The organism is Streptomyces sp. NPDC059443 (assembly GCF_042750105.1).
Classification (GTDB): Bacteria; Actinomycetota; Actinomycetes; order Streptomycetales; family Streptomycetaceae; genus Streptomyces.
Genome location: NZ_JBHYVM010000027.1, coordinates 1 through 57,671, shown reverse-complemented (window position 1 = coordinate 57,671; position 57,671 = coordinate 1). Strand labels below are relative to the sequence as shown.

Below are 57,671 nucleotides of genomic sequence, written 5' to 3'. Positions count from 1 at the left end.
GCCACCCCGCCGACCGCGCCGACCTTGCCGTCCGCGCTGATGGTGCCGGTACCGGCGATGTTGCGGCCGCCGGTGAGATCGCCGCCGCTGCCGTTCCCGTCGAGCTTGTCGACGATGCCCAGGGAGAAGAGCAGCCCGGCGCTCGGGCCGCCGACGTCGGCGAGGTTCAGCTCGACCTTCACGTCCTTGGGGTCCTTGTGGAGATAGCCGAGCGCGGCCTGGGAGGCCGACGACTGCGACTTGGTCATCTCCTCCAGGTTGTGCTCCTCGATCTGCTTGTCGCTTCCACCCGACGGATACACGGCCTCCCGGGGCATGACCGCACGGGTGGTGTCGAACCAGTCGCCGAGCAGTTCGGGCAGGGCCACGGAGGTGGAGGGGCCGGTGGCCTGGATGGTGGTCATCCGCAGCTGGCCCGTGGTCTCCCGGGTGGGCGCCCCCGTGACGACGATGACCTGCTTGCCGTCGCGGGAGCCGAGCACGTCGGCCGTGAGGCCGGGCTGCGCGATCACGAAGGGCAGCGGTGCGACGGCCGCGACGGCGAACAGCGCGAGCACGGGCACGGCGCAGACGGCGAGGGCGGCGGGACGCGGCAGACGTGTGAGGCGAGAGAGCACCCGGCCAATCTAGCGTGGCCCCCCGGCAACGGGTCGAGCCGCGCCCCCGGCGGACGGGGACGCGGCTCGGTGTCCTGATGTGGCACCCGCCCGCTGCTCGGCGCAGGTGCTCAGCGCAGGGCGTCGGCCACCTCACGGGCGGCGTCCACCACGCGCGGGCCGACCCGCTCGGGCACGGCGTCGGCCAGCATGACGACGCCCACGCTGCCCTCCAGCCCCGTGATGCCCACGAGCGGCGCAGCGGCCCCGCTGGCGCCCGCTTCGAGCTCCCCGTGGGTCAGCGTGTACCCGGGCTCGATGAGCGTGCCCTGACGGGCGGCCAGGATGGCCCGGCCGGCGGCCCCGCGATCGAGCGGATGACGGAAGCCGGGCCGGTAGGCGACGTGGTAGTCGGTCCAGGTCGGCTCCACGACGGCCACGGCGAGCGCTTCGGTTCCGTCCACGAGGGTCAGGTGCGCGGTGGCGCCTATGTCCTCGGCGAGGGAGCGCAGCGCCGGCAGGGCCGCCTCGCGCACCAGCGGGTGCACCTGACGGCCCAGGCGCAGCACGCCGAGCCCGACGCGGGCGCGGCCGCCGAGGTCGCGGCGGACCAGGGCGTGCTGTTCGAGGGTGGCCAGGAGGCGGTAGACCACGGTGCGGTTCACACCGAGGCGGTTGGAGAGCTCGGTGACGGTCAGACCGTGGTCGGTGTCGGCGAGCAGTTTGAGAACTCGGAGTCCTCGGTCGAGAGTCTGGGAGGTTTCCGCGGTCACGACGCCTCTCCCTCTTTCGGTGGGCGGCGGTGACTCTCTGGGGCGTGCGTCGCCGGTCCCTCGGCGACGCACGGAGAGGCCGCCGGTAGCGGCCATGGCACCGGCTGCGCTCCCGCGGCGGCGTTGCCACGGGGCGTTCGATGCGGGGACAGTAGCGAGCGGGTCCGCTCAGCGGAAGGGCTCGTCCAGAATCCGGGCGCCTACAGCCGATTTATGCCGGTTGTAAACCCGCGTCGCCGCCAATTCGTAACCTACGGACCCTGGCGGTCGCTCAAGGCCGCATGCGTCCCCGCCACCGGCGATCCGCCGCCGGTACGAGGCCCCGGGCGGGCGGGGACCGTACGAATCTCCGCCCGGCCCCCGCCGCACATTCCGTAGGAAATCACCGCATGCGGGTGGCCCACTCCTGGACCTTCTTGATGCGTTCCCGCAGCTGCCCCGCCGTGGCCTCCGCGCTCGGCGGTCCGCCGCAGACCCGGCGCAGCTCCGTGTGGATCACCCCGTGCGGTTTGCCGCTCTGGTGGACGTAGGCGCCCACCATCGTGTTCAGCGACTTCCTCAGCTCCAGCAGTTCCTTGTGCGAGACCACCGGCCGCCGGTCGGCCGGCAGCTCCAGCAGGTCGGCCTCCGAGTCCGGCTTGCGCTTGCTGTGCGCGATCTGCCGCGACTGCCGCTTCTGGAGCAGCATCTGCACCTGGTCGGGCTCCAGCAGCCCGGGGATGCCGAGGTAGTCCTGCTCCTCTTCGCTCCCCGGGTGTGCCTGCATGCCGAATTCGGCGCCGTCGTAGAGGACCCGGTCGAAGACGGCGTCGGACTCCAGCGCCTCGAAGGACATCTGCTCCTCTTCGCCGGTGTCCTCGTCCTCCTGCCGGTTCGCCTCGTCCATCTCCTTCTCGGAGTCGGCGTACGGGTCTTCCTCGCCCTGCTTCTTCGGCTTGTCGAGGACGTGGTCGCGCTCGACCTCCATCTCGTTCGCGAAGCCCAGCAGGTAGGGAATGGTCGGCAGGAACACCGATGCTGTCTCGCCGCGCCTGCGCGAGCGCACGAAGCGCCCGACGGCCTGCGCGAAGAACAGCGGGGTCGAGATGGTGGTGGCGTACACGCCCACCGCGAGCCTCGGTACGTCGACGCCCTCGGACACCATGCGGACGGCGACCATCCACCGGTCGTTGCTCGCGGCGAACTCGTCGATCCGCTTCGAGGCGCCCGTATCGTCGGACAGCACGACGGTGGCCTTGGTCCCCGTGATCTCGCGGATCAGCTTGGCGTACGCGCGCGCCGAGTCCTGGTCGGCGGCGATGACCAGCCCGCCCGCGTCCGGGATGCCCTTCCTGACTTCGGTCAGCCGCTGGTCGGCGGCGCGCAGCACGTTCGGCATCCAGTCCCCGCGCGCGTCGAGCGCCGTACGCCAGGCCTGGGAGATGGCGTCCTTGGTCATCGGCTCGCCGAGGCGCGCGGCGATCTCGTCGCCCGCCTTGGTGCGCCAGCGCATGTTGCCGCTGTAGGAGAGGAAGATGACGGGCCTCACGACGCCGTCGCCGAGAGCGTTCCCGTACCCGTAGGTGTAGTCGGCGGAGGACCGCCGGATCCCGTCGTTCCCCTCCTCGTAGGCCACGAAGGGAATGGGGTTCGTATCGGACCGGAAGGGCGTGCCGGTGAGCGCGAGCCGCCGGGTCGCCGGGTCGAAGGCTTCGAGGCAGGCCTCGCCCCAGGACTTGGAGTCACCGGCGTGGTGGATCTCGTCGAGGATGACCAGGGTCTTGCGCTGCTCGCACCGGTTGCGGTGCAGCATCGGCCGTACGCCCACGCCCGCGTACGTGATCGCGACCCCGTGGTAGTCCTTGCTCAGCGGTCCGGCGGAGTACTCCGGGTCCAGCCGGATGCCTATCCGGGCAGCGGCTTCCGCCCACTGCTTCTTCAGGTGCTCGGTCGGCGCGACCACGGTCACCTGCTGCACGACGTGGTGGTGCAGCAGCCACGAGGCGAGCGTGAGCGCGAAGGTGGTCTTGCCCGCGCCAGGGGTCGCGACGGCGAGGAAGTCGCGGGGCTGGGTCTCCAGGTACCGGTCCAGCGCACCCTGCTGCCAAGCTCGCAGGGCGCTGGCGGTACCCCACGGCGCGCGGCCGGGGAAGGCGGGTGAGAGGTGGTGGGAGGCGGTAGTAGTCACGGTCTCCGGTTCGTCGCTCTCGGCAGTCGTACGTAGGACAACCGGGCCACCTTACCGGTGCGGGCCCGCCCCTCGCGGAGGGACAGGCCCGTGACCTCGGCGCGTGCGGCGAGCATCACACCGCCCTGCCTCAGCGCGCGAACTTCGGCAGCTGCGCGGCGATCTTGGGGACGTCCAGCGCGCCTTGGCACACGTCCAGCACGAATCGCTCCGCCTCGTCCACGTCGAATGCCGCGTCGAGGGGGTGTCCGTTCATGTGCAGGAAGACCCAGGTCGCGTACCAGGCGATGCGCTTGTTGCCGTCCACCAGGCCGTGGTTTCGGGCGAGCGACTCCATCAGCGCGGCGGCCTTCTCCCAGATGTCCGGGTAGGCGTCCTGGCCGAACACGCTCGACTGGGGGCGCGCCAGCGCCGAGTCGAGCAGCCCGTAGTCGCGCACCTCGCTGGTCCCGAGCCGTTCCGCGAGGTTCAGCACCTCGGGCAGGGTCAGGTAGCGGGTCACGCAAGCCTCCGGTTCAGCTCACCACTGACCTTCAGGACGTGCTCGGCCGCCTCGTTGAACAGGCGGGAGTGCTCGTTTACGGCTCTGATCACCGCCTCGTGCGCGAAGGACTGCATGCTGCGGCCTTCCGCCTCGGCGCGCTCGCGCAGGGCGTCCAGCTCTTCTTCGGTGAACCTGACGTTGAGACCAGCCATGGGTCGATGGTACCGCGCGGTACCAGTCGGTGTCAGCCGACTTCCGCAACCGGCACCGGCGCTCGCGCGTCCAGCCGGGTCGCCACCCACGCCCCCACCAGCGCCACGCAGGCCATCGGCAGGAAGACCACCACGAAGGCGGCGGGGTGCGACCCCCCACCCGCCTCGCCCACGGAGTGCGCCGCACCCACCGCGCCCCCGCCCAGCGCGGCGAACGCCGCCCCGCCCGCCGCCAGCAGCACCACGTTCGCCAGCGCGTCCGAGATCTGCAGCGCGGCGGAGTTCGCCCCCGCCTCCTCCGGCGCCGACAGCTTCAGCAGCAGCACGCTCGTGGAGCCGATGACCAGCCCCATCCCCAGACACCCCAGCGCCCACACCAGCGCCAGCGTCCACACCGGCACCCACTCCACGAGCACCGCCGGCGCCCCGGCGATGGCCGCGGCGACCATGACCATGCCCAGCACCATCAGCCGCTGCCGGTACGGAGCCACCCGCCCCTTCGACTGCACCCACGAGCCGAGCGCCCAGGTCACCCCGCCCAGCGCGAGCGAGAACCCGGCCAGCGTCGGACTCAGCCCCCGCTGGGTGACCAGCATCAGCGGTACGAAGCTCTCCGCCGCGATGAACGACCCCGCCGCCACACCCCGCAGCAGCACCACGGACGGCAGCCCGCGCCGCGCCCGGTAGGTCCCGCGCGGCAGCAGCCCCAGCACCGCGGGCACCAGCAGGGCCGCGCCCGCCAGCCCGGGCAGCAGCGACAGCCACCGCAGGTCCTGGGCGGCGTACTGGAGCAGCCCCGCACCGGCCGAGATCCCGAGCGCGAGCCGGATCCGCCGCCGGTCGAACGCGACGGGCGGGGCCTCCGGGTCCACGGGCCCGGAGGCGGTCCGGCGTATCGCCGGCAGCGCCACCACGAGGGGTACGAAGACCAGCGCGGGTATCCCGAGGAAGACCCAGCGCCACCCGAGGTGTTCGGTCACCGTGCCCGAGGCGAGCGGCCCGACGATCGAGGGCACGACCCAGCTCGCGGCGAAGGCCGCCATGATCGCGGGGCGCAGCCGCTCCTCGTAGGCCCGGCTGACGACCACGTAGAGCGCGACGATCACCAGCCCGCCGCCGAACCCCTGCACGGCCCGCCCGAGCACGAACATCCACATCGTCCCGGCGGTCCCGGAACACACCAGCCCGGCGGCGAAGGCCCCGATCCCCACGGTCAGCGGCCGCAGCGGCCCCTGCCGGTCGGCCCACTGTCCGGAGAGCACCATCCCGAACAGGCTGGTGGTGAAGTAAGCGGAGAAGGCGAAGGCATAGAGCCCGATCCCCTCCAGCTCCCGCGCGGCCACGGGCATGGCGGTCCCGACGGCGGTGGCCTCGAACGCGATCAAGAAGATAACGGAGATGATCCCGATGCTGAGCGTCCGGTACGCGGGCCCGAGAATCCCGCCCTGCGGGTGGGGCGGGAGGGGGACGGGGGTCGTGGCTGGCTGCGGGAGGACGCTCATCGCCCCAGAGTAAGGGGCATAGCCACGTATCGACCCTGTCCTTCCGACGGATCCTCCCTCAGCCCCGAGCCCTACGCCCAAGGACGGATCCCGACACCCCTCGCCCGGACCGCCCGGACTGTGAACGCGGCATGGCAGTCACATTGCACCCCCCGCGCATCCCTTCCCACCCCCGCACCCGCCCTCGTACGGTCATACCCATCACCACCACCCAGCCGTGTGCCCGAGTGGTTGAGGGACTCGCCTGCAAAGCGAGTTACGCCGGTTCGATTCCGGTCACGGCTTCGCGGCAGGCCGCTCGGGGGCAGGCGCTCCCCCGAGCGGCCTTCGCCATGCCCGGCCCCGGCCCGCCTCAGTCGGCGGGCAGCGCCGATACCTGTTCGGGGATCCCGCCACCGTTCTGACAACCCAGTTCCTTGGCGATGCCGCGGGCGGCGGAGTGCGCGATGACGAGGTAGTCGTTCCCGAGCTTGGGATCCCGGGAACCGCGCTCCACCTGGTCCTCAAAGGTGGCGGTGACCCGCAAGGTACCGCCGAACCGGATCCGGGAACTCGTGCAGTCGAAGGACACACCACGCGAGTTTTCCCGACGCACGACCCGAACTCCGACGCCGGTGTCATCGAGGGGTCCCGGCCTCAACCGGATCTCACCGACCCGGCTTCCCGACCCCACCTGCCCGGTCGTCAGACAAACGGGTTCGGGATGTACGTCCTGCACGGCCTGGGTCATGGCGGCAGCGCCTACCGCCTGGCCGTCGTCCGAGACCAGATAGCCGGAGCCAAGCACCCGAATCAGAGCTTCCGCGGCTGCCGCGTCGAGCAATCCGGGACAGGCCTCCTTCGCCTCGACCTCAGGATTCTTCACCACGGGGGCTTTCGCCCCACCGTCCGAGCCTCCGCACCCAGCCGCGAGCAAGGCGCCCGCGATGAGCGCCGCGACACGCGACGTCTTCCCGACCCATGTCATCCGTGCGCCCCTCTGCTCATGACCGGCCGGCGGCCGTTGCCACCAGGTCCCGGCCGACGGAGTGGCCGTTGGCCGAGTCCTGGGAAGCGGATGCCGCCAACGTCTGGACGTACGCCGCCGGAAGATCCGTCCCGGCAGCCGCGTGCTTCACGGCGGACTCCGCCGCCCTGCTCGAACCGTCCTCGGCCGCGGCGTACATCACCGCCACCTTTTTCTGTGTGGCGGCGGTCTCGTCCTCCGCCTTCTTCTCCGCGTCCTCCGTGAAGTGCTCGGTCACGTCCTCCTGGACCCACTCCACGACGTCTCCGGCCAGCGGGACCAACTCGATGTACTTGCCGCCCGCCGCGTTGATCCCACGGTTGATCCATTTCGCGCCGTCTTCGACGCCCTTCGTGTATTCCTCGTTGCTGTGCGCCGTCTCGGAGTGCATGTTCTGGGCCCGGGCCTCGGTCAGCATCCCCGTGATCTGACCACCCGGGTGAACCGCGCTACCGATCGCCAAACCCAGGTTCCCGTTCTCACCACGGTGCGCAATGGCGTCGTTGACGAGCACCCCGGTAAAGGCCTGGTTGGCGTTGGTGATCGCGCCGTACGCTCCCGGATCCTGGCCGACCGCTCCCAGGAAGCGCGCCGTGTCCGCCTTGTTGAACTCCGCCATCTCGCCGGCGACTTTGATGTGTCCGGGATGGCTCGCGGCGGACGCCTGAAGGTCCGGCATGTACTCGGCCGCCATCTGCCCGAAATGACCGGACAGGCCGTTGAGCGGACCGTCCTCCCCGGCGACGAGCTCCGGCTTGTCGCTGATCTTCGCGACGACCCGCTCCATGACGTCCGTCATCGCCGCCGTGTGCGGCACCGGCTTCGCGTCCTCGTCGCCCGTCACGCGGCCCGACACCGCGGCCTCCAGGGCTCCGCCGAGCGCGTCCTGGGCCGGGTGCTGGTCTCCGGTCCGGGTGGCGTCGAAGCTGTCCGCGTACGGGTCCTTGTCGAGCATGTAGTCGACCACGCCCTGCGCCTGTCCGTGCGGCCCCTTGACCGGCTTGTCGTCCTTGGTGACGATCCCGTCGCCGTTGCTGTCCTCGCGCACCGGCTCGTTGAAGAGGGCGGTCGCCGCGTCCGGGTTATTACCCAGGGCCTCCATCAGACCCGTCAGAGGATAGAAACCGCGGCCGTCCTCACCCCCGGGGTTGAGGCTCCTTCGCAGGTCGAGGGAAGTGCCGTTCTCCCAGATCCCCGGGTTCTTGCGGTCCATCGCCACCATGTCGCGGCCGACCGAGGTCAGGAACTCCGTGTCGTACGTGCCCTCGCGCATCAGCGAGCCCAGCGCCTGGTACCCGTAGACGCTCGTGGTCAGACCGACGTCCAGCTGCTTGTGGCCGGCCTTCATCAGCTGGGTCGTCCAGGCGGCGTCGAGGTGGTTCGGGACGTCCTTGTGCGTGGCCAGGCCCAGCATCGCGCCCAGGTCGCTCTGGATGTTGCCCACCATGAGCGCACGGTCCGCACCGGCCGGGCCGAGGCCCGTGGAGTCCAGGGACATCTTCGAGTACATCTGGAGCGCGCCCTCGGGGCCCACGGTCCGGTAGAAGCCCGTCGCGAACTCGGGATCCTCCCGGTTGTCGTCGAGCAGGTCCTCCAGCTCGCGCAGCGCCTCGGGGTTGCGTGCCGTACCGCCTTCCCCGGTGACCTTCTTCATCAACGCGGCGGCGCGGTCGACCTGTTCGGCGTCCAGGGAGCTGTACTTCGGCCCGCTGAAGTTGTTGTCGTCCGTGACATTCGCCTGGAGCGCGCGCACGAGGGAGTCGTCGGCGTCCTGGGCGTCCTCGACGGCCCGGTCGACCCGTTGCTGCCACAGGTCGTGGTTCTTGCGGAGGGTCGCCTGGTAGTCCGGGTCGTGGCGGGCCGCGTTCTGGTCCTGGGGATCCGCGAGAGGGATGGCGGAGACGTGGCCGCTCTCGTCGATGCGGAAGCCTGCCGCCGGGGCTTCCTCGGCCAGCTTCTTGAGCTGGTCCTGGGCGGCCTTGATGGTGGCGTGGCCGTCGGCGAGGAGGAGGTGGATGCCCTTGGCCTCCTGGACGGCGTCGTCGAACTCCTTGGCCGTCTTGTCGATGAAGGAGCGGCCGACGCCCGCCGTGACTCCGCTCCACTCGGCCTTGTCCGACTTGGCCTTCATGCCGCTTCTCGCCGACTCCGCCAGTTCGTTCAGCTTCGTGACCATCGCGGCCCAGTCGGTGATCGCGGTCTGGAGCGATCCCAGGGGCGCGTTCATCACGTTCTCGTACGTCAGCACGTGTCCGCCGCCTTACTTGAGGAGCTGGTCGATCTTGGAGGAGGTGAAATCGGCGTGCAGCTGCTGCTCGTCCTTGTTGTGGGACGAGAGGGAGTAGTTCAGGCCGTTGGAGATGTTCGCGCAGGCGGCGACGAGGGTCTTGAGCTGGCTCTCCCAGCGGGTGTTGACCTTCAGCAGGGCGGCGCCACTGGCGAAGTGCTCGCGCGTGAGCGCGCCGGCCGCCTCGGCGGTGGAGGCGTTGGCGTGCTTGCCGTCGGCGGAGAGCCGGGTGTGGAGCTTGTAGGCCTCGGAGCCGACCTCGCCGATGTGGTCCTGGTTCAGTTCGAGGTCGGCGCCGGTTCCTCCGGGGGCGGGGGCGGCCGGGACGTGGTTGAGCCGCATGGATACGTTGGCGGCTGCGGTGGTCCGGGCTGCGGCCCATTCCTCGTCGAACGACATGGTGCGCCCTGCTCCCTCTGTCTACCTCGGTGTCATCTGCACGCTCGCTCGAACCGGATCAGACGTTCCGGCGGCGACGTATGACGACCGCGGTGACGGCCCCGCCGATGAGCACGCAGGCACCGAGCCCGAGGGCAAGCCAGGGGAGGCTGCTGCCGTCACTCTTGTTCGCCTCGGCCTGGGGGGCGGGGGCCGACCCCGACCCCTTGGGCTGGGGGGTTTTGCCGTCTGTGGAGGGGGCGGGCGAGGTCTTCGTACCCGTTCCGCCGCCGGCTGCCGCCAGGTCGGGGAGCGGGTAGACGTCCGCCGGGCCGGGGTCGCCCGGGGTGGTCACGGCGATACGGGGACGGACCACGCCGTAGCCGACGAAGTCGCTGCGCGCGGCGCCGTCGGTGGGCTTGCCAGCTGTGTTCATGAGGACCCGGAGCACCTGATTGTTGGTCCAGTCGGGGTGGATGGACCAGATCAGTGCCGCCGAGGCGGAGGCGAGGGCCGTGGCGTCACTCGTGCCGTGGCTCGTGCACAGACCGGTCTTGCCGCTACAAGCCGTGACGATGTCCATCCCAGGTGCGGTCAGATCCACCTGGGCACCGTGCTGTGACTCCGCCGTCACCTTGCCGTCCTTATCGACGGCCCCCACACCCACCACACCTGGCGTCGCGGCCGGATAGAGGGCTTCGTTCGACCCGGCTCCGCGATTTCCCACGCCGGCAAAGATCAGTTTCCCCTTAGAAAGGGCGTACTTGACCGCATCAAGACGTTCCGGATCTTCGTCACCCGAAGCCAACGAGATGTTAATGATCTTCGCGTCCGTGTCTGCCGCATACCGAATCGCGGCCGTCCAGGCATGATTCTTAACGTCGACGCCTTCTGGCACACGGATCGGAAGAATCTTGGCCCCGGGCGCAAGCCCAAACGCCCCGTCGCCGCTGGGATGTTTCCCGGTCCCAGCAATCAGCGCAGCCATCTCTGTGCCGTGCTGATTCGAGTCCGTTCGTTCGTCTCCGCTGTACGTCGTGGCAAAGTCCTTTCCGGGGACTACCTGCCCTTCCAGCTCAGGGATGGGCGCTACACCACCGTCGATGACGGCAACAGTGACACCCTTACCTGTGCTGGTCTTCCAGATGTCATCAGCCTTCATGGAGGTGAGATGCCACTGCTGCGCCCGGATGGTCTCCGCATGGGCCGGGGTCGCGGCGACCCCGGCCAGCACAAAACCCGCCAAGACCGCGGTCGCCTTACGCATACGCATCCCGTGCAACGTCCGCTCCACTCAGCCGATCACCGGCGGAACGACACCACGGTCGTCCTGCCACGTCTCTTCGTCCTCGGCCAGATAGTCGGGACGTGCCCCGTTCTGGCCTGCCCCTCGCCTGCCCGGAGCATGGGCGCCCGCACCGCCGTGGCCCATCGGACCACCGGCCGGACCGGCACCTGCCCCGCCTCGAACCAGCCCCGAACCGCCCTGGGTGAACGGCTGACCACCGGCGACCGAGCGACCGCCCGCACCCGCCTGGCGCCCGCCGACCACACCGCCCGGTTCCGTGGCGAGACGACGACCGGCCGCGGAACCGCCGACACCACCGTGCGCGCCACCGCCACCCATACCGCCGCCCATGCCACCCATGCCGCGGCCGGCTGCCTGGGCACCCTCACCGCCGATGACCGTGCCACGAGGAATGCTCGAATTCGGTCCACTGGACGTCACCGGGCGACCGCCTACGATCCCGCTGTCGCGCGGGGGCAGACCGGCGATTGCGCCTCCGACCTTGCCGCCGATCCCACCGGGACCGCTCGTCCCGGGGACGAACCCGCCGCCAGGCTTCGACATACCACCAACAGACGGAACCGTCAGTGGCGGAACGAAGCCACCAGGGCCAACACCAGTGGTAGTGCCGCCCGGTCCCACCGGGCTCACGCCTCCGGGCAGGCCCGTGGTCGGGGGCGCGGTCCTGTCAGGCAGAGTTCCGACGGTGTCGAGGCCTACGCCGACATTGCGATCCGGGAGCACGGAGACGGGGCCCGGCGTTGGACCCGTCGGGGTGTGCGCTGTGCCGCCTGGCGCCGACTGCGACCCGGAGCCGTACGACGAACCACCGGGGCCCGCCGAAGAGGACACGTACGACGCACCTCCTCCAGAGGCACCTGCTGAACCTCCTCCTGAACGTGACCGGTCGGTACTCTCGGAAACAGGCGGGGGAACAAACGGGTCCGGCAGCTTCGGAAATGTCGGAACCTCCGCCATTTCCATCCCGGTAGCCGAAGCCTCATACCCCTGTGCCAGCTTCGTCATCTGCTGAACGGCCTGCTGGTGGTCGCCGTTCAGCTTCGAGTTCGCCTGCTGGCCCATCTGCTGCGAGTCCGGGTCATTGTGGAACTCCCGGGCAGCCTTGAGGTTCTCGGCCGCCGCCGTGTCGTACGGGGGCATGTTGGCCTTGACCTCGATGACGACCTGGCTGGCCTGCGTCATCTGCTTGCCGCCCGCAGCGCTGTACTCGCTCAGGCGCAGCGTCGCGTTGCCGGTGCGGCCGACCCAGTCCTGGAAGGCCGTAGCCGACTCGCCCTCCCAGCCGGTCACCCGGTGGTCCTTGAGGCTTTCGCCGATCTCCTTGATGGCCGCGGCGGCGTCCGTCAGCTGGGCACCGCGCGCCTTGAGCGTCTCCGCGTTGGCCGAGGCGATCATGGCCAGCAGCTGCTGGTGTGTGTGGCCTTCGAAATTCGTTGCCATCAGAGGCCCTCCACCTGCGTAGCTCCCGGCCCAGATCCCTGCGAGGCCGAGTTGTGCGGGGGCGGCGCCGCAAGCGGATCCCGTTCCGGGACGTAGTTCGCGTCAGCCTGCTTACTGATCGCGAGCATCCGCCGCTTCGTGTCGTCGTCAACATCCCCGAAGCCACGACCACTCGTCTGGATCGCGATCCCCAGTGCCTCGATCTGGTCAGCCAGCCCCTTCGAGAGGGTCAAGAGCTGCGTGTGGACGTTCGTGTACGCGGTGAACAGCCGCTTGGCCTCGTCGAAGCCCTCGCCCAACGAGTCCGCCGGGAGCGTGCCGTCCGCCAGCTTCTTGTCGCTCGCGGGCGACTCGTTCAGCTTCGACAGCAGGCCGTCGACCCTCTTCTTATAAGCGGTCATCGACTCGTACTCGACCTGCAGCGCGCCGATGGCCGCCGGCGAGGCCACGCCCACGCCGTAGTCCACGCCCAACAAGCCCGGTCCATAGTTCACTGCCACAGTGGCCTCCCCGCTCCCCGTCCCCGTTCACACCCGGTTCGCCCGCGTTCGCACACGCACGTCGCCAGTGTCCCCAATCACTCTAGCGACAACGACCGACAGCCCCAAGTTCCGGGTTGCAGGTGCAATCGTGGTCACAAGGTCATGAGTTGGGCGCCGCCACCGCCGCCGATGGCCGGATCGGGAGCCTGTTGACCGGGCGGCCCGTGGCGGCGCGGACTGCGGAGGCGACTGCTGCCGGGGAGGTGACGACCGGGACGGCGCTGGCCGGTTTGGCGCCGAAGGGGGCCACCACGTCGCGTTCTTCGACGAGTTTGACGATGCGGACCGTCGGGGCGTCCAGGGACGTGGGGAGGGCGTAGCCCGTCAGGTCGGGGTGGCGGATGAGGCCCGTGGCCGTGCGGAGGTTCTCCGTCAACGACGCGCCCACGCCCTGGATCACGCCCGCTTCGATGCGGGCTTCCAGCTGGCGGGGGTTGAGGATGCGGCCCACGTCCTGGGCCACGGCCAGTTCGACCACGCGCACCGAGCCCAGTTCGATGTCCACGTCGACCACCGCGCGGATCGCGCAGAAGGCGAGGCCTACGAAGGCGTCGCCCTGGCCGTCCGCGTCCAGGGGCTCCGTGGGGTGGGGGCGGCACTGGGCCGTCGCCCAGAGTTCCTTGCCGTCTATGGCCTCCGCGACCGTCGTGGAGAACGCACCGTCGTACGACGTGATCCGGCCATCCGCGATCTGGAGGAGTTCCGTGGACATGCCGAGTTTGTGGGCCATCGGCTGGAGGAGCTGGGTGCGGACCATCTTCGCGGCCCGTTCGACCGCGCCGCCCGAGACCCACGTGTGGCGGCCGTGCGCCGAGGGGCCCGCCGGCGGCTGGTCGGTGTCGACCGGGGCCATGACGACCTCGTCCACGCCCAGGATCTCCTGGACGATCTGGCGGGCGAGGGTGGAGAAGCCCTGGCCCGTGTCGACCGCCGCACAGATGACCGTTGCGGCGCCGCCGACCACCTTGACCGTGGCCGTCGACACCTCGTCGGTGCCTTCCGCCCCGAGCATGTGGACCATGCCGACCCCGTACCCGACCCCGCGCCGCACCGCGCCCGGTTCGCCCGCGCCCTCCAGGCCGCCCGGGAGCAGCCAGTCCTCCTCCGGGGCGTCCTTCGGGAGCGCGGGGAGCTCGTAGTCGCGGACCGCGCGCAGGAGTTCCGCGACGGGGGCCGGGCAGGTCACCGTCTGGCCGGTGGGCAGGAGGTCGCCGGTGGCCAGGACGTTGCGCAGGCGCAGCTCGGCGCCGTCGATGCCGAGGGCGGCCGCGAGCTTGTCCATCTGGCCCTCGTAGGCCGCGCAGACCTGCATGGCGCCTTCGCCGCGCACGTGGCCGGACGGGGGGTTGTTGGTGCGGACCGCCCAGCCCTCCACGAAGGCGTGCGGGACCACGTACGGGCCGCACGCGAAGGCCACCGCGGCGGCGAGGGATTCCGAGGAGGCGTCGGCGTAGGCGCCGGCGTCCATCAGGATCTGGGCCTCGACCTTGATCAGGCGGCCTTCCGCGTCCGCGTGGTGGCGGTAGCGCAGCAGGGTCGGGTGGCGGTGGGTGTGGCCGAGGAAGGACTCCTCGCGGGTGGCCACGAGTTTCACCGGGCAGCCGGTGCGCAGGGCGAGGAGCCCGAGCGGGAGCTGGAAGGCGGCGTCCTCGCGGTCGGCCATGGCGCCGGGAACCCCGGTGACCACGACCCGCACCCGGTCCGGGTCGAGCCCGAAGCAGGCGGCGGCCAGGTCGCGGTCGGTGTGCGGGTCGGTGGAGGCGGTGTAGATCTCGACGCCGCCGTCGGGCCGCGGCACGGCCAGCCCGGCCTCGGCGCCGATGGGGGCGGGGTCCTGGCGGCCGATGCGGTAGAGGCCCTCCACGACGACCTCGCCGGTGGCGTCGGGGTCCCCGTAGCGCAGCGGGATGTGCCGGATCAGGTTGCCGTCGGGGTGCAGGGCGGGGGCGCCGAAGGCCTGTTCGGGGTCGGTGACCGGGTCGAGGAGCTCGTACTCGACGGCGATCGCGGCGGCCGCGAGGCGCGCGGTGTCCGGGTGGTCGGCGGCCACGGCGGCGATGGGCTCGCCGTGGTGGCGGACCACGTCGTGCGCGAACACCGGCCGGTCGGCGATCCGGCGGCCGTGGGTGGTGGCGCCGGGGACGTCGGCGTGGGTGACGACGGCGCGCACGCCGGGCATGTCGGCGGCGGCGGAGGTGTCGATGGAGAGGATGCGGGCGTGGGCGTGCGGGGAGCGCAGCACGGCGGCCCACAGGAGGCCCTCGGCCCACAGGTCGGCGGCGTAGGGGAAGGTGCCCTCGGTCTTGGCGCGGGTGTCGGCGGCCGGGACGGACGCGCCGATGCCGCGCGGGACCTCCCGCTCGGCGCCCTCCGCCTGGTCCGGGCCCTCGGAGAGGGCCGTGGAGCCGGCCGGACCCGCGGTGCCCGTCAGGCCCGCCGGGCCCGTCGGTACCGTCGCCGCGTCGTGCGCGCTCACGCCGTGCCTCCCTGGTGGTCGCCGTGCGAGCCGTCGTTGGTGCCGTCCCGCGGGCCCTCGTACGTGCCCGGCATCCCGTGGATGCCGCCCTCGCCGGGCGGGGCCTGGTGCGGGATGCGCGCCTCGGCCGAGGCCGCGGCGGCCGCTTCCGAGGCCGCCTCGCGCTCGGCGGCGACCTCGCGCACCGCCTCGATGACGCCCGCGTAGCCCGAGCAGCGGCAGAGGTTGCCGCACAGGGCCTGGCGGGTCTCCAGCTCGCTGGGGGCGTGGTTGCCTTCCAGCAGGTCGTGGATGGTCATGGCCATGCCCGGCACGCAGAACCCGCACTGCACCGCACCCGACCTGCACAACGCCTCTTGCACGTCCGACAGTTCCCCGTCGGTCGCGAGACCTTCGACCGTACGGACCTCGCTGCCCGCCGCCGTGGCCGCCGGCACGAGGCAGGAGGCGACGAGCCGGCCGTCGACCTGCACGGCGCACGCGCCGCACTCGCCCTGCGAGCAGCCGTCCTTGGCGCCGGCGAGGCCGAGGCGCTCGCGCAGCACGTAGAGGAGGGACTCGCCGATCCACGCGCCGGTCACGGGCCGGTCGGCGCCGTTGACGCGCAGGACGTAGGAGGCCGGCGGGTGCTCGTGGTTCTCGACGTGCCCGTGCTGCTCCGCGTGCTCACCGTGCTCGACGGCGGTGGGGACGGCGGCGACGGCCTCGGCCTCCGCCCCCTCGGAGTCCGCTTCTTCTTCGTACGTCGCTTCCCCCGCCGGAACCCCTTCGCCCGGTTCCGCCGGCCCCGCCGCCACGGCCAGGTCGGCGGCGTCCTCACCCGGGACGGCCGCGGCCCCCGCTCCGCCCGAGGCAGGCGCGGCCTCCTCCGGCCCGGCCTGCGCCCGCGCCGGCTCGGGCTCCGCCGCCCCCGGATGCGGACGCTCGCCCGTCTCCGGGATCCGCGCCGGGCCGTGGGAGGCTTCGATGTCGTGCGGAGCCGGATGGACCGGCTCACCCTCCGGTGCGGCGAACTCCGCCGGAAGCGGGCCGCCGACCCCCGGGCCACCGAGCACCCGCGGCCCCCGGCCGAGGCCTCCGCCGACCGGTCCGCCCACCGCTGCGCCACCGGCGGCGGAAGCCCCCGGAAGCACGCCCGAGCTCAGACCCGCGTCCGGACCCGGCTGCTGCGCCACGTACCCGCGCGCGCCCTCGAAGTCGGGATGCGCCGCCCACGGGGCCGGAGCCCCGCCCGGCAGCGTCGCGGGAGCCTGGCTCCAGTCGGCCGAGGGCGCGAGCTGTCCGAAGCTTCCGGTGTCACCCGTGCCGCCCGAGACCCACACGTCGGACGGAGCCGCCCCGGGGAACCGCCACTCGGCGGTCTCCCCCGAATCGTGCCCGGCGCGGTCCCCGTCCACGACGGGCCCGGCGTACGCCCCGGCGAACGGTTCCGCATAAGCCCCGTCGAAAGGCTCGGCGTACGACTCCGCGTACGGCTCCGCGTACGACTCCCCGTACGACTCGGAGACCGGCTCGGCCGCGGGCTCCGCGTACGGCTCGGCGAAGGCCGCCGCCACCGAGGCCGGAATCGGCACCGAAGCCGGGATCGGCGCCCGTGCCGGAGCCCCGGCAGAACCAGCACCGGCAGCCCCGGAACCAGCAGCCCCCGCACCCGAATCCGCCGGAACCGCCGCACCCGCCTCCGGCCACTGCACCGGAATCGTCCACGTCCCCGTGGCCGAAGGATCCGTACTGGCCGTGCCCAGCGGCACGATCATCGGCGGCGGCACGTACCCGTGCCCGGGGGCCGCGAGGGGCTCCCCGGTGCTGAGCGCGTCCAGCATGTCCTGCGGCAGCTTCACGAAAGCCGTCGACTCGGAGTCGTACTCGCCGCCGTGCGGCACCGGCTCCCAGCCCCAGGCGGGACCCGTGGAACCCGCGGAACCAGTGTTCTCGTTCTCGTTCATGAGCTCAGCGCCCTCCCCAGGGCCCTCCGTGCCAGCACGGCCACCGTCCGCCGCAAATGCAGTACTCCGGGAGCCACCGGTTCCCCCTGGTCGGGCACGCACGCGGCGGCGACGTACTCGCCGAAGGCGTCCAGTGCCTCGGGGGCCAGGCTGCGGTCCCCGTCCCAGTCGATCAGCGAAGCCACCCACTGTTCGGCTTCCAGCGGCCGCAGTGGCATCGGGGCGACCGCGCCGATCGCGCAGCGGACACCCCGGCGCGCGGGATCCAGCACGAGCCCCACGGACGCCACCGCGCGCCCCGGCCCCGTACGTCCCGTGGCCTTTAGGAAAACCTGCGGCGCGTGCAGCAACGGCACCCGCACGAAGCCGATCAGCTCACCGGGGCGCAGCATCTCCCGCCCGGCCAGCAGGTGGGAGACCGGGATCTCCCGGCGCGATCCGCCCGGCCCGACGATGACGAGTACGGCTTCGAGCGCGGCCAACACGGGCAGCGCGTCACCCGTCGGCGCGGCCGTGGCGATGTTGCCGCCCAGCGTGCCGGCGTTGCGGATCTGCGGGGGCCCGGCGGCGCGCGCGGCGGCCGCCAGGGCCGGGATCAGGGCGGCGAAGTCCGGCCGCCCCATCCGTGCGTGCGTGAGGCCGGCGCCGAGGAGCGCGTGGCCGTCCTGGTACTGCCAGCCGCGGATCTCGTTGATCCGGCCGAGGCCCACCAGGGCGGCGGGCCGCAGCAGCCCCGCGTTGACGGCGGCCATCAGGTCGGTGCCGCCCGCCACGGGCACGGCGGCGGGCATGGCGGCGAGCGCCGCCACGGCCTCGTCGAGCGAGGTCGGCAGCGTCACCGACTGCGTCACCGGATGCGTCGCGGACCGCGTCCCGGACTGCGTCACCGACTGCGCCGCGGACTGCGCCGCGTTGCCCGCCTGCGGGTCGTCCTGGGGGCCCTGGGACGCATCCCGTGCCTGCGGTGTGTGCGGTGCGTGCGTGGTCAACCCAGCTGCCCCTTCCCGATGTCCCGGTCCCGGCGCTCACGCCTGTCCGCCGTACGGTACGTGCTCACCGCCGGGACGTGGCAACTCTGGCACATCTTCCGAAGCACCGGACGCGAGGGTCGGCCCCCGCCCGGCCACCGCCCGGCCCCGCCGCACCGCCTCATCCGCACGGGGGGCTCGTCACACGTTCGGGGGCGCTCCCTCGATCGGGCGTCCGAGCACCCCGGGCCTGCGCTGCCGGGGCAACGGGCCGCCGGGCGCCCGGTAGTCGACCCCGAGCACGTCCAGGCGCCGGTAGTGCGCGGCCATCCGCGCCTCGAAGCCCCCGTAGTCCCGCCGCGCCGGTTCGGGCAGCCGTGACCACACCACTTCGGCGAAGGCCGCGAGGCGCGGGAACACCTGGTAGTCGACCCGGCTCTGGTTCTCCATCACCTCGGTCCACACATTGGCCTGGGCACCCAGCACGTGGGCCGCGGCCTCCTCGGACAGCTTCGGCGGTACCGGCTCGAACCGGTACACATCCTCCAATGTCCGCACGTACCCGATCGGCATCGGCTCGTCCTCGCCGCCCGCCTGACGGTGGTCCAGGTACACCTGCTGCTCGGGGCACATCACCACGTCGTGGCCGGCCTCCGCGGCGGCGATCCCGCCCGCGTACCCGCGCCAGGAGGACACCGCCGCCCCGGGGGCCAGCCCGCCCTCCAGGATCTCGTCCCACCCGATGAGCCGGCGGCCGCGCTCCGCGAGCCAGCCGTCGAAGTGCCGGACGAACCAGGACTGGAGCCCGTCCTCCCCGTCCACCCCCAGCTCGCGGATCCGCTCCTGGGCGGCCGCGGAGGCCTTCCACTGCGCCTTGGGGCATTCGTCGCCGCCCACGTGCACGAAGGGCGAGAACTCCGCCGGGAACAGCTCCAGCAGCTCCTCGAAGACCCCCTCGTAGAACCGCAGGACGGCCTCGGTGGGCGCGAGCACGTTCTCGGTGATCCCCCAGTCGTCCCACACCTCCAGCGCGGCGGTGTCCACCACGTCGGTGTTCCCCAGCTCCGGGTACGCGGCGATCGCGGCCTGCGAGTGCCCGGGCACGTCGATCTCGGGGACCACCCTCACGTGCCGCTCGGCGGCGTAGGCGACGATCTCGCGGATGTCGTCCTGGGTGTAGAAGCCGCCGTGCGGGGTCTCGTTCCACAGCGGTGAGGCCCGGTGCCCCCACCGGCTGCGCGCCCGCCACGCGCCGACCCCGGTGAGCCGGGGGTAGCGCTTGATCTCCACCCGCCAGCCCTGGTCGTCCGTCAGGTGCAGGTGCAGCACGTTGAGCTTGTGGGCGGCGAGCAGGTCGATGTAGCGCAGCACCCCGTCCTTGGGCATGAAGTGCCGCGCGACGTCGATCATCATCCCGCGCCAGCCGAAGCGGGGGCCGTCGAGGACGTCCCCGTACGGCAGCCGCCACACCGCCCCCGGCAGCGGGGCCCGCCGGTAGGCGTCGGGCCCGAGCAGCTGACGCAGCGTCTGCGCCGCGTAGAAGAGGCCCGCCGGGTCGGCTCCTTCGAGGAGTACGAAGCCGGGCGCAACGTGGAGCTCGTACGACTCGGGGCCCATGGTCCGCGCGATCTCCGGGCGCAGCACGAGCCGGATCACCGTGCGGTCGCCGTACGAGTCCCCCGGGACCGGGACCGGGGCCGTGGCCGGGAGGGCCCAGCCGGTGGCCGCGCCGAGCTCGCGGCGCAGCCAGCGGGCCACGCCCTCGGTGCCTGCTCCGGCGGCGAGCAGCGGATCGGCGAGCTCCAGCACCCCGCCATCGGGGGCGAACCGCGCGTACCGGGGCTCCGGAATCAACTCGGGCATGGCTTCGACCCCTCCACCGTTGCAGCATGCGCAACGCACGTTTCACAGGACGCACAGGATGCTTACGCGGCGACCCTAACGCGCCCTCCGGGCAAGGCAAAGGCCCCCGGGCGCGCCACAGCGCATCCGGGGGCCTTGGTCCTGCGAAGAGGAGCCGCAGAGGGGCCGGACTACTTGTCCTTGCCGCCCTTGTCCTTGTCCCCGCCGGGGCCCATGGACTCGTAGATCTCCTTGCACATGGGACAGACCGGGTACTTCTTCGGGTCCCGGCCCGGTACCCAGACCTTGCCGCAGAGCGCGACGACGGGGGTGCCCCCGAGCGCGCTCTCCATGATCTTGTCCTTCTGGACGTAGTGGGCGAAGCGCTCGTGGTCTCCGTCACCGTGGGAAACCACCGGCGTCGGCTCTACGAGGGTCCCCGTACCAGTCCCGCGATCGGGCTCAAGAGTGCTCATGAAAGCCAGGGTACCGATCCCGGGCGGGGTCAGTTCAGCGACGGGTCGTCCGGATAGGTGGCCACCATCGCGAGCTCGCTGCGCTGGCGCCGCAGCACCGCCCGCCACAGCCGTTCCGGATCCGGGAAGGAGACGTCGCCCGGCTCGGAGTCCACGACGTACCAGGCCCCGTCGCCCAGTTCCGCTTCCAGCTGCCCCGGGCCCCAGCCCGAGTATCCGGCGAAGATGCGCAGCCCTCCCAGCGCCGCGGCCAGCAGCTCCGGCGGAGCCTCCAGGTCCACCAGGCCGATCGCCCCGTGCACCCGGCGCCACCCGAGCGGCCCCTCCTCCCCCGGGATGACCGCGACCCCGAGCGCGGAGTCCAGCGCCACCGGGCCGCCCTGGAAGACCACTCCGGGGGCGCCGGCCAGCGGGGCCCAGGGCAGCAGGACGTCGCCGACACCCACCGGGGTGGGCCGGTTGAGGACGACGCCGAGCGAGCCCTGCTCGTCGTGGTCGAGCAGCAGCACGACCGCTCGGTCGAAATTCGGGTCCGCGAGGGCGGGGGTGGCCACGAGCAACCGCCCTGTGAGGGAGGACACCTCGGTCATGCCGACATGATCTCGCACATTCGCCCGCGAGGGGGAGTGGACGGCGCGTTCGAAGCGTACGCAGCTCAGGGCGCACAGCAGCAGCGGAGAGGGCGCACGAACGGCCCCGAGAGGCCCCCCGACGGAAGCCGGACGGAAGGAGACGCTCCGCCACCTGGCGGGCACCCAGGGTGTTGTGGCTAATTCATGACAGTCCTACGGCCCCGTCAGCCTTACGAACAGGGGGGTCCTGCCCCTTACCCTTTATCACTGGCCCCCCGCCCACCCCTCCCGGAACGCGAGATTCATGACCGGCATCAGCGACGATGTACTGCTTGTTCACGGTGGAACCCCGCTTGAGGGTGAGATCCGTGTCCGCGGCGCGAAGAACCTCGTACCGAAGGCGATGGTGGCGGCCCTGCTGGGCAGCGAACCCAGCCGGCTCCGCAACGTTCCGGACATCCGTGACGTCCGGGTCGTGCGCGGGCTGCTCCAGCTGCACGGCGTGACCGTGCGCCCCGGCGACGAGCCCGGTGAGCTGGTGCTCGACCCGACGTACGTCGAGAGCGCCAACGTCGCCGACATCGACGCCCACGCGGGTTCCTCGCGCATCCCGATCCTGTTCTGCGGCCCGCTGCTGCACCGCCTCGGCCACGCCTTCATCCCGGGCCTCGGCGGCTGCGACATCGGCGGCCGGCCGATCGACTTCCACTTCGACGTGCTGCGCCAGTTCGGCGCGACCATCGAGAAGCGCGAGGGCGGCCAGTACCTGGAAGCCCCGCAGCGGCTGCGCGGCTGCAAGATCCGCCTGCCCTACCCCTCGGTCGGCTCGACCGAGCAGGTGCTGCTGACGGCCGTCCTGGCCGAGGGCGTCACCGAGCTCTCCAACGCCGCCGTGGAGCCGGAGATCGAGGACCTCATCTGCGTGCTGCAGAAGATGGGCGCGATCATCTCCGTCGACACCGACCGGACCATCCGGATCACCGGCGTCGACCGCCTGAGCGGCTACAACCACAAGGCGCTCCCGGACCGGCTGGAGGCCGCCTCCTGGGCGTCCGCCGCACTGGCCACCGGCGGCAACATCTACGTGCGCGGCGCGCAGCAGCGCTCGATGATGACCTTCCTGAACACCTTCCGCCGGGTCGGCGGGGCGTTCGAGATCGACGACGACGGCATCCGCTTCTGGCACCCGGGCGGCCCGCTCAAGGCCATCGCGCTGGAGACCGACGTCCACCCCGGCTTCCAGACCGACTGGCAGCAGCCGCTGGTCGTGGCCCTGACCCAGGCCACCGGCCTCTCGATCGTCCACGAGACGGTCTACGAGTCCCGCCTGGGCTTCACCTCGGCGCTCAACCAGATGGGCGCGCACATCCAGCTCTACCGGGAGTGCCTGGGCGGCAGCGCCTGCCGCTTCGGCCAGCGCAACTTCCTGCACTCGGCGGTCGTCTCGGGGCCCACCAAGCTCCAGGGCGCCGACCTGGTCATCCCCGACCTGCGCGGCGGGTTCTCGTACCTGATCGCGGCGCTGGCGGCCGAGGGCACCTCGCGGGTGCACGGCATCGACCTGATCAACCGCGGCTACGAGAACTTCATGGAGAAGCTCGTGGAACTGGGCGCCAAGGTCGAGCTGCCGGGCGGCGACCTCGTCTAGATCAACACAGACCGTCCCAGAACGCCCCCAGAGGCCCCGTACAGGGCCTGTGGGGGCGTTCTGGCGTTCCGGGACGCCGGACCCGCGCCGGGACGGCAGAGAGGCGGCCACCCGGTGCCGGGTGGCCGCCTCTCGCGTACTACGTACTACTGCCGTCCCAAGGGCCTGTACTGCCCTCGGCACAAGGGCGGACTACTTGCCCTTGGCGGCTTCCTTGAGCTTGGAGCCCGCGGAGACCTTCACGCTGAAGCCGGCCGGGATCTGGATGGGGTCGCCGGTCTGCGGGTTGCGCGCGGTGCGAGCGGCACGGTGGGTGCGCTCGAAGGTCAGGAAGCCGGGGATGGTGACCTTCTCGTCGCCCTTGGCGACAATCTCGCCGACGGTCTCGGCGAGCGCGGCCAGAACGGCGTCGGCGTCCTTGCGGGTCACCTCGGCGCGCTCGGACAGAGCGGCCACCAGCTCACTGCGGTTCATGTTGTACTCCCGTGTTCAACGTGCCTTAGAGGCGTGAGATCGAAGCCGATGCTGCCAGGGCCCTAGGACAGTCCCCGGACCCGGGTCTGACGTCAGACCCTCTCGCCCGGTTACGCATCCTGCCCCCACCAGCGGCGGGAAAGCCAATCCGGCACCCGCCGGGGTCACACGAAAAGCGCCACAGTCACGCCGCGGTGACGCTCCGTCCGCACCGGAAGGCGTCCGGACGGTGCGTCCGGATGGCATCCGGATGTCGTCCGGAGACGCGGACCGCGGACCGCGGGCCACGCGGGCATCCCCGCAACCCTAGAGGCGGCCCGGCGGGCCCGCATCCCGCGACGCGCCGGGGATCAGGCCTGGGTGGGGGCCGTCACGGCGGCCGAGGCGGCCTTGCGGACGGCTCCGGCGACCGCGCCCGCGACCTTGTCGTTGAAGACCGACGGGATGATGTAGTTCGCGTTGAGCTCGTCCTCGCCGACCACGTCGGCCAGGGCGCTCGCGGCGGCCAGCATCATCTCGGTGTTCACCGTGCGCGACTGGGCGTCGAGCAGGCCGCGGAAGACGCCCGGGAAGACCAGCACGTTGTTGATCTGGTTCGGGAAGTCGGAGCGGCCGGTGGCCACGACGGCGGCGGTCTGGCGGGCGACCGCCGGGTCCACCTCGGGGTCCGGGTTCGCGAGCGCGAACACGATCGCACCCTCGGCCATGGCGGCCACGTCCTCGCCGGACAGGACGTTCGGGGCCGAGACGCCGATGAACACGTCGGCGCCGACCACGGCCTCCTTCAGGGTGCCCGTGTAGCCCTCGGGGTTGGTGTTGTCGGCGATCCAGCGCAGCGGCGAGTCCGCGGCGGCGTCGACGAGGTCGGGGCGGTCCGCGTGCACGACACCGTGGATGTCGGCGCTGACGGCGTTCTTGACGCCCGCCGCGAGGAGCAGCTTGAGGATGGCGGTACCGGCCGCGCCGGCGCCCGACATGACCACCTTGACGTCGCCAACTGCCTTGCCCACCACACGCAGCGCGTTGGTGAGGGCCGCGAGGACCACGATGGCGGTGCCGTGCTGGTCGTCGTGGAAGACGGGGATGTCGAGGGCCTCGCGCAGCCGGGCCTCGATCTCGAAGCAGCGCGGCGCGGAGATGTCCTCCAGGTTGATGCCGGCGAAGCCCGGGGCGATCGCCTTGACGATCGCGACGATCTCGTCGGAATCCTGGGTGTCCAGGCAGATCGGCCACGCGTCGATGCCGGCGAAGCGCTTGAAGAGGGCCGCCTTGCCCTCCATGACGGGCAGCGCGGCCATCGGGCCGATGTTGCCGAGGCCCAGCACGGCGCTGCCGTCCGTCACGACTGCGACGGAGTTGCGCTTGATGGTCAGACGGCGGGCGTCCTCGGGGTTCTCGGCGATCGCCATGCACACGCGGGCCACGCCCGGGGTGTAGATCATCGAGAGGTCGTCGCGGTTGCGGATGGGGTGCTTGGAGGCCATCTCGATCTTGCCGCCGAGGTGCATCAGGAAGGTGCGGTCGGAGACCTTCCCGAGCGTGACCCCGTCGATCCCCCGCAGCTTGCCGACGATCTCGTCCGCGTGCGCCGTGGAGGTGGCGGCGATGGTGACGTCGATGCGGAGCTTTTCGTGGCCGGAGGCCGTCACATCGAGGCCGGTGACCGAGCCACCGGAGGACTCCACGGCGGTGGTGAGCTGGGAGACCGCGGTTCCGCTCGCGGGCACTTCCAGGCGGACCGTCATCGAGTACGAGACGCTGGGCGCCGTTGCCATGGCCGTGTTCCTCTTCTGTCCCTGGTTTTTCTGTACACGCAGGGTCCTGCGCTGTACCGGCCGAGAACATGGCAGGTGCGGCAGGACCTGTTGTCCGATCGTCCCACCTACCAGCCGGTACAAGGTAACCAGCTACAAATTTCGGAAAGACTCTTCCACCATACGAGATTTTCGGGGCCGCCGGAATAGGTGGCCCATACAAAAAAGGTCCGCGCCCCCCACTGAGCGGAGGGCGCGGACCTGGTACTTCATACGTTTACGACACCGACCCGCCATGCTCGCCTCGCGGCAAGTGGTCGCTCTAGGCGACGAAGGTTGGGCCCGGGGGCTTGGATCGAGTCGGTGCCGTAACCCAGGCTAACAAAGGTTCGCCGGAAGCGATCCCCCTACCGGCAGAAGCTTGTGCCGACCACGCGAGTGGCCGCCGACCAACCAGCCGTACGAGGCCCTGAGCGGCCCGGAGGACAACCGGTGAACAGCCACCCGGCCCCGGACCGCCCGCCCCCGCTACGGCTGGAGCAGCGCCGCGACGCCCTGCGCGTCCGGGGTGTCCCGGGCCGTGGAGACCACCGTCAGCTGCTGCGTCGCACGGGTCAGGGCCACGTAGAGCACCCGCAGGCCCGCCGGGGACTCGTCCGCGATCTCCGCCGGGGAGACGACCACCGTGGCGTCGTACTCCAGGCCCTTCGCCTCCAGGCTGCCCAGCGCGACCGCCCGCTCCCCCAGATCCGCCAGCCAGTCCGCGGCCTCCGCCCGCCGGTCCATGGCCACGACCACGCCGACCGTGCCGTCGACCTGCTCCAGCAGCCGCCGGGTCTCCTCCCGGACGGTGTCCCGCAGATCCTCCGTCACCGCCGTGAACCGCGGCTGGAGGCCCGTGGAGCGCACCGCCGTCGGCGGCTCCATGCCCGGCGCGGCCAGCTTCAGCACCCGCGAGGCGACCTCCGCGACCTCGGCCGGGTTGCGGTAGTTCACCGTCAGGGTGAACCGCCGCCGCGGCCGCGAGCCCAGCGCCTCGTCACGCGCGGCCGCCGCCTCCTCCGGGTCCGTCCACGAGGACTGCGCCGGGTCCCCGACCACCGTCCAGGTGCCCATCCGGCCGCGCCGGCCCACCATCCGCCACTGCATCGGCGTCAGGTCCTGGGCCTCGTCGACGATGACGTGCGCGTACTCGGTGCGCTCCGCCGCGATCCGCTCGGCCCGCTCCCACTGGGTCTCCTCGCGGGTCGGCATCAGCTCCTCCAGCCCGCTGAGCTGGTCGAGAGGGTCCATCTGCCGCTTCTTCTTGGGCCGCGCGGGCGCGCCGATCAGCTGGAGCAGCTCGTCCAGCAGCGCCACGTCGTGCACCGACAGCGGGCCCTTGCCGTCCGGGCCCACCCGGCGCAGGGAACGCGCCATCTGGCGGGTCTCGCGCGGGTTCAGGTCCCGGCGCGACCAGCGGGCCAGACGCCGCTCGTCGGCCATGGAGGCCAGCACCGCGCGCGGGGTCAGCTCGGGCCACCAGGCGTTCAGGAACTCGATGAACGCGTCCTCCGTCGAGATGTCCTCGTCGAAGGCGGACCGCAGCTCGGCGGCGAGCTCCGGGTCGCTGTGCCGGCCGGCCCCGCCGGACTTCGAGTACAGCGCGTCCAGGAGCAGCTTGCGGGCGCGCGGGCGCAGCAGGTTCACCGGGGCGGTGCCAGACAGGACGTTCTGCCGGATCCGGTCGAGATCGGCGGCCTCCAGCTCCTGGCGGCGCCCGAAGGCCACCACCCGCAGCCGGTCCGGAGCGGTGCCGCCGGGACCGCCGAGCTCCAGGGCGCCCCGTACCGCCTTGCGCAGCACCTTCAGCATCCGGGACGAGCCCTTGATCCGGGCCACGGCCGGATCGTCGTACGTGGTCGCCTCGGCCCCGTCGACGAGCGAGCCGAGCGCGCGGATGGCGACCTGGCCCTCTTCGCCGAGGGAGGGCAGGACGCCCTCGGTGTACGCGACGAGCAGCGGGGTCGGGGAGACGATGAGGATGCCGCCGGAGTAGCGCCGCCGGTCCTGGTAGAGCAGGTAGGCGGCGCGGTGCAGGGCGACGGCGGTCTTGCCGGTGCCCGGTCCGCCCGCGACCTCGGCGACCGAGGCGGCGGGCGCCCGGATGACGAGGTCCTGCTCGGCCTGGATGGAGGAGACGATGTCCCGCATCGAGTGCGTGCGGGCCCGCCCGAGGGCGGCCATCAGGGCGCCGTCGCCGATGGCGGGCAGCTCGCTGCCGTCGAGGAAGGCCGTCACCTCGGGACGCATCAGGTCGTCCTCGACGCCGAGCACCTTGCGCCCCTTGGAACGGATCACGCGCCGGCGTACGACGCGGCCCGGCTCCTTGGGCGTGGAGCGGTAGAACGGCGCGGCCGCGGGGGCCCGCCAGTCGATGACGAGCGGCGCGTAGTCGGAGTCGAGGACCCCGATGCGGCCGATGTGGAGCGTCTCGGCGATATCCGCCGTGAGATCGGCACGGATCGCGTCGTCGGCGGGGTCGACGGAGGTGAACGCGCCGTCCGGGCCGCGCTCCCCGTCCTTGCCGAGGACCAGGTCGATCCGGCCGAACAGGAAGTCCTCGAACTCGTTGTTGAGACGGTTGAGGTGGATCCCGGCGCGGAAGACCTGTGCGTCCCGCTCGGCGAGGGCGCCGGGCGTGCCGACCTGGCCACGCTTGGCGGCGTCGTTCATCAGGAACTCCGCCTCGTGGATCTTCTCCTCAAGGCGTCGGTACACGTGATCGAGATGCGTCTGCTCGACCGCGATCTCCCGATCGCGGACGGAATCCGCCGTGCTGTCGACAGCGGCATTCTGCGCGGCCACCAAGGCCCCTTTCGGTCGTGCATGGGCGACCGTCAACCGTACGCGAAGGGGCCCCCGCGCGCACGCCCGTTCCGGGACGGCTCGCGGATCAAGACGAAGATCACGTCCGGCGGGGCCCGGCGGGCCGCTCCGGGCGGCTCCCGCCGGGGGTCATCCTGGCCGGGCTTCGAGCACGCGGCGCCGGTGGCGGGCCACGCGCTCGCGGTTGCCGCACAGCTCGCTGGAGCACCAGCGGCGCCGGTGTCCGCGGGAGGTGTCGAGGTAGACCCGGGCGCACCCGTCCCCCTCGCAGGCCCGCAGCAGCGCCCGGTCCCCGGGGTCGGTGAGCAGTTCCACGGCGTCCCGGGCCACGGCGGCGAGCAGTCCGGCGCATTCGACCCCGCCGCACAACTCCCGGACGAGGTGCCCTTCTTGGTCCTGTACGGCACACAGTCCCGGGGGTGGACCGGCGGCCGCCGCGTTGACCCGGGCCAGCGCGGCCCCGGGCGGCGGCGCCCCGGCCAGCTCGGCCCGTACGAGGCCTTCGACGTCTGCGCGCAGCACCCGGAAGGCCTGTACCCAGTCGGCTCCCACCCGGGCGAGCGGGGTCCGGTCGGGCACCAGCCCGGCTCCGGCGAGCCACAGCCGCAGCTCGTCCCCGTCCCGGATCCCCTCCGCACCCCCGCCGTCCCGGCGGGAGCCGGAGGTGGCCACCAGGTCCAGGCAGATCCGCCCGGAGTCGAACCACATACCCGTCACCGCCTCACTCTTGGGGCGTGCCCCCAGAGTGCCCGTCCCCCGGCCGGGGGGCTAGAGCCGCGTCAGGCATCGTTCGCCCGTCAGCGCGGTACCAGCGGTACTAGACGGCGGGCGGGTCGTCGTGCAGCAGTCGCTGGAAGAGGCAGTGGTCCTGCCACTCCCCGCCGACGTGCAGGTAGCCCCGCGCGAGCCCGTACTGTTCGAAGCCCGCCTTCGCCAGCACCCGCTGCGAGGCCAGGTTGCCGACCCGGGTCCCGGCCTCGATCCGGTGCAGCCCGACCTCTTCGCGGGCGATCCGGCAGACCTCCTCCAGCGCGGCGGTGGCCACGCCCCTGCCCGCCCAGGCCTGGTCCACCCAGTAGCCGACGCCGCCGCTGCACAGCGGCCCGAGCGCGATGGAGCCGAGGTTGATCGCCCCGATCAGCACCCCGCCCCCGATCAGCACGTAGGGCCGCAACCGTCCGCCGTCGCGGTCCGCGAGCAGATCCTCGATCCGCGCCGACTGCCCGGCCTCGGTGTAGAACCACTCGGACCGATCGGGCTCGTAGGGCGCCATGTACGCCCGGTTCCGGTCCAGCACCTCGGCGAGCCCGGCGGCGTCCGCCGGCCGGAGCTCGCGCATCTCCACCCCGTCAGTGATCATCCGGGCACGCTAACGGACCCGGCGGAGCCCTGCCACCCCCCGGTGGGCCGCCGGTCAGTCCGCGCAGGCGCCCGCGTCCAGCGACAGCCGGTAGCCCCGCTTGACGACCGTCTGGATCAGGTTCGGCGCGCCCAGGGCCACGCGCAGGCGGGCCATCGCCGTTTCCACCGCGTGTTCGTCGCGGCCCGCGCCCGGGAGGGTGCGCAGGAGTTCGGAGCGGGCCACCACCCAGCCCGGGCGGCGGGCCAGGGCCCGCAGCAGGGCCATGCCGGCCGGTGGGACCGGGCGGAGCTCGGAGTCCAGGAGGACCGCCTGGCCGCGCAGTTCCAGCCGGTGGCCGGCGACCGGCAGTACCCGCGCCCGGCCCGGGAGTTCCTGGCACAGGAGCTGTACGAGGGGGCCGAGCCGGAACCTCTCGGGCTGGACCGTGACCACCCCTTCCGCCTGCAACGGCAGGGCCGTCACCGGGCCCACGCACGCCGACAGCACCGACCCGCCGGTCAGCGCCGCGAGCACGGGTTCCCGTACGCCCCGCTCCCCGGCCCGCGCCAGCATCGAGGCGGCCGCCGGCGCCGAGGTGAAGCTGATCGCGTCGACCCCGCCCGCGGCCACCGCGTCGAGCAGCCGGTCCAGCGGGCCGAGGTCCTCGGGCGGCATCCAGCGGTACACCGGTACGCCGACCACCTCGGCCCCGCCCGCCCGCAGCGCCTCGATGAACCCGGGCAGCGGCTCCCCGTGCAGCTGGAGGGCGATGCGCCGGCCGGCCACCCCGGCCGACAGCAGCCGGTCGAGGACCTCGGCGAGCGATTCCGACCCCGGGGACCAGGTCTCCACGAGCCCGGCGGCCCGGATCGCGCCCTTGACCTTCGGCCCGCGCGCCAGCAGCTCGGTCTCCCGCAGCCGCCCGAGCAGTTCCTCGCCGAGCCCCCACCCGTCGGCGGCCTCGATCCACCCCCGGAAGCCGATGGCGGTGGTGGCCACGACCACGTCGGGTGCGCAGCCGATCAGTTCCTTGGTCGCGGACAGCAGTTCGGTGTCGTCGGCGAGCGGCACGATCCGCAGGGCGGGCGCGTGCAGCACCGTGGCCCCGCGGCGGCGCAGCAGGGCGATGAGGTCGTCGGCCCGGCGGGCGGCGGTGACCCCGATGGTGAAGCCCGCGAGCGGCCCGGCGGCCGGGACCGGCCCGGTGGGGGTGTCGTCGTACATGGTGACCTGCCTCGCGCAGTGGTCGGTTCCGGCATCCGGGCCGGCGCCGGGCCCGGTCCGGGGCCCGGTGTCGCGTTCGCGTGAACCGAGCCTGCCCTGGGGGCGTATCAGGCTCGGTTCACGCGTATTTCGGTGCCGTTAACCAGGATGTGTCGGCCATTACACCGAGGTGAGCTGCGGCTTCGCCTCCGCACCCGGGGCGGGGATCATGACCCGGGCGGGCCGGCGAAGGTATACCGCCCAGGTGACGGCGCAGCACACCGCGTAGAAGCCGAGGAAGGTCACGAAGGCCGCCGTGCCCGAGCCGGATCCGAGGAACGCGGCCCGGAAGACCAGGTTGATGCCGAGCCCGCCCAGGGCGCCGACCGCGCCGATGAGTCCCATGGACGCACCGGACAGCCGCCGCCCGTACGCGGCCGCGTCCTCGCCGCTCATGCCGCGCACCAGCGCCTTCACCTGGAAGATGCCGGGGATCATCTTGTACGTGGAGCCGTTGCCGAGCCCGCTGAGGACGAACAGCGCCACGAAGCCGACGAGGAACACCGGCAGGGACTCCCGTACGGAGGCCAGGATCACCACTCCGGTGGCCGCCGCCATCCCCACGAACGTCCCAAGGGTGATCCGCGCCCCGCCGAACCGGTCGGCGAGGGCCCCGCCGACGGGCCGGATCAGCGAGCCGAGCAGCGGCCCGATGAAGGTGAGCGAGGCCGCCTGGAGCGGGGTGCGGCCGAACTGCGTCTGGAGGACCAGTCCGAAGGCGAAGCTGTAGCCGATGAAGGACCCGAAGGTGCCGACGTAGAGGAAGGCCATGATCCAGGTGTGGGGTTCGCGGACCGCCTCCAGTACGGCGCCCGTGTCGTTGCGCACGGGTGCCAGGTTGTCCATCCGCAGCGCGGCGAGCGCGGCCGCGATCACGATGAGCGGGATGTAGGCGCCGAGCAGCAGCCTGGGGTGGCCGGCCCCGGCCGTGCCGATGACCAGCAGCGCGACGAGCTGGACCACGGGGACGCCGATGTTGCCGCCGCCCGCGTTGAGGCCGAGCGCCCAGCCCTTCTTGCGCAGCGGGAAGAAGGCGTTGATGTTCGTCATCGACGAGGCGAAGTTGCCGCCGCCGACCCCGGTCAGCGCGGCCACCAGCAGGAACGTGCCGTACGAGGTCCCGGGCTCCATCACCACCCACGCGGCCACGGTGGGCGCGAGCAGCAGCAGCGCGCTGACCACCGTCCAGTTGCGGCCGCCGAAGCGGGCCACGGCGAAGGTGTAGGGGATGCGGACCAGGGCGCCGACGCAGGTGGCGGTGGCGATGAGGAAGAACTTCCCGGCGGGGTCGATCCCGTACTTGGGGCCCATGAAGAGGACCATCACCGACCACAGGGACCAGATCGAGAACCCGATGTGCTCGGAGAGCACGGAGTAGACCAGATTGCGCCGGGCGGTCTTCTCCCCCGTCTCCCTCCAGAAGGTCTCGTCCTCGGGGTCCCACCGCTCGATCCAGCGGCTCCCCTTGCGCGGTGCGGTCGTAGCGGTCGTACTGGTCATCACACGCCTCCACAGCTGCTGCGATCACGTCGCATCTCGTCCGTGGTGACGACCGTAGAAACGGCTCGTTTCGGCCCCGGTCCCCGCCGGATGACCGCCGGGAAACCTTGCACTCACCCGCCGCCGGGGCCCGGTGTGAGCGCGGCCGTGGGCTTGACCGGCACCGCACCCCTGGGCTTGACCGCCGCCGAGCCCGCGAGCGCGGGCAGCCAGCTGTCCGGGGGCACCTCCAGCCAGCCCTGCCCGGCGGCGAGTTCCGCAGCGGCGGCGCGCAGCGCGTCCAGTCCGGGGTGGGCGAAGCCCTCGCGCCACACCATCGACAGCGGCGACAGCGGCACCGGGCCGCTCAGCGGCCGTTTCACGCAGCCGGGCAGGTCCACGAAGCCCACCGTGGCCAGGACCGGGTTCCCGGTCTTGGCCATGACCCGGCGGAACTCGTCCTTGCCGACCGCCACCGGCGCGGGCGGCGCCGCCTCGATCCCCCGCCCGGCGAACAGCTCGCGCGCCAGCCCGGTCCACTCCAAGGTCCGCGGATTGCCGGCCCCCGCGTACACGGTCTCCCCCGCGAGCGCCTCCAGCGGTACGTGTTCCAGCGCGGCCAGCGCGTGCGAGTCGGGCAGCAGCACCGCGAGCGGCTCGTACCGTACGGGCAGCTGCGCGAGGCGGGCCCGCAGCGCCGGGGCGAGGCCGTCGGCGTACCCGAAGGAGACGTCGAGGCGACCGGCGGCGATCTCGGCGGCGGCGTGGGTGAGCCCGGATTCGAAACGGGCCATCAGCTCGCAGTCGGGGGCGAGTTCGCGGGCCCGGTCCAGGACGGTGCGGGCGGTGCCGGGGCCGTCGGTGTTGAGGTCGACGAGCAGCGGGCGCGATCCGCCGTCCCCGGCGAAGGCGGCGGCCAGCTCCTCGTGGGCGGCCAGCACCCGGCGGGCCAGGGGCAGCAGCCGCTCCCCGTCCGCGGTCAGCTCGACGGCGCGGGTGGTGCGGACGAACAGGGGCGAGCCCAGGGCCCGTTCGAGGCGGCGCACGTCCCGGCTCAGGGCCTGCTGGGCGAGGTACAGCCGGGCGGCGGCGCGGGTGAAGTGCAGCTCCTCGGCCACCGCGAGGAAGCCGCGCAGCAGCCGGGGGTCCAGATCTCGGGGCGTCACCCCAGGAGACTAACGGCGATTGACAACGAGAACCGGTGAATCGAGCCCGAACAGGTGTTGGACCAGCGGCGGCCCGCGCCCCGAGCCTTGTGCCATGCCCACCACGACCACGACCGCGCCGCCCGGATCCCCCGGCCCCTCCGGCCCGCTGATGACGGTCACCGGGACCACCCTGGTCCTCGCCACCGCCCCGGCGGCCCCGGCCCGCCCGGCCCGGGCCCCCGGCCCGTACCGGCGGCTGTTCGCCCTCCCCGGCACCCGCGGGTTCACCATCGGGAACCTCATCGCCCGCCTCCCCATGGGCATGTTCGGGATCAGCGCCGTCATGATGATCGCGGGCCAGCGCGGCTCGTACGCCCTCGCCGGCGCCGTGGTCGCGGCCGGGCTGGCCGCCACCGCGGTCGTGGCGCCCTGGACGGCCCGGTTGGTGGACCGGCACGGGCAGGCGCGCGTCGCCGTCCCCGCCACCCTGATCGCGGTCCTCGGATCCCTCTCCCTGATCGCGTGCGTCCGCACCCAGGCCCCGGCCTGGACCCTGTTCGCCTCCTACGCCGCCACCGCGACCACCCCCAACATCGGCGGCATGTCCCGCGCCCGCTGGACCCACCTGCTGGGGGGCGACCCCGCCGCGCACCACACGGCGATGTCCTTCGAACAGGCCGCCGACGAACTGGCGTACATGCTCGGCCCGGTGGCCGCCGCGTTCCTCTGCACCGCCGTCTTCCCCGAAGCGGGCACGCTCACGGGCGCCGCGCTGCTCCTCACCGGAATGCTGGTCTTCACCGCCCACCGCGGCACGGAGCCCCCGCCGTCCCCGCCGTCCCGCTCCGGCGCCCGCCTGCGCGGCCTGCTCCCGCTGCTCCCCCTCTTCCTCGCCCTCGGCGCGATGTTCGGCTCCCTGGAGATCACCTCCGTGGCCCACCTCGGAGCCCACGGCCTCGGCGCGCTCTCGGGCCCGGTCCTCGCCCTCCAGGCGGCGGGCTCCTGCGCGGCCGGCCTGCTCTACGGAACCCTCCGCCCGCGCGGACTCCCCACCTGCCTGGCCGCCCTGGCCGGGGCCATGACCCTCCCCTGGGCGGCGGCGGCCACCGGCTCGGTGCTCCTCCTGGCCCTGGCGCTGCTGCTGGCCGGCATGGCCACGGCCCCGGTCATGGTCACCGCGATGTCCCGGATCCACACGGTGACCCCGCCGGGCCGCCTCAACGAGGGCATGACCCTGGCCGTCACCGCGATCTTCGCGGGCATCGCGGCCGGGTCCGCGACCGCCGGCTCCGCCATCGACCACCTGGGCCCGACAGCCCCGTACGCCCTCCCGACGGCGGCGGCCCTGCTGGCACTGCTCATCGGCGCAGGTGACGGCCACCGTCGGGCCGGTGTCGTACCTCCCGCGGCGTGAGCGCGCCGCGAACAACCTCGAATGAATTCGGAATCCGGTCCGCCGTTTACGTCAAGGCAATGCGTTCCCCGAGCGACGGCTCCGCGTTCCTGCCTGCCACGCCGCGCCGTTAAGACGGCCCGTCCAAGGAGTCGCGGAGATTTCACGATATTGAGGAACCCAGCGCCCCTCAATTCCATCTCCTAGATCAGATTCCCTGGCCCAGGTGCGTCATTCCCGTCTGGCGCCGACCGTCGGCATCCGCCTGCTGGTTCAGCCGACCGCGTCGCCAGGGCGTCACGACCACCACGACGGGGCTGGGGAGAATCACCGTGTACGCCATCGAGACAGCCATGGGCGCCTTCGGACGGGCAACCGTCGCACGCGCCTGCCCGACCAGTGCCGAGCCGTCCGGGTCGAGGACCCCCTCCCCGGCGCTCCTGACCAAGGCGTCGACCCCTCTGATCTGACGCGGGCACCGTCCCCGCGCGCAGCACTCCGGCAGTGACGCACCATCAACGAAAGCAATCCCATGAGCCTTCCCCTGACCAAGGTCCGCTCCATCGCCCGGCGACTTCGGGGCGCCGTCTCTCCCGCTGCGGCAATCCAGAGCCGCCGGCCTCCCGTTCTGCAAGGCCGGGTGACCGGCCCCTTCGCCTCCTCCGTCGGAACGCACGTGCAGATCTGCGCCCACCCGGACGACGACCTGTTCTTCATGGCGCCCGATCTCTTCCACGCCGTCGCCGCCGGGGCCGAGGTGGTCAGCGTGTATCTCGTCGCGGGCGAGGCGGACGGGCGCAACGCCCCGCTCGGCAAGAACGGCCGTGACGATCTGGCGGTCGATTACGAGGGGTACGTGGCCGCCCGCCAGCGCGGTCTGCGCGCGGCGTACGCGGACGCGGCGCGCGCTGACGCGACGGCCCCCTGGACGTGCGAGGCGTATCGCACGTCGAGCGGTTTCCAGGTGGAACGGGCCACCTTGGGAGGCGAGGGTCCCCTCGTCACTCTCTATTTCTTCAACCTGGCGATGGCGGGCGGCCCCCCGCCCATGCGCCTGCACACCCTTTGGACGGGAGAGATCGAGGAACAGTGGGCCCGGCGCCCAAACGGTTCGCCGTTGCCGGACGTGCACAACGCGATCACCCGGGAGGGGCTCCTGGACGCCCTGGTCGACCTCCTGGCCGAGCACCGGCCCACGGTGGTGCGCACGCTCGACCCGGACCCGGACCACGCCACTTACGACAACGGCCGGGTCACCTACCACGACCACCAGGAGCACACCGCGGCCGCGCTGTTCGCCTTCGAGGCACTGCGTCGCTACGACACCCGGGCGCCGCAGGACGCACCCGTGGTCGAGGGCTACCGGGGTTACGGCAACAAGGTCTGGCCGGACAACCTGAGCGAGCCGACGTTTCAGGACAAGACGCGTCGCCTCAACATCTACGGAGGAAAGGACGGCCGCCGGCGCCAGCACGGCATCGACCCCGGCGACTTCCAACTCGGCGACCGCGCGCACCGCAAGCCGTACGGCCGGAGCACGTACGCGCGCTATTCCCACTCCTCGACATGGCTGCGGCAGGACGGCGGCGGCGCTCTCACGGCCTTCACCGTGCTCAACGGCAACCCCGTCCAGTGGCGTGAGCACGACGGGGCCCTCACCCGCGCCCCGTTGGGCACCGGAGCCCCCGAAGGGGGCGTGTTCTCACCCCAGTTGAACGTCGTCGCCACCGATGACGGGCTGCTGCACGTGTTCGGCGTCCACATGTCGCTGGCGGCGGGCCGCTACGAGCACCGCCGCGACGTCATGCTCGTCTCCCAGGAGGAGCCGGGCGGCCCCTTCGGTAGCTGGCAGAACCTCGGGAACCCGTACAACACCGAGGGCCTCAACCCGATCAAGCGCAGGGAGGTCGGCCAGCCCGAACCGGCCGCTCTGCCCGGCGGGCGCCTCGAATTCGTCGTACGCAACTTCGGCCACGGCCTGAGCCACCGCCGCCAGGAGCCCACCGGAGCCTGGAGCCCCTGGCGCGACCTGGGAGGGACCGTCCAGGAAGGCGTCGCCTGGGAGACGTCCCCCGACGGCGCCGTCGAGTTGTACGCCCCGGGCTCCGACCAGATCATCCGCTGGAACCGGGACAAGGCGCCGTCCCCCTTCAACCGCGGCGACGCGCTCCCCTTCCCCGCCCCCGCGGGACCCGTCACCTATCTGGCGGTGGATCAGGAACGCTCCCTGCTGCTCGTGCGTGAGCCTGGCACCGGCCGGATCCTGTGCTACCACCGGCCGAGCCCGGAGGGGCCCTGGCGGGCCGAGCCGCAGGCGCTCGGCGGCCACGGCGGTTCCGGCCCCGTCACCGCAACCCGGACCCCCGACGGCAGGATCGCCCTGGCCGCCCGCAACGACGGCGGCACCATCAGTTTCGCCTGGCTCCCGGAAGGCGCGGAGGAAACGGCGCCCACTTGGATCGCGTCGGGCCCGCTGTCGGCACACGCGCCCTCTTCGGCACTGACCTCGGACGGCCGCGTGGCGACCGCGGTCCTCGGCGTGGACGCACGCCTGCATCTGGCCCGTTGGACCCCGGGGACCCCCTCGCCCGTATGGGGAGGATGACCGGCGCGACTCCCGCGTCGGGGCATGCGAAAAGCCCCTGACCTGGCGACGTAATCGCAGGTCAGGGGCCACATGGGGTGGTGGAGATGGCGGGAATCGAACCCGCGTCCAACGGTGCAGAAGTAGGGCTTCTCCGAGCGCATTCCGCTGCGCTTTTCTCGGCCCCGGAGATCACACGGACAAGTCTCCGACGGGCTCAGTCACTGTTTGATTTCCCTCAAGCCCCCGCGACCGGAGCTAGAGGTTTAGATCCCTTGTTGACGCCAGGATCCGGACCGGGACCACTTCCGGGCTGACGCTCCTCACAGAGGCTTCAGCTCACTGTTATTAGGCAGCGAGGGTGAAGCGGGAGTTATCGCTCTTGGAGTTGGCGATTATTGTTTGCGACATATGGTTAACGAGATCATTGCCGCTTTCTCGGCTCGCTTCCCCTACATCGACATCCGCTGTCGAAACCGATCATCCCCATGTTTCACGCTATTCAGTTAGGCAACAAAGTCCGGCGGCTCCACCGGTCGTACCGGTCTCGCCAGGCCTTGTTCTCGCAGCCACCACCCGCAAGCGCGTGGTGCTAGCGCCATCCTACGCGAAGTGGACCACGCTGTGCCAGGAGATTAAAGCTGGCCGCGCTCCTTGCGCTTCACCGCCGAGATCACCCGGTTCGTCTCGCGCGTGTCCTGCTTCTCCCGCAGCGACTGCCGCTTGTCGTACTCCTTCTTGCCCTTCGCGAGCGCGATCTCGATCTTCGCCCGGCCGTCCTTGAAGTACAGGGCCAACGGCACGATCGTGTTGCCCGTCTCCCCCGTCTTCGAGTCCAGCTTGTCGATCTCCTCGCGGTGCAGGAGGAGCTTGCGCTTGCGGCGCGCGCTGTGGTTGGTCCAGGTGCCCTGGCTGTACTCCGGCACGTGCACGTTGTAGAGCCAGGCTTCGCCGCTCTCCACCGACACGAAGCCGTCCACCAGCGAGGCACGGCCCTGGCGCAGGGACTTGACCTCGGTACCGGTGAGCACGAGACCGCACTCGTAGGTGTCGATGATCGTGTAGTCGTGCCGCGCCTTCTTGTTCTGGGCGATCAGCTTGCGCCCTGTTTCCTTAGCCATAGTGCGGCCATTTTCGCACTACGGACCCACACCGATGCCACTCAATACCGTCCGGGCCCGGTCCTCCACCCCGTCCGCCGCCGCCAGGTCCGGGGCGATGCCGCCGCCGTCCAGGCTGCGGCCCGCCGGAGTGCGGTACGTGCCCACCGTCAGCTCCGCCACCGAACCGTCCGGGAGCCGGGTCGGCATCTGCACCGAGCCCTTGCCGAAGGTGCGGGTGCCGACGGCCACCGCGCGGCCCCGGTCCTGGAGGGCGCCGGTCACCAGCTCGGCCGCGCTCATCGTGCCGCCGTCGATCAGCGCCACCAGCGGCCGGGCCGTGTCCCCGCCCGGGGCCGCGTAGAGGGCGTGCTGGGCGCCGCGCACGTCGTACGTGGCCACGAGCCCGCCGTCCAGGAAGGCCGAGGCGGCCGTCACCGCCTCGGTGACCAGACCGCCCGTGTTGCCGCGCAGGTCCAGCATGACCCCGCCACCGGGCGGCGCGGCGCGGACGGCGGCCCGGACGCTGTCACCCGAACCCCGGGTGAAGGAGGCCACCTTGATGACGGTGATCCCGCCGGGGATCTCCCGTACGGTCACCGGCTCGGCGCGCAGTTCCTCGCGCCGCACGGTCTCGGTGAGGTCCACGCCGCCGCGGGTCAGGTTCAGGACGACCGGGGTGCCAACGGCCCCGCGCAGCAGGGCCACCACCTCGGCGACGCGCAGGCCGGTCACGCCCTGCCCGTCGATGCTCAGCAGCCGGTCCCCGGCGCGCAGGCCGGCCCGGGCCGCGGGACCGCCCGGCTGGACCCGGTCCACCTCGATGCGGCCGTCGCGCAGGCGCCCGGCCCACAGGCCGACCCCGGTCCAGTGGCCGTCCAGGTCGTCGGAGAAGGCCTCGTACTCGCTCTGGTCGTAGACCATGCCCCAGCGGTCCCCGCTGCGGCTGACCACGTCCTCGGCGGCCTTCTTGGCGGACTTGCCCTCGGCGACGGCCTCGGCGGCCGCCCCGGCCACCGCGTCGCGGTCGGCGGTGGCCGTCCCGCGGGGCTCCGCGGAGCCCCCGGGCCCACCGGGGCGCCGCGGCGCCGCAGGCCCCGTACGGGCCACCAGGACGGACGGGGCCGCGGAGGGATCCCCGCGATCGCCCTCCCGGTCCCAGCTGCCCGTGCACGCGCCGGCGCCGACGGCCGCGCAGAAGGCCAACGTCAAAACGGCCCCGCGACGCAGGTCGCGGGGCCGGAGACAGAAGGCGGGGATACGCGGCAGACGCGGCATGGCGCCGAGTCTAGGACAAGCCCCGCGGCGGTACGGGTCGTTGACCGGACCGCCCACGGGGCACTTGTCACACCTTCAGGTACTTGCGCAACGCGATGAACGCGGCGAGTGCGGGCATCAGCAGCCCGATGACGAGCACCAGCGGCAGCTTGGTCAGGACCGAGTCCCAGCCGATGAAGTTGATGAGCTCCATCCTCCCGCGCAGCCCGAACCCGTGGTCGATCACGAAGTACTGGCCGGCGCCGAGCATGCCGCAGGCGATGAGGGCCCCGATGAGGCCGGCGAAGGCGGCCTCCATGATGAACGGCACCTGGATGTAGAAGCTGGAGGCGCCCACCAGCCGCATGATCCCGGTCTCGCGCCGACGGCTGAAGGCCGAGACGCGCACGGTGTTGACGATCAGCAGCAGCGCCACGATCAGCATGATCAGCATGATCCCGAGGGCGGCCACGTTGAGTGCGCCGAGCAGCTTGAAGAGGCTGTCCAGCAGGCTGCGCTGGTCCTCGACCGACTGGACCCCGTCCCGGCCGGAGAACGAGGTGGTGATGACCTTGTACTTCTCCGGGTCCTTGAGCTTCACCCGGAGGGATTCCTGCATCTGGTCCGGGGTGATGGAAGCGGCCAGGGCGGTGTGCCCGTACTGCTCCTGGTAGTGCTTGAAGGCCTCGTCGGCGGACTCGTACGTGACCTTGTCGACCAGTTCCATCTTTTCGAGCTCGGTCTGGATGGCCTGCTTCTGCTCGGGGGTGACCGCCCCCTTCCCGCAGACCCCGCCGGCGCCCTCCGCGTCGTTCTTGTTGCAGAGGTAGACCGTGACGTTGGCCTTGTCGTACCAGTAGCCCTTCATCTTGCTCACCTGGTCGCGCATGAGCAGTGAGCCGCCGAACAGGGCCAGCGACAGGGATACGGAAATGATGACCGCGAAGGTCATGGTCAGATTGCGGCGGAGACCGACCCCGATCTCCGACATGACGAACTGGGCGCGCATCGCGTCTCAGGAGCCTTTCAGTGCTGGTAGCCGTAGACGCCGCGCGACTGGTCGCGGACGAGACGGCCCTGCTCGAGTTCGATGACGCGCTTGCGCATCTGGTCGACGATCTGCTGGTCGTGGGTCGCCATGATCACGGTGGTGCCGGTCCGGTTGATCCGGTCCAGCAGCTTCATGATCCCGACGGAGGTCTGGGGGTCCAGGTTGCCGGTGGGCTCGTCCGCGATCAGCAGGGCCGGGCGGTTGACGAAGGCGCGGGCGATGGCCACGCGCTGCTGCTCACCACCGGAGAGCTCGCCGGGCATCCGGTCCTCCTTGCCGCCGAGGCCGACGAGTTCGAGGACCTGCGGGACGGCCTTCTTGATCTCGCCGCGCGGTCTGCCGATGACCTCCTGGGCGAAGGCCACGTTGTCGGCCACCGACTTGTTGGGCAGGAGCCGGAAGTCCTGGAACACGGTCCCCAACTGGCGCCGCATGTGCGGAACCTTCCAGTTGGAGAGCCTGGCGAGGTCCTTGCCCAGGACGTGCACCTGGCCTTGGCTCGCCCGCTCCTCACGCAGGATGAGCCGCATGAAGGTGGACTTGCCGGAGCCGGAGGAACCGACCAGGAAGACGAACTCGCCCTTCGCGATGTCCAGGGAGACATCTCTGAGTGCGGGACGGCTCTGCTTCGGGTAGGACTTGGAGACGTTGTCGAATCGGATCACGGGTGCACCACGGTCGCCGGGAGTAGGTGTGCGTGACCATACGCGAACGGGCGCGAGGTGTGGACCCGGCGTCCGGAGTTGCCCGATATATCCCCTGGTCCCCGGCGTGCGCGACCGTGATTGCCCGGACGGGCCGCGCCTAATGTCTCCGGAGCTGGCACAGTGGTAGGGGAACGGAGTCGTTCCCGCTGCCGTTGTACCCGAGGGGACGAGAGGAGGAGCGCATGACATATGACCGGCTCGTGTGCGCGAACTGCGCCGCACCCGTGGACCAGGGCCGCTGCCCGGTATGCCGGGCGAACCGCCAGCGCCTCCAGCAGGAGGGCCCCTTTTCCGGCGGCCTGAACCCGATGGCGCTCATCGCGCTGCTCGTGATCCTGGTGGCCGCGCTCGCACTGGTGGCCCAGCACACGGCGTAGCTCCTCAGCCGCCACGTACCGATCAGACGCGACAGCGAAGGGCCCGGACACCTGAGAGGCGTCCGGGCCCTTCCCTTACGTGCCGTGCTTACGCGGTCTGCTCCTGCTGCTTGCGCCAGCGGATACCGGCCTCCAGGAAGCCGTCGATCTCGCCGTCGAGCACCGCCTGCGGGTTGCCGACCTCGAACTCCGTCCGGAGGTCCTTGACCATCTGGTACGGGTGCAGGACATAGGACCGCATCTGGTTGCCCCAGGAGCTTCCGCCGTCCTTGAGGGCGTCCATCTTGTCCTTCTCCTCCTGGCGGCGCCGCTCCAGCAGCTTGGCCTGGAGGACGTTCATCGCGCTCGCCTTGTTCTGGATCTGCGAGCGCTCGTTCTGGCAGGAGACCACGATGCCGGTCGGGAGGTGCGTGATGCGCACCGCCGAGTCGGTCGTGTTGACGCCCTGGCCGCCGGGGCCCGAGGCGCGGTAGACGTCCACGCGCAGCTCGGCCTCGTCGATCTCGACGTGGTCGCTGGTCTCGACGACCGGCAGCACCTCGACGCCCGCGAAGGAGGTCTGGCGGCGCCCCTGGTTGTCGAAGGGCGAGATCCGGACAAGGCGGTGGGTGCCCTGCTCGACCGAGAGCGTGCCGTAGGCGTACGGGGCCTTGACCACGAAGGTGGTCGACTTGATGCCGGCCTCTTCCGCGTACGAGGTCTCGTAGATCTCGGTCGGGTAGCCGTGGCGCTCGGCCCAGCGCAGGTACATGCGCTGCAGGCGCTCGGCGAAGTCGGAGGCGTCCACGCCGCCGGCCTCGGCACGGATGTTGACCAGCGCCTCGCGCTCGGCGTACTCGCCGGAGAGCAGGGTGCGGACCTCCATCTCGTCCAGCGCCTTGCGCACGGAGACCAGCTCGGTCTCCGCCTCCGCGAGGGTGTCCGCGTCGTCCATCTCCACGGCGAGCTCGAAGAGCACCGCGAGGTCGTCGATGCGCCCGCGCAGGCTCTCGGTCTTGCGGACCTCGGCCTGGAGGTGCGAAAGCTTGCTCGTGATCTTCTGGGCGGCGTCCGGGTCGTCCCACAGGGACGGCGCGGCGGCCTGCTCCTCAAGCACGGCGATATCTGCCCTCAGCTTGTCGAGGTCCAGGACGGCCTCGATCGACCCCATGGTCGAGGAGAGGGACTTCAGCTCTTCGGAAACATCGACGACTGCCACGGGTCCAGCGTAGCCGGTCCCGGGAGGCGCCTCTCCGGCCAGGCCGGATCACCCGTATTGGCGGCGGATCGTACGGGCGTACGCTCACCGTATGACTGTCCTCGTCCTCATCAAGCGCCGCCATGTGGACCACATGCGCGTCACGACGACGAGCTGTCCGCCGCCGGACCCGCACCAAGCCTGATCCACCCCGATCCGACTTGGTCCTGTACGTGGCCTCGCGGTCCCGGCGCCAACCCCTGCCGGCGGCCCCTCCCCTGCCACGGCCCCCGCCATCCTTGGGGACAGGACCCCGTGACATCCGAAACGGAGCCGTCATGCCGTCCGCGCACTCTTCCGACTCTCTCCCGGTCCTGGACCTCTCCCGGGCCGATGATCCGGCCCTCCGCGACTCCTTCCGCAAGGAGCTGCACGCCGCCGCCCGCGACAGCGGATTCCTGCACCTCACCGGGCACGGCGTCACCGCCGCCGAAACCTCCCGCGTACTGGAGCTGACCAGGGCCTTCTTCGCGCTCCCGGAGGCCGACCGGCTGGCCGTGAGCAATCTGAACTCCCCGCACTTCCGCGGCTACACCCGCATCGGGCACGAGCTGACCGGCGGCGCCTCCGACTGGCGGGACCAACTGGACGTGGGCGCGGAGCGGCCCGCGCCGGTGGTGGGACCGGACGACCCGGCGTACCTGTGGCTGGAGGGCCCCAACCAGTGGCCCCGGGCGCTTCCGGAGCTACGGGACGTGGTGCTGGGGTGGCAGTCCCGGCTGGCGGCGGTCGCCCACCGCCTGCTCCAGGAGCTGCTGGCCTCGATCGGCGCCCCCTCCGACTTCTTCGACTCCGCCTTCGCGGACCGCCCCCACCTGCACACGAAGCTGATCCGCTACCCGGGATCGGCCCCCTCGGGCGCGGACCAGGGGGTCGGGGCCCACAAGGACTACGGATTCCTGACCCTGCTGCTCCAGGACTCGGTGGGCGGGCTGCAGGTGGTCCGGGACGGGGGCTTCCTGGACGTTCCCCCGCTGCCGGGGGCGTTCGTGGTCAACCTCGGCGAGCTGCTGGAGATCGCGACGGAGGGGTACCTGACGGCCACGGACCACCGGGTGGTCAGCCCGGCCGGCGGGGTGGAGCGGTACTCGGTGCCGTTCTTCTACAACCCGCGCCTGGACGCCGTGATCGAGACGGTCCCGGGCGACTACCTCCGCTCGGCCCCGGGGCTCGCGCACGACGCGTCGAACCCGCTGCACGCGGAGTACGGCCGCAACGAGCTCAAGGGCTGGGTCCGCGCCCACCCGTCGGTGGCGCGACGCTGGCACCCGGAACTGGTCGGCGCGTAGCCACCGCCCGGGCGCTACGGGGCCGTCGAGCCGGACTGCTTGCTGTCCCGCGGCGGCGGCGCCGAGTCCGAGGAGGCGGCCAGCCAGCTGCCGACCCCCACCGCAGCGGCCAGCGCAACCGCGGCGGCGGACAGCGCCAGCCGCCGCTTGCGGGCCGTCTCCGCCCGGTGCCGCGCGGAGCCCGGCCGGTGGCCGCCCGCGGGGCGCGGGACCCGGGCGGTGCCCAGCGCGCCGCCCGCCAGCTCGTCCGGCCCCGGCACCCGCATCGAGGTGTGGGTGTCGCGGTTGGAGTCCGTGGAGGATCCGGAGCCCGGGACCAGCGGGACGACGCCACGGCGCCGGACCGGGTCCGTCACCACGGCTTCCGGTTCCGGTGCGTCCGCCTGTTCCGGCTCGTCCGGCTCGTCCACGTCCAGCGGCGGCATCCCCGCCAGCAGCGGCTGGAGGTCCCGCAGCCTCAGGGAGAGCTCCGAGGCGCGCAGCCGCGAAGCGGGGGCCTTCGCCAGGCACTGGACGATCAGCTGCCACAGCTCGTCGGGGATCCCGGGCAGCGGGACGACGGTCTCGGTCACGTGGCGGCGTAGGACCGCCCCGGGATGCCCGCCGCCGAACGGGGTGAAACCCGCCAGCAGCTCGTACAGAACGGTGGCGAGGGCGTAGATGTCCACCGCGGCGCGCGGGGGCAGGCCCTCCACTATCTCGGGCGCCAGATAGTCCGGAGTCCCGATGATCCGGGTGGTCGGGGACGGAACCCGTCCGCCGGAGGCCCGCCTCGGCGAGTCGATGAGCTTGGCCACCCCGAAGTCGGTGAGCAGCGCCGGATGCGCGCCGCCCGGCCCGAGCGGGCCCTGCATGTCGAGGAGCACGTTCTCCGGTTTGACGTCCCGGTGCACGACCCCGGCCGCGTGCGCGGCCGCCAGCGCGTCCGCGACGTCCGCGACGATCGCGACGGCCGCCTCGGGGGCGAGGCGCCGCTCGCGGTCGAGGCGCGTGCGCAGGTCCGTACCGCGTACGAGGTCCATGACGAGGGCGAGGTCGTTGCCGTCCACGACGAGGTCGCGGACGCAGACGACGTGCGGGTGCTCCAGCCCGAGCAGCGCGCTGCGCTCCTGGACGAACCGTCCGACCAGTTCCTGGTCCGAGGCGAGGTCCTCGCGCAGCAGTTTGACGGCGACGGGGCCGTCAGGCCCCTCGCCCAGCCATACCGTGCCCGCGCTGCCGCGCCCAAGGATCTGGTGCGCGGTGTACCGGCTGCCGATCTTCCGTGCCACGACTGCTCCCTCAGCGGCTGGCGTACCGCACCAAAGCTACGCGGCCGGGTGGGGGTTGGAGTCCACGGATCGCGGCGACCTTCACTTCTGCGGGCGAAATCACGTCCCAGAAGTCGACAAATCCATAAGGTCGGCACTATGGGGCCTGATTCAGGGACCGTTTCGCGCCAATACCGGGCCGATTCCAGTTCCGGTTGTGGCTCCGGATCGGGCTCCGGTTCCGGATCAGGGGGCCGAGCCGCCTCCCGTGGCGTCGCCGATCGTGCTCACCCAGTCCACGACGTCCGAGCCCCAGGTCCACACCTGGTCCCACCAGCCCTTGCCGGTGCCGACCCACTCCTGAAGCGGGGTCAGCTCCCAAACCAGCCAGCCGGCGACGAAGAACACCAGGATGAGCACCAAGCAGCCCTTCAGGCAGCCCAGACCGGGAATCTTCACCGGGTTCGCGCTGCGGCGGCGCGGCTCGGCGGGTTCCCGCTCGGCCGGCCGCTGCCGCGGCGGCGGGCCCTGCGGGGGCTGCTGCTGGGGCTGGCGGTACTGGGGCTGCTGCGGCTGCTGGTACTGCTGGGGGTGCTGTTGCTGCGGCTGGTAGTGCTGCGGCGGGGGCTGCGGCGCGTACTGCTGCTGCGGGTACTGCTGCTGGTGCTGCGGAGGCCTCTGCTGCTGCTGTTGCCGCGGCGGCGGACCCTGCCGGTACGGCTGCTGCTGCGGGGGCTGCTGCGGCTGGCGGTACTGGGACGGCTGCTGCTGCGGCGGCGGGGGCGCCTGCCGCTGCGGCCGGCGGCGCAGCGGGTCCTCGCTCGGGTCGAGGTACTGCATCTGCGTCTGCTCGTTGCGGTCGCGGGCCGCCCGCATCTGCGACTGCCACGGGTGCGGCTGGTCCGGCTGCTGCACGGGCGGCATCACCGAGGTCGGATCCGCGCCGCCCTGGCCGCCCGGACCGCCCTGGCCGCCCGTGCTGGGCAGCACCGACGTGGCGTCGGCCGCGCCGACCGGCGGCATCACGCTGGTCATGGCGTTGGGGTCGTACGCCCCCATCGGGGAGACCCCGGCGCCTCCGGGCAGCACCTGCGTCGCGTCCGAGGGCCCGTGGGCACCCGGGGTCGCGGGGACCGGCGCGGGCGAGGTGTCCGGGGCGAGCAGCGCGCCGACGCCGAGCGCGGCCTCGACCTCGGCCGCCGTGGAGTGCACGCCGATACCGGAGGCCACGACGCGCAGGCCGCGCGCCAGGCTCTCCGCGCTCGGGCGCTCGTAGGGCTCCTTGCGCAGGCAGCGTTCGATGACCGTCCACAGCGGCTCGGGCACGTTCGCCGGGCGCTGCGGGTCCTCGCTGAGGTGGCGGTGCAGGACCTCCAGCGCGGTGCCGCCCGCGAAGGGCGGGCGGCCGGTGAGGAGCTCGTAGAGCAGGATGCCGGCGCCGTAGATGTCGACGGCGGAGGTCTGCGGGCGGCCCTCGGCGGACTCGGGGGCGACGTAGGCGGGGGTCCCGACGAACTCGTGGGTGCGGGTCAGCCCCGGGGAGTCGGCCAGGCGCGCGATGCCGAAGTCGGTGAGCATCGGCTTCATCTGGCCGTCGCGCTCGTCGAGCAGGACGTTGGCGGGCTTCAGGTCGCGGTGGACCACGCCGTCGGCGTGGCTGGCGGCGAGCGCGTCCGCGATCTGGGCGGTCAGCAGGCTCGCGGCGACCGGGGTGAAGGGGCCGTTCTCGCGGAGGTACCTGTGCAGGTCGGGACCCTCGATGAGGTCCATGACGAGTGCGAGGAGATCGCCTTCGACGACGAGGTCGCGGGTGCGGACGATGTTGGGGTGGGTCAGGCGCAGCAGGACGGAGCGCTCGCGCAGGAAGCGCATGACGATGTCGGAGTCCTGGGCCAGCTCCTCCTTGAGGACCTTGATGGCCACGGTCTCGCCGGCGTGGCCGGCGACGGCCGCCTCGGCACCGGCCGCCTCCCGCTGGCTGGCGCGCCAGACGGTGCCCGTGGCGCCCCGCCCGAGCGGCTCCACGAGGAGGTACTTGCTGCCGACTGGCCGCACGTCGCGCGCTCCTTGTTCGTCGTCTTGTTCGTCGTCGATCTCGTCGTCGATCTCGCCGGTCCGGCGATGCGTTTTCCGGCCCACTCTAGGGGGTGTCCCGTGGGAAGACGCGGGGTGCGGAGGGTTGGTTGCCGCACATATGCACGAAGGGTGATGTTTGCGGCGTATGCCGGGGGCGATTTTCCGTGCCTCGATGTCCATATCCGATCGGCCCGGCCACAGGTCCGGTGTCGGTACGCGACCGATCAAGATCACTTGTCGGTGGGTGACGGGCGTGTTGTGTACGACAGGTGCGAGGATGCACCCGTACGGAACGGCCGGGACGGGAGCCCCGCCGCTCCGGGCAGACCTGACCGGACGACGCGTCCGTGCCGGGTGGGGGCGGTCGGGCACGCACGGCATGCATCGCATTCCATGCCGTGCCCCGTGGATCCCTGCCGGGCGCTAACACCGCGCACCGCGCAGAAGGGACCGCTGACAGCGATGCAGATCCGGCTGACCGTCCTTGGGTCGGGGTCGCGCAGCGGCCACCACCAGGCCACGACCGCCCACGCCTCCTCCTCTTCCACCGGCGGCGCCGGACCGGCGAGCTGTGACGTGCTCGTCACCGCGCCGCCCGGCACCGCGCTGTCCGCGGTGGCCTCCGGGCTCGCGGCCACCGTCGGCGGGCCCGACACCGGGGGCACGGTCGTGCTCTACGCCGGTACGGAGCGGCTCGATCCCGGGCGCTGCGTACTCGGCGAGCCGCCGCTCGTGGACGGGGCGGTCCTCTCCCTGCACGTGCCCGGCCCCGACGTCCTGGCCGACGCCGAGACCGGGGACGGCCCCCAGCTCCACGTGGTGGCCGGTCCCGACGCGGGCGGGGTGCACCTGCTGCACCCGGGGGCGATCCGGATCGGGCGCTCGGCCGACGCGGACGTCCCGCTGGACGATCCCGACGTCTCGCGGCTGCACTGCACCGTCACCGTGCTCCCGGACGGGCGGGTGGCCGTGGCCGACCTCGGCTCGACGAACGGCACCACGCTCGACGGGGCGGTGGTCGGGGCGGAGCCCGCGGCGCTGGCGCCGGGGGCGCTGCTGCGCGTCGGCGAATCCACGCTCCGCCTGGCGCTGGGCCCGACGCCCCCGCCGCTCCCCCTCACCCCCGACCTGGAGGGCCACCTCTCCCTCACCCTGCCGACCCCGCCGACTCCCGCCCCCGGCGGCTCCCCGGGGCCCGTCCCCGCCGGGGGCACCTCCGGCGGAGCCTGGGGGTCTACGCCGGGCACGCGATCGGGATCCGCCGCTGGCGCGGGATCCGGCGCGGGCCAGGGCCCTGGGGGTTCCCTCGGCGGAGCACGGGGGCCCGGCGGGGGACCGGGGGGACGGTTCCCCCACCCCGCCCCTTCCCGAAACGGGGGCTCCGCCCCCGACCCCGGTGCGTCCGGCGCGAGCCGGGACGGCTCCGGCGCCTCCGGCGCGGGCTGGGACACCTACGGGACGGGCCACAGCCCCGGTACCCCGGGCCGGGCCGCCCGGCCCGGATCCGGCGCCCCGGGCCTGGAGCAGCACGGCGCGGCCGGGTGGGACGGCTCCGACACCTCCGGCGCGAACTGGGGCGTGCCCGGAACGGGCCACGACTCCGGCACCTCCGGCCGCGGCCGGGCCTCCGCACCCGGTGACGGCATCCCGGGCGCACGGCAGCAGAGCGCAGCCGGCACCGCCGGCACCGAGCAGCACGGCTGGGACGGTGCCTCCGGCGCGGGAGCGCCCGGCGCCGGTGTGGAGCAGTACGGCGAAGCCGGCTGGGGCACCCCCTCCGGCGCGGCGGCCCGCGCAGCGACCGGCGGCGTCCGGGGCAGCGCGCCCGAACCCGGCAACGGCCCCCAGGGCCCGGGCACCGGCCGCCCCGATGGGCGGGGCCAGCAGGGCCAGGGCCCCGGAACCGGGAGGGCCGACGGCCAAGGCTCCCCGGCCGCGCAAGGCAACAGGCAAGGCTCCGGGACCGGCCGCCCCGACGGGCAGGGCCCGCAGGGCGACGGGGCCGGGCCGGGCCACGGGCCGGGCTCCGGAGTCGGGCGGAGCGAAGCATCCGCCCCCGCACCCCGGCGGGCCGCTCGGCGGGGGCTCGGGGCTTGGGCTCGGAAGTGGGTGCGCGGGGAGGAGGCCGCCGAGGTGCTCGGCGGTGGGGGCGAGGCCGTGGCCGAGGCCGCCGCGGCCGGGGTCACTGGTGCGCGGCCCGGCGCCGACGACCCCGCCGCGCTGCTGCTCGCCGCCCTCGGTCCGGCCCCGCGGCTGTGGTCCGGGCCCGCCGGACTCGACGTCACGCTCGGCGTCGGCAGCGAGGTCTCGCTCCTGGAGACCGGCGCGCTCGGCATCGCCGGGCCCCGGGCCCGCCTGACCGGTGTGGCCCGGTCCGTGATCGCCCAGCTCGCCGCCCTGCACGCGCCCGGCCAGCGGCTGGAGATCGTGCTGGTCTGCGCCGACCGCGCCCGCCCGCTCGCCGAACGCCGCCGCGACTGGGGCTGGCTCGGCTGGCTGCCCCACGTACGGCCCGCGCACGGGCAGGACTGCCGGCTGCTGCTCGCGTACGACCGCGACCAGGCGGCCGCCCGCGCCGGTGAGCTGACCCGCCGCCTCGACGACGGTCCCCTCGGCGTGCACTGGGCCGCCGCCTCTCCGGAGGCGGTGCGCGAGGCCTCGTACGACTACCGGGGCCCCTACACCCTCCTCGTCCTCGACGGGGACCCGGGTGCCGGCGCCCTGCGGGACGTCACCGGGCGGCTCGCCTCGCACGGGCCGGCCGCCGGGATCCACGTGCTGGCGCTCGCCGAGTCCCCGGCCGCGACCCCCGCCTCCCCCGTCGTCGAGACCTACGAGGCCGCCTGCGCCGCCGCCCCCGCCTTCCGGGACTGCGCCGCCGTCGCCCTGCTCAGCGGCGACGTGGCCACGGCGGTACGGACCTTCGCGGTCTCCCACGGCAAGCCGGTGCCGCCCGGCGAGACGGCCACGGCCGACGCCGTCTCGGTGGCCTGGGCGGAGCGGTTCGCCCGCGCCCTGGCCCCGCTGAAGGCCGACTCCCCCGCCGCGGAGGGCTACCGGCCCGCCGCCGCCACCCTCCCCCAGACCTCCCGGCTGCTCGACGAGCTGGGGCTGGCGAGGGCCACCCCGGCGTCCCTGATGGCCCGTTGGGCCGCCGCCACCGACCAGGGCCAGCGCGTCGGCGGCCTCGCCGAGATCGTGCTCGGCACCGGCCGGCGCGGACCCGTCGGCGCCGAACTCGTCACCGACGGCCCGCACCTGCTGATCGAGGGGCCCGCCGGCAGCGGCCGTACCGAACTGCTGCGTTCCGTGGCCGCCTCCCTGTCGGCAGCCGCCCGGCCCGACCGGCTCGGCCTGGTCCTGCTCGACGGAGCCGGCGGCGAGCGCGGCGACGGCCTGCTGCCCTGTACCGAGCTGCCGCACGTCTCGGCCCACCTCGTCGCCTCCGACCCGCTGCGCATGCGGGAGTTCGCGCAGGCGCTGGGCGCCGAGCTCAAGCGGCGGGCGGAGCTCCTGGAGGGGGCGCCGTTCGCCGAGTGGCACGCGCTGCGCGAGGTCTCCGACCGGATGGTCTCGCCCCGCCAGCCCACCCCCGGCGAACTGCGCGGCGATCTGGAACCCCAGCGCTCCGGCACCCTGCGGCTGCGTTCCTCCGCCACCCGCACCGACCCGGCCGCCGGACCGAGCCCGCTGCCTCGTCTGGTCGTGCTGGTGGACGACTTCGACGCGCTGGTCGCACCGGGCCTGGGCAGTACGGGCCGGCCCGCCGCCGGTTCGGTGGTCCGCGCGCTGGAGGCGGTGGCCCGCGAGGGCGCCCGGCTCGGGGTGCACCTGGTGGCCACCAGCGCCCGCCCGGACCGGACCGCCGACACCGAACTGGCCCGGCTCGCCACCTTGCGCGTCGAGCTCGACGCCCCCGACCAGCCGGGCCCCGGACGCGGCCTGCTCCGGTACGCCGACGGCCGCGCCGTCCCGTTCCAGGGCGGCCGGGTCACCGGCCGGATCCCCCGGACGGCGACGCAGCGTCCGACCGTGGTCCCGGTGGAGTGGGAGCGGATGGGCGATCCACCTACCCGCCGCCCGGTCCGCGAGCTGGGCAACGGCCCGACCGACCTCGCGCTGCTGGCCAGCGCCCTGGACCGGGCCTCGCACCTGGTCTCGGCGATACCGGTGCTGTTCCCGCCCGCGCCTTGAGCCGGGTCACGCGGTATTGCGGGGGTGCGCGGGTCGGCGTAGACCTGTGAGCCGGAACACACCACCGGCATCGGGGGCAGAGCCATGCACGAGCACGGAACGAGCCGCACGAAGACCCGCACGAGGACCGGTACGAGGATCCGCACGAGGCCCCGTACGAGAGGCCCGGCCATGGCCGCGGCCCTGGTCGCCTCGGGAGCGCTCGCGCTCACCGCGTGCGGAGGCGGCGATGTGAGCCACGGTCCGGGCCCGGTCGTCGGGACCGCCAACCGGCCCCGGGTCGAATTACCCATGCTGCCCGGCGAAAAGCTGGAGGTCGCGGCCGTGTGGACGGGCCCGGAACAGGCGAACTTCGTCAAGGTGCTCAAGGAGTTCGAGCGGCGGACCGGCGCCACCGTCACCTTCGTACCGGCGCAGGACCCGATCGTCACCTTCCTCGGTACGAAGATCGCGGGCGGCTCTCCGCCGGACGTGGCGCTGCTCCCGCAGGTCGGGGCGCTGGTCTCGGCGGTCAAGAACAAGTGGGCGCAGCCGGTCGGAGCCGAGGCGCGGGCCCAGCTGAACCAGAACTACTCGGACGGCTGGAAGAAGCTCGGGGCGGTCGACGGAACCCAGTACGGCGTGTACTACAAGGCCGCCAACAAGTCGCTGATCTGGTACAACGCGAAGGCCTTCGAGGCGGCGGGCGTAAAGCCCCCGAAGACCTGGAAGGAACTCCTGACGGCGGCCGACACCCTGTCCGCGTCCGGCACCCCGGCGGTCTCGGTGGCCGGCGCCGACGGCTGGACCCTGACCGACTGGTTCGAGAACGTGTACCTCTCCCAGGCCGGCCCGGAGAAGTACGACCAGCTCGCCAAGCACGAGATCAAGTGGACGGACGACAGCGTCCAGCAGGCGCTGACCTCGCTGGCCGAGCTGTTCGGCCGCAAGGACTTCCTGGCGGGCGGCCAGAGCGGGGCGCTGGCGACGGAGTTCCCGAAGTCGGTGACGCAGACCTTCACCGGCGGCGACCGGCCGGCGGCCGCGATGGTCTACGAGGGCGACTTCGTGGCGGTGAACATCGCGCAGACGGAGGCGAAGGTGGGCAAGGACGCCCTCGTCTTCCCCTTCCCGGCGGTCGGCGACAAGGCTCCCGTCGTCTCGGGCGGTGACGTGGCGGTCGCACTCAAGCCGTCGAAGGGCGCGCAGGCGCTGCTGACCTTCCTCGCGTCCCCCGACGCGGCGGAGATCCAGGCCCGCGAAGGCGGTTTCGTCTCCCCGAACAGGGCGGTCGATCCGGCTGCCTACCCGAACGACATCCAGCGCGGCATCGCCAAGGCCCTGATCGCGTCGGGCGACGACTTCCGCTTCGACATGTCGGACCAGGCTCCGGCGGCCTTCGGCGGGACCCCGGGCGCGGGCGAGTGGAAGGCGCTCCAGGACTTCCTGGCCAACCCGTCGGACGTGGCGGGCACCCAGGCGAGGCTGGAGGCGGACGCGGCCAAGGCCTACGGGAACTGACCCCGTGAACTCCTCCTCCACCTCCGCCTCCTCCGGAACCCCCACCAAGGCGGGGGAGGCGAGGCGCCGCCGCCTGACCGCGGCCGCGTTCCTCCTCCCCGCCCTCGTCCTGCTCGGCGCGCTCGTCGTGCACCCCATCGGCTACTCGCTCTACCGCAGCTTCTTCGACCGCTCCGGCGACGCCTTCGTGGGCGGCGGGAACTACCGCGAGATCCTCCACGACTCCACCATCCGCACCGCCTTGAAGAACACGGCGGTGTGGGTGGTGCTGGCCCCCGTCACCGCCACCGCGCTCGGCCTCGTCTTCGCGGTGCTGACCGAACGGGTGCGCTGGGGAACGGCGTTCAAGCTGATCGTCTTCATGCCGATGGCCATCTCCATGCTCGCGGCGGGCATCATCTTCCGGCTCGTCTACGACCACGACCCCGGCCGGGGCGTCGCGAACGCCGTCTGGGTCGGCGTCCACGACACCTTCGCCGAGTCCTCCGCCTTCCCCAAGGCCCGCCCCGGCCGGGACTCCCCGCTGCTCCCGGCGGACGGGGGCGCGTACGTGACCCGCGATCCGGTACGGGCGGGCGTGCCCGTACTGCTCCCGCTGGTCGGGATCGCCCCGGAGGCCCTGCCCAAGGGCGCGGGCCAGGCCAAGGCGCCCGCCGCCGAGCCCGGGAAGGTCACCGGCACCGCCTGGCAGGACTTCACCCGGGGCGGCGGCGGGACGGTGAACACGGTCGACCCCACCGAGTCCGCGCTCGCCGGGCTGCGGATCGAGGCGGTCAAGGACGGCCGGGTGGTCGATACGGCGACGGCCCGCGCCGACGGCACCTTCACCCTGTCCGCGCGGGCCGACGGGGCGCTGCTGCGGCTGCCCGCCTCGAACTTCCGGGAGGCGTACGGGGGCGTGGAGTGGCTCGGCCCGACGCTGGTGACCCCGGCGGTCATCGGGGCCTACGTGTGGATGTGGGCCGGGTTCGCGATGGTGCTGATCGGTGCGGGGCTGGCCGCCCTGCCGCGCGAGCTGCTGGAGGCGGCGCGGGTGGACGGGGCGAGCGAGTGGCAGGTGTTCCGGCGGATCACCGTGCCGCTGCTGGGGCCCGTCCTGGCGGTGGTCCTCGTCACCCTCGTCATCAACGTCATGAAGGTCTTCGACCTGGTGTTCGTGATCGCGCCGGGCGCGGTGCAGGACGATGCCAACGTCCTCGCGCTCCAGCTCTACCGGACCTCCTTCGGCACCGACGCGGATCCCGGGCTCGGTTCCGCGATCGCGGTCCTGCTGCTGGTGCTGGTGCTTCCCGTCATGGCCTACAACATCCACCGGATCCGCCGGGAGGCCCGCCGATGAGCACTCGCCGAAGCCGAAGCCGGCCCAACACCACGTCCAGCGTCGCGGCCCGCGCGGCCGGCGGCGCGCTGCGCGTCTTCCTCGTCCTGACGGCCCTGTTCTGGCTGCTGCCCACCCTCGGCCTGCTGATCTCCTCCTTCCTCTCCCCCACCGAGCTGAACCGCGGCGGCTGGTGGCAGGCGCTGACCGCGCCCTCCCGGCTGACGGCCGGGAACTACGAGCGGCTGCTGGCCAACGAGACCATCACCGGCTCCCTGCTCAGCACGGCGTCCATCGCGGTGCCCGCGACCCTGCTGGTCCTGACGCTGGGCGCGCTCGCCGGATACGCCTTCGCCTGGCTGGAGTTCCCCGGCCGGGACTGGCTGTTCCTGCTCGTGGTCGGGCTGCTCGTCGTACCCGTCCAGGTGGCGCTGATCCCGGTCTCCGAACTCTTCGGCTCCATCGGGCTGTTCGAGACCACCGCCGGGGTGGTGCTGTTCCACACCGCCTTCGGGCTGCCGTTCGCCGTGTTCCTGCTGCGCAACTTCTTCGCGGAGATCCCGCGCGAGCTGCTGGAGGCGGCCCGGCTCGACGGAGCGGGCGAACTGCGCCTGTTCGCACGGGTGGTGCTGCCGCTGGGCGGTCCGGCGATCGCCTCGCTCGGCATCTTCCAGTTCCTGTGGGTGTGGAACGACATGCTGGTCGCGCTGGTCTTCGCGGACTCCAAGCACCCGCCGGTCACGGTCGCCCTCCAGCAGCAGGTCCGGCAGTTCGGCAACAACATCGACGTGCTCGCGCCCGGCGCGTTCCTGTCGATGGTGGTGCCGCTCGTCGTCTTCTTCGCCTTCCAGCGGCAGTTCACCTCGGGGGTGATGGCGGGAGCGGTCAAGTAGCCCCGTACGCCCCTGCACCCACCGTCTGGATCATGCCGCTGACATGCCGGGTTGACGCTGCGTAACCCGAATGCCACACCCTGCGTAACCCGATCGCCACGCCGGGGGTTCCTGGGCAATATGCCCGCGCCGACCCCTGGATGTGCCGTGCCCCGGTTCAGCGTCATCGTGCCCGCGTACAAGGTCCAGGCGTACCTCCAGGAGAGTCTGGACTCGGTCCTGACCCAGTCGTACCCGGATCTCGAACTGATCGCGGTCGACGACGCCTCCCCGGACGCCTGCGGTTCGATCATCGACGACTACGCGGCCCGGGACCCCCGGGTCACCGCCGTGCACCTGGCGCACAACCTGGGCCTCGGGCCGGCCCGCAACGCGGGCCTGTCCCGGACCACCGGCGACTACGTGCTCTTCCTCGACGGCGACGACACCCTCGCCCCCGGCGCCCTCCAGGCCATCACCGACCGACTGAAGGCCACCGGCTCCCCGGACGTCCTCGTCTACGACTACGCCCGCACCTTCTGGACCGGCGAGCTGGTCCGCAACACCCTCTCCCACCGCCTCTCCGAGGACGGCCCGGCCAGCTTCCGCCTCGCCGACCGCCCCTCCCTCCTCGGCATGCTGATGGTGGTCTGGAACAAGACCTATCGCCGCGAGTACGTGGAACGCGAGGGACTCTCCTTCCCGCCCGGCTTCTACGAGGACACCCCCTGGACCTACCCGGCGCTCCTCGCGGCGGAGTCCGTCGCCGTCCTGGACCGGGTCTGCGTGCACTACCGCCAGCGCCGCACGGGCTCGATCCTGACCACGTCCACCCGCCGCCACCTGGACATCTTCGACCAGTACGACCGCGTCTTCGGCTACCTCGCCACCCGCCCCGAGCTGGAGCGCTGGCGGCCCGTCGTGCACCGACGGATGGCCGAGCACTTCTGCACCCTGTACGCGGACCCGCGCCGGCTCCCGCGCGCCGCCCGCGCCGAGTTCTTCGCCAGGGCGAGCGCCCTGCTGCGCCGCTACCGGGTCCCCGGCCCGCGCCCGCTGTCCCTGAGCCGCACCGACCGGGTCCGCCACCTCCTGATGCGGGCCGGCGCGCGGCGCACGTACCGCCTGCTGTCCGCGCTGCGCGCCGCCTCGCTCTCGGCGGGCGGGGCGGGCGTCACGCTGGGCCGGGGCCTGCGCGAAGCCGCCCTGCGCCTCCACTACCGCACGCAGCGGCTGCTGCCCCTGCGCCCGGAGCTGGCGGTCTTCTCCGCGTACTGGCACGGCGGTTACGCCTGCAACCCGGCGGCCATCGAGGCCAAGCTCCGCGAACTCGCCCCGCGCATGCGGACGGCCTGGATCTGCGACCCGGAGCACGCCTCGACCCTCCCCCGCGAAACCACCCTCCTGCGTCCGGGCTCGGCGGCGTACTGGACGGCGCTGGCCCGCGCCACATACCTGGTCACGAACGTCAACTTCGAGCGCACGTTGGTCAAGCGCCCCGGCCAGATCCTCCTCCAGACCCAGCACGGCACCCCGCTCAAGCGGGTCGGCCTCGACCTCCAGGACCGCCCGGCCGCCACCCCGACCACGGACTTCGCGGGCCTGCTGCGCGGCGCGGACCAGTGGGACTACCTCCTGTCCGCGAACCGCCACTCGACCCTGGTGTGGGAAAAGGCGGTCCCCTCCTCCTACACCACCCTCGAATACGGCTACCCGCGCAACGACGTCTTCCACCGGGCGACCCAGGCGGACGTCCTCGAACTGCGCGAACGCCTCGGCATCCCGCCGGGCTCGACGGCCATCCTGTACGCGCCCACGCACCGCGACTACCGCCGCAGCCGCCCCGAACACCTGGACTTCGAGCGGATCCTGCGCGACCTGGGCCCGCGCTACACGATCCTGGCCCGCACCCACCTGACGTACGCGGGATCGCCCTCCCCCGAGCCCCACCCCCGCCTGCTGGACGTCTCGTCCCACCCCTCCGTCGAGGAACTCTGCCTGGCCTCGGACGCGTTGGTGACGGACTACTCGTCCCTGATGTTCGACTACGCCTCGCTGGACCGGCCGATCGTGATCCACGCCGACGACTGGGAGGCGTACGAGGCCTCGCGCGGCACGTACTTCGACCTCCGGGCCTTCCCGCCGGGCGCGATCGCCCGCACCGAGGACGAACTGGTGGACATCTTCTCCACCGGCCACTGGCAGGGCTCGCGCTCCGCGCAGCTCCGCGCGTCGTTCCGGACCCGGTTCTGCACGCACGACGACGGCCAGGCGGCGGAGCGCGTGGTCCGCCGCGTCTTCCTGAGCCAGCCCGCGCCCCCCGTCGTCCCCCTGGAAGACCGCCGCCCAACCCCCGCGGCCCCCTCCCCCGCCCCAGAACCCACCCTGGCCCACCTGACCGCGGGCCGCTGGCCATAGGCCGCCTCAAACGCCGGCGGGGCTGGACGTAAGCAACCCCCGCCGCGGTAACCCGCCCCCCCGGCGGGTGGTGGGGGGGGTGGCGGGGGGGGGCCC

At 72.4% G+C, this 57,671-nt stretch carries 43 protein-coding genes, 1 tRNA gene and 1 other RNA gene (1 of these 45 running past the window's edge); 11 read left to right on the top strand and 34 right to left on the bottom strand.

The annotated features are described in order from the left end of the window. The 6 genes from ACFXDJ_RS24525 to ACFXDJ_RS24500 all read right to left on the bottom strand — a co-directional run. Positions 1–617 carry the 5' portion of a S16 family serine protease gene (locus ACFXDJ_RS24525; RefSeq protein WP_384651754.1) on the bottom strand. Its footprint begins 181 nt before the window's first position, so 617 of the gene's 798 nt are visible here — the first part of the coding sequence; its start codon is at positions 615–617; the stop codon falls past the left edge of the window. A gap of 110 nt (positions 618–727) precedes the next feature. Further along, on the bottom strand, positions 728–1,369 hold the full coding sequence (locus tag ACFXDJ_RS24520; protein WP_054222485.1) for an IclR family transcriptional regulator: 642 nt from the start codon (positions 1,367–1,369) through the stop codon (positions 728–730). A gap of 382 nt (positions 1,370–1,751) precedes the next feature. Beyond that, a complete protein-coding gene (locus ACFXDJ_RS24515) occupies positions 1,752–3,536 on the bottom strand; it encodes a DEAD/DEAH box helicase (RefSeq protein WP_384651756.1) in 1,785 nt (594 codons plus the stop codon). 130 nt (positions 3,537–3,666) lie between these two features. Then, complete coding sequence (locus ACFXDJ_RS24510; RefSeq protein WP_384651758.1) at positions 3,667–4,038, bottom strand: type II toxin-antitoxin system death-on-curing family toxin; 372 nt, start codon at positions 4,036–4,038, stop codon at positions 3,667–3,669. Beyond that, entirely contained in the window at positions 4,035–4,232 is a 198-nt protein-coding gene (locus ACFXDJ_RS24505; RefSeq protein ID WP_030769667.1) for a plasmid mobilization protein, read from the bottom strand. Before ACFXDJ_RS24505 ends, ACFXDJ_RS24510 begins: the two co-directional genes overlap by 4 nt. Before the next feature lie 32 nt (positions 4,233–4,264). Continuing rightward, complete coding sequence (locus ACFXDJ_RS24500; RefSeq protein ID WP_384651760.1) at positions 4,265–5,734, bottom strand: MFS transporter; 1,470 nt, start codon at positions 5,732–5,734, stop codon at positions 4,265–4,267. Positions 5,735–5,947: 213 nt separating this feature from the next. Here ACFXDJ_RS24500 and ACFXDJ_RS24495 point away from each other — a divergent pair. Continuing rightward, positions 5,948–6,019 (top strand) — tRNA-Cys (locus ACFXDJ_RS24495). A gap of 67 nt (positions 6,020–6,086) precedes the next feature. Here the strand turns inward: ACFXDJ_RS24495 and ACFXDJ_RS24490 are convergent. The 12 genes from ACFXDJ_RS24490 to ACFXDJ_RS24435 form a co-directional block, all read right to left on the bottom strand. Continuing rightward, positions 6,087–6,602: a hypothetical protein gene (locus ACFXDJ_RS24490; protein ID WP_384850288.1), complete on the bottom strand. Its 516-nt coding sequence runs from the start codon at positions 6,600–6,602 to the stop codon at positions 6,087–6,089. A 115-nt stretch (positions 6,603–6,717) separates the two neighbouring features. Continuing rightward, complete coding sequence (locus ACFXDJ_RS24485; protein ID WP_384651764.1) at positions 6,718–8,988, bottom strand: hypothetical protein; 2,271 nt, start codon at positions 8,986–8,988, stop codon at positions 6,718–6,720. A 12-nt stretch (positions 8,989–9,000) separates the two neighbouring features. Next, the gene (locus ACFXDJ_RS24480) at positions 9,001–9,426 is read right to left on the bottom strand and encodes a hypothetical protein (protein ID WP_384651766.1); all 426 of its coding nucleotides are present in this window, start codon (positions 9,424–9,426) and stop codon (positions 9,001–9,003) included. A gap of 58 nt (positions 9,427–9,484) precedes the next feature. Then, positions 9,485–10,678, bottom strand: a complete 1,194-nt coding sequence (gene mycP / locus ACFXDJ_RS24475) for a type VII secretion-associated serine protease mycosin (RefSeq protein WP_384651768.1) — start codon at positions 10,676–10,678, stop codon at positions 9,485–9,487. Between the two features lie 21 nt (positions 10,679–10,699). Then, positions 10,700–12,154 (bottom strand): WXG100 family type VII secretion target, encoded by a 1,455-nt coding sequence (locus tag ACFXDJ_RS24470; RefSeq protein ID WP_384850285.1) that lies wholly within the window; start codon positions 12,152–12,154, stop codon positions 10,700–10,702. Beyond that, positions 12,154–12,654: a hypothetical protein gene (locus ACFXDJ_RS24465; RefSeq protein WP_384651772.1), complete on the bottom strand. Its 501-nt coding sequence runs from the start codon at positions 12,652–12,654 to the stop codon at positions 12,154–12,156. Before ACFXDJ_RS24465 ends, ACFXDJ_RS24470 begins: the two co-directional genes overlap by 1 nt. Positions 12,655–12,796: 142 nt before the next feature. Next, a complete protein-coding gene (locus ACFXDJ_RS24460; protein ID WP_384651774.1) occupies positions 12,797–15,172 on the bottom strand; it encodes a xanthine dehydrogenase family protein molybdopterin-binding subunit in 2,376 nt (791 codons plus the stop codon). After that, positions 15,169–17,118, bottom strand: a complete 1,950-nt coding sequence (locus ACFXDJ_RS24455) for a 2Fe-2S iron-sulfur cluster-binding protein (RefSeq protein WP_384651776.1) — start codon at positions 17,116–17,118, stop codon at positions 15,169–15,171. Before ACFXDJ_RS24455 ends, ACFXDJ_RS24460 begins: the two co-directional genes overlap by 4 nt. Further along, positions 17,115–18,005 (bottom strand): FAD binding domain-containing protein, encoded by an 891-nt coding sequence (locus ACFXDJ_RS24450; RefSeq protein ID WP_384651788.1) that lies wholly within the window; start codon positions 18,003–18,005, stop codon positions 17,115–17,117. Before ACFXDJ_RS24450 ends, ACFXDJ_RS24455 begins: the two co-directional genes overlap by 4 nt. Before the next feature lie 282 nt (positions 18,006–18,287). Beyond that, positions 18,288–19,949, bottom strand: coding sequence for a beta-N-acetylhexosaminidase (locus tag ACFXDJ_RS24445; protein ID WP_384651778.1), 1,662 nt, complete (start codon positions 19,947–19,949; stop codon positions 18,288–18,290). Between the two features lie 170 nt (positions 19,950–20,119). Next, on the bottom strand, positions 20,120–20,404 hold the full coding sequence (locus ACFXDJ_RS24440; RefSeq protein ID WP_384651780.1) for a DUF3039 domain-containing protein: 285 nt from the start codon (positions 20,402–20,404) through the stop codon (positions 20,120–20,122). A gap of 29 nt (positions 20,405–20,433) precedes the next feature. Beyond that, positions 20,434–20,994 (bottom strand): YqgE/AlgH family protein, encoded by a 561-nt coding sequence (locus tag ACFXDJ_RS24435; protein ID WP_384651782.1) that lies wholly within the window; start codon positions 20,992–20,994, stop codon positions 20,434–20,436. Between the two features lie 286 nt (positions 20,995–21,280). Between ACFXDJ_RS24435 and murA the strand changes: the two genes are divergently transcribed. Then, entirely contained in the window at positions 21,281–22,624 is a 1,344-nt protein-coding gene (gene murA, locus ACFXDJ_RS24430) for a UDP-N-acetylglucosamine 1-carboxyvinyltransferase (RefSeq protein ID WP_384651784.1), read from the top strand. Positions 22,625–22,816: 192 nt separating this feature from the next. Here the strand turns inward: murA and ACFXDJ_RS24425 are convergent, their stop codons facing one another. The 8 genes from ACFXDJ_RS24425 to ACFXDJ_RS24390 all read right to left on the bottom strand — a co-directional run bounded on the left by ACFXDJ_RS24425 (position 22,817) and on the right by ACFXDJ_RS24390 (position 32,970). Further along, entirely contained in the window at positions 22,817–23,098 is a 282-nt protein-coding gene (locus tag ACFXDJ_RS24425; RefSeq protein WP_030161324.1) for an HU family DNA-binding protein, read from the bottom strand. 350 nt (positions 23,099–23,448) lie between these two features. After that, positions 23,449–24,873, bottom strand: coding sequence for an NAD-dependent malic enzyme (locus ACFXDJ_RS24420; protein ID WP_384654077.1), 1,425 nt, complete (start codon positions 24,871–24,873; stop codon positions 23,449–23,451). 507 nt (positions 24,874–25,380) lie between these two features. After that, on the bottom strand, positions 25,381–27,699 hold the full coding sequence (locus tag ACFXDJ_RS24415) for a HelD family protein (RefSeq protein WP_384654079.1): 2,319 nt from the start codon (positions 27,697–27,699) through the stop codon (positions 25,381–25,383). A 150-nt stretch (positions 27,700–27,849) separates the two neighbouring features. After that, the gene (locus tag ACFXDJ_RS24410) at positions 27,850–28,428 is read right to left on the bottom strand and encodes a CGNR zinc finger domain-containing protein (RefSeq protein ID WP_384654107.1); all 579 of its coding nucleotides are present in this window, start codon (positions 28,426–28,428) and stop codon (positions 27,850–27,852) included. A gap of 109 nt (positions 28,429–28,537) precedes the next feature. Continuing rightward, complete coding sequence (locus ACFXDJ_RS24405) at positions 28,538–29,080, bottom strand: GNAT family N-acetyltransferase (RefSeq protein ID WP_384654081.1); 543 nt, start codon at positions 29,078–29,080, stop codon at positions 28,538–28,540. Positions 29,081–29,134: 54 nt separating this feature from the next. Then, positions 29,135–30,286, bottom strand: coding sequence for a uroporphyrinogen-III synthase (locus ACFXDJ_RS24400; protein ID WP_384654083.1), 1,152 nt, complete (start codon positions 30,284–30,286; stop codon positions 29,135–29,137). Between the two features lie 159 nt (positions 30,287–30,445). Further along, positions 30,446–31,825 (bottom strand): nitrate/nitrite transporter, encoded by a 1,380-nt coding sequence (locus tag ACFXDJ_RS24395; protein ID WP_384654085.1) that lies wholly within the window; start codon positions 31,823–31,825, stop codon positions 30,446–30,448. Between the two features lie 113 nt (positions 31,826–31,938). Further along, entirely contained in the window at positions 31,939–32,970 is a 1,032-nt protein-coding gene (locus tag ACFXDJ_RS24390; protein ID WP_384654087.1) for a LysR family transcriptional regulator, read from the bottom strand. 94 nt (positions 32,971–33,064) lie between these two features. Here ACFXDJ_RS24390 and ACFXDJ_RS24385 point away from each other — a divergent pair, with 94 nt between their 5' ends. Together ACFXDJ_RS24385 and ACFXDJ_RS24380 are read left to right on the top strand one after the other, a co-directional pair. Continuing rightward, complete coding sequence (locus ACFXDJ_RS24385; RefSeq protein WP_384654089.1) at positions 33,065–34,366, top strand: MFS transporter; 1,302 nt, start codon at positions 33,065–33,067, stop codon at positions 34,364–34,366. Positions 34,367–34,877: 511 nt separating this feature from the next. Further along, on the top strand, positions 34,878–36,950 hold the full coding sequence (locus tag ACFXDJ_RS24380) for a PIG-L family deacetylase (RefSeq protein ID WP_384654091.1): 2,073 nt from the start codon (positions 34,878–34,880) through the stop codon (positions 36,948–36,950). A gap of 78 nt (positions 36,951–37,028) precedes the next feature. On the opposite strand, the gene ssrA is transcribed toward ACFXDJ_RS24380, so the two are convergent. From ssrA to ftsE, 5 genes are all read right to left on the bottom strand, one after another. Next, positions 37,029–37,417: a transfer-messenger RNA gene (gene ssrA, locus ACFXDJ_RS24375) on the bottom strand. A gap of 147 nt (positions 37,418–37,564) precedes the next feature. Then, on the bottom strand, positions 37,565–38,050 hold the full coding sequence (gene smpB, locus ACFXDJ_RS24370; RefSeq protein ID WP_266908355.1) for an SsrA-binding protein SmpB: 486 nt from the start codon (positions 38,048–38,050) through the stop codon (positions 37,565–37,567). 18 nt (positions 38,051–38,068) lie between these two features. Beyond that, positions 38,069–39,307, bottom strand: a complete 1,239-nt coding sequence (locus ACFXDJ_RS24365) for a S41 family peptidase (protein ID WP_384654094.1) — start codon at positions 39,305–39,307, stop codon at positions 38,069–38,071. Between the two features lie 67 nt (positions 39,308–39,374). Beyond that, a complete protein-coding gene (gene ftsX, locus ACFXDJ_RS24360) occupies positions 39,375–40,295 on the bottom strand; it encodes a permease-like cell division protein FtsX (protein WP_384654096.1) in 921 nt (306 codons plus the stop codon). Positions 40,296–40,312: 17 nt separating this feature from the next. Continuing rightward, positions 40,313–41,002, bottom strand: coding sequence for a cell division ATP-binding protein FtsE (gene ftsE, locus ACFXDJ_RS24355; protein WP_330296637.1), 690 nt, complete (start codon positions 41,000–41,002; stop codon positions 40,313–40,315). Between the two features lie 224 nt (positions 41,003–41,226). Between ftsE and ACFXDJ_RS24350 the strand changes: the two genes are divergently transcribed. Then, entirely contained in the window at positions 41,227–41,421 is a 195-nt protein-coding gene (locus ACFXDJ_RS24350; RefSeq protein WP_384654097.1) for a hypothetical protein, read from the top strand. A gap of 88 nt (positions 41,422–41,509) precedes the next feature. Here ACFXDJ_RS24350 and prfB read toward each other — a convergent pair whose 3' ends face one another. Beyond that, the gene (prfB, locus tag ACFXDJ_RS24345) at positions 41,510–42,619 is read right to left on the bottom strand and encodes a peptide chain release factor 2 (protein WP_384654099.1); all 1,110 of its coding nucleotides are present in this window, start codon (positions 42,617–42,619) and stop codon (positions 41,510–41,512) included. Positions 42,620–42,936: 317 nt separating this feature from the next. On the opposite strand from prfB, the gene ACFXDJ_RS24340 reads away from it, so the two are divergent. Beyond that, the gene (locus tag ACFXDJ_RS24340) at positions 42,937–43,947 is read left to right on the top strand and encodes an isopenicillin N synthase family dioxygenase (protein WP_384654101.1); all 1,011 of its coding nucleotides are present in this window, start codon (positions 42,937–42,939) and stop codon (positions 43,945–43,947) included. A gap of 14 nt (positions 43,948–43,961) precedes the next feature. On the opposite strand, the gene ACFXDJ_RS24335 is transcribed toward ACFXDJ_RS24340, so the two are convergent. After that, positions 43,962–45,218: a serine/threonine-protein kinase gene (locus tag ACFXDJ_RS24335; protein ID WP_384654103.1), complete on the bottom strand. Its 1,257-nt coding sequence runs from the start codon at positions 45,216–45,218 to the stop codon at positions 43,962–43,964. Positions 45,219–45,443: 225 nt separating this feature from the next. Beyond that, positions 45,444–47,252: a protein kinase gene (locus ACFXDJ_RS24330; RefSeq protein WP_384654109.1), complete on the bottom strand. Its 1,809-nt coding sequence runs from the start codon at positions 47,250–47,252 to the stop codon at positions 45,444–45,446. Positions 47,253–47,735: 483 nt separating this feature from the next. Here ACFXDJ_RS24330 and ACFXDJ_RS24325 point away from each other — a divergent pair, with 483 nt between their 5' ends. The 5 genes from ACFXDJ_RS24325 (at position 47,736) to ACFXDJ_RS24305 (ending at position 57,575) form a co-directional block, all read left to right on the top strand. Then, positions 47,736–51,467, top strand: a complete 3,732-nt coding sequence (locus ACFXDJ_RS24325) for an FHA domain-containing protein (protein ID WP_384850281.1) — start codon at positions 47,736–47,738, stop codon at positions 51,465–51,467. 171 nt (positions 51,468–51,638) lie between these two features. After that, complete coding sequence (locus ACFXDJ_RS24320) at positions 51,639–52,967, top strand: ABC transporter substrate-binding protein (RefSeq protein WP_384661986.1); 1,329 nt, start codon at positions 51,639–51,641, stop codon at positions 52,965–52,967. 73 nt (positions 52,968–53,040) lie between these two features. Next, the gene (locus ACFXDJ_RS24315) at positions 53,041–54,306 is read left to right on the top strand and encodes a carbohydrate ABC transporter permease (RefSeq protein ID WP_384661983.1); all 1,266 of its coding nucleotides are present in this window, start codon (positions 53,041–53,043) and stop codon (positions 54,304–54,306) included. Then, positions 54,303–55,178: a carbohydrate ABC transporter permease gene (locus tag ACFXDJ_RS24310; protein ID WP_384850277.1), complete on the top strand. Its 876-nt coding sequence runs from the start codon at positions 54,303–54,305 to the stop codon at positions 55,176–55,178. The genes ACFXDJ_RS24315 and ACFXDJ_RS24310 overlap by 4 nt, the downstream gene beginning before the upstream one ends. Positions 55,179–55,325: 147 nt before the next feature. Then, positions 55,326–57,575, top strand: a complete 2,250-nt coding sequence (locus tag ACFXDJ_RS24305; RefSeq protein WP_384850274.1) for a CDP-glycerol glycerophosphotransferase family protein — start codon at positions 55,326–55,328, stop codon at positions 57,573–57,575. Positions 57,576–57,671 lie beyond the last annotated feature (96 nt).

What these genes read in the sequence shown, in the direction of transcription:
- ACFXDJ_RS24505 (WP_030769667.1), bottom strand. Translation starts at nt 4,232, where the DNA reads ATGGCTGGTCTCAACGTCAGGTTCACCGAAGAAGAGCTGGACGCCCTG.
- ACFXDJ_RS24500 (WP_384651760.1), bottom strand. Translation starts at nt 5,734, where the DNA reads ATGAGCGTCCTCCCGCAGCCAGCCACGACCCCCGTCCCCCTCCCGCCC.
- ACFXDJ_RS24480 (WP_384651766.1), bottom strand. Translation starts at nt 9,426, where the DNA reads ATGTCGTTCGACGAGGAATGGGCCGCAGCCCGGACCACCGCAGCCGCC.
- mycP (WP_384651768.1), bottom strand. Translation starts at nt 10,678, where the DNA reads ATGCGTATGCGTAAGGCGACCGCGGTCTTGGCGGGTTTTGTGCTGGCC.
- ACFXDJ_RS24470 (WP_384850285.1), bottom strand. Translation starts at nt 12,154, where the DNA reads ATGGCAACGAATTTCGAAGGCCACACACACCAGCAGCTGCTGGCCATG.
- ACFXDJ_RS24455 (WP_384651776.1), bottom strand. Translation starts at nt 17,118, where the DNA reads ATGAACGAGAACGAGAACACTGGTTCCGCGGGTTCCACGGGTCCCGCC.
- ACFXDJ_RS24445 (WP_384651778.1), bottom strand. Translation starts at nt 19,949, where the DNA reads ATGCCCGAGTTGATTCCGGAGCCCCGGTACGCGCGGTTCGCCCCCGAT.
- ACFXDJ_RS24440 (WP_384651780.1), bottom strand. Translation starts at nt 20,404, where the DNA reads ATGAGCACTCTTGAGCCCGATCGCGGGACTGGTACGGGGACCCTCGTA.
- ACFXDJ_RS24435 (WP_384651782.1), bottom strand. Translation starts at nt 20,994, where the DNA reads ATGACCGAGGTGTCCTCCCTCACAGGGCGGTTGCTCGTGGCCACCCCC.
- murA (WP_384651784.1), top strand. Translation starts at nt 21,281, where the DNA reads ATGACCGGCATCAGCGACGATGTACTGCTTGTTCACGGTGGAACCCCG.
- ACFXDJ_RS24425 (WP_030161324.1), bottom strand. Translation starts at nt 23,098, where the DNA reads ATGAACCGCAGTGAGCTGGTGGCCGCTCTGTCCGAGCGCGCCGAGGTG.
- ACFXDJ_RS24420 (WP_384654077.1), bottom strand. Translation starts at nt 24,873, where the DNA reads ATGGCAACGGCGCCCAGCGTCTCGTACTCGATGACGGTCCGCCTGGAA.
- ACFXDJ_RS24410 (WP_384654107.1), bottom strand. Translation starts at nt 28,428, where the DNA reads ATGTGGTTCGACTCCGGGCGGATCTGCCTGGACCTGGTGGCCACCTCC.
- ACFXDJ_RS24405 (WP_384654081.1), bottom strand. Translation starts at nt 29,080, where the DNA reads ATGATCACTGACGGGGTGGAGATGCGCGAGCTCCGGCCGGCGGACGCC.
- ACFXDJ_RS24400 (WP_384654083.1), bottom strand. Translation starts at nt 30,286, where the DNA reads ATGTACGACGACACCCCCACCGGGCCGGTCCCGGCCGCCGGGCCGCTC.
- ACFXDJ_RS24395 (WP_384654085.1), bottom strand. Translation starts at nt 31,825, where the DNA reads ATGACCAGTACGACCGCTACGACCGCACCGCGCAAGGGGAGCCGCTGG.
- ACFXDJ_RS24385 (WP_384654089.1), top strand. Translation starts at nt 33,065, where the DNA reads ATGCCCACCACGACCACGACCGCGCCGCCCGGATCCCCCGGCCCCTCC.
- ACFXDJ_RS24380 (WP_384654091.1), top strand. Translation starts at nt 34,878, where the DNA reads ATGAGCCTTCCCCTGACCAAGGTCCGCTCCATCGCCCGGCGACTTCGG.
- smpB (WP_266908355.1), bottom strand. Translation starts at nt 38,050, where the DNA reads ATGGCTAAGGAAACAGGGCGCAAGCTGATCGCCCAGAACAAGAAGGCG.
- ACFXDJ_RS24365 (WP_384654094.1), bottom strand. Translation starts at nt 39,307, where the DNA reads ATGCCGCGTCTGCCGCGTATCCCCGCCTTCTGTCTCCGGCCCCGCGAC.
- ftsX (WP_384654096.1), bottom strand. Translation starts at nt 40,295, where the DNA reads ATGCGCGCCCAGTTCGTCATGTCGGAGATCGGGGTCGGTCTCCGCCGC.
- ACFXDJ_RS24350 (WP_384654097.1), top strand. Translation starts at nt 41,227, where the DNA reads ATGACATATGACCGGCTCGTGTGCGCGAACTGCGCCGCACCCGTGGAC.
- ACFXDJ_RS24340 (WP_384654101.1), top strand. Translation starts at nt 42,937, where the DNA reads ATGCCGTCCGCGCACTCTTCCGACTCTCTCCCGGTCCTGGACCTCTCC.
- ACFXDJ_RS24325 (WP_384850281.1), top strand. Translation starts at nt 47,736, where the DNA reads ATGCAGATCCGGCTGACCGTCCTTGGGTCGGGGTCGCGCAGCGGCCAC.
- ACFXDJ_RS24320 (WP_384661986.1), top strand. Translation starts at nt 51,639, where the DNA reads ATGGCCGCGGCCCTGGTCGCCTCGGGAGCGCTCGCGCTCACCGCGTGC.
- ACFXDJ_RS24310 (WP_384850277.1), top strand. Translation starts at nt 54,303, where the DNA reads ATGAGCACTCGCCGAAGCCGAAGCCGGCCCAACACCACGTCCAGCGTC.